Origin of the sequence: Streptomyces sp. NPDC014656 (genome assembly GCF_043084305.1) — a bacterium.
In the GTDB taxonomy this organism is placed as follows: Bacteria; Actinomycetota; Actinomycetes; order Streptomycetales; family Streptomycetaceae; genus Streptomyces.
Window position 1 is genome coordinate 390,074 of the sequence record NZ_JBIBZN010000002.1, and the last position, 54,412, is coordinate 444,485.

At 72.8% G+C, this 54,412-nt stretch carries 54 protein-coding genes, 1 tRNA gene and 1 pseudogene (1 of these 56 only partly in view); 18 read left to right on the plus strand and 38 right to left on the minus strand.

The window, feature by feature from the left end:
• Positions 1-492 (plus strand): annotated as a pseudogene (locus ACF1ED_RS05570) (DEAD/DEAH box helicase); the annotation flags it as partial.
• Positions 493-601: 109 nt separating this feature from the next.
• A complete protein-coding gene (locus ACF1ED_RS05575) occupies positions 602-1,504 on the plus strand; it encodes an alpha/beta fold hydrolase (protein ID WP_391757088.1) in 903 nt (300 codons plus the stop codon).
• Here ACF1ED_RS05575 and ACF1ED_RS05580 read toward each other — a convergent pair.
• Positions 1,488-2,414, minus strand: a complete 927-nt coding sequence (locus tag ACF1ED_RS05580; protein ID WP_391757519.1) for an NYN domain-containing protein — start codon at positions 2,412-2,414, stop codon at positions 1,488-1,490. The two genes, ACF1ED_RS05575 and ACF1ED_RS05580, sit on opposite strands and share 17 nt — an antisense overlap.
• Before the next feature lie 184 nt (positions 2,415-2,598).
• On the opposite strand from ACF1ED_RS05580, the gene ACF1ED_RS05585 reads away from it, so the two are divergent.
• Positions 2,599-2,751: a hypothetical protein gene (locus ACF1ED_RS05585; RefSeq protein WP_107063377.1), complete on the plus strand. Its 153-nt coding sequence runs from the start codon at positions 2,599-2,601 to the stop codon at positions 2,749-2,751.
• Between the two features lie 89 nt (positions 2,752-2,840).
• Here ACF1ED_RS05585 and ACF1ED_RS05590 read toward each other — a convergent pair whose 3' ends face one another.
• The 4 genes from ACF1ED_RS05590 to ACF1ED_RS05605 all read right to left on the minus strand — a co-directional run bounded on the left by ACF1ED_RS05590 (position 2,841) and on the right by ACF1ED_RS05605 (position 5,993).
• Positions 2,841-3,446 carry a MarC family protein gene (locus ACF1ED_RS05590; RefSeq protein WP_391757089.1) on the minus strand — a complete coding sequence of 202 codons (606 nt, stop codon included), beginning with the start codon at positions 3,444-3,446 and terminating at the stop codon, positions 2,841-2,843.
• Positions 3,447-3,644: 198 nt separating this feature from the next.
• Complete coding sequence (locus ACF1ED_RS05595; protein ID WP_391757090.1) at positions 3,645-4,508, minus strand: PHP domain-containing protein; 864 nt, start codon at positions 4,506-4,508, stop codon at positions 3,645-3,647.
• 124 nt (positions 4,509-4,632) lie between these two features.
• On the minus strand, positions 4,633-5,271 hold the full coding sequence (locus ACF1ED_RS05600; protein ID WP_391757091.1) for a DUF6758 family protein: 639 nt from the start codon (positions 5,269-5,271) through the stop codon (positions 4,633-4,635).
• Positions 5,272-5,402: 131 nt separating this feature from the next.
• Complete coding sequence (locus ACF1ED_RS05605) at positions 5,403-5,993, minus strand: suppressor of fused domain protein (RefSeq protein WP_391757092.1); 591 nt, start codon at positions 5,991-5,993, stop codon at positions 5,403-5,405.
• Positions 5,994-6,419: 426 nt separating this feature from the next.
• Here ACF1ED_RS05605 and ACF1ED_RS05610 point away from each other — a divergent pair, with 426 nt between their 5' ends.
• Both ACF1ED_RS05610 and ACF1ED_RS05615 read left to right on the plus strand, forming a co-directional pair.
• On the plus strand, positions 6,420-7,547 hold the full coding sequence (locus ACF1ED_RS05610; RefSeq protein ID WP_351111607.1) for a magnesium and cobalt transport protein CorA: 1,128 nt from the start codon (positions 6,420-6,422) through the stop codon (positions 7,545-7,547).
• 24 nt (positions 7,548-7,571) lie between these two features.
• Positions 7,572-8,075 (plus strand): hypothetical protein, encoded by a 504-nt coding sequence (locus tag ACF1ED_RS05615; protein ID WP_391757093.1) that lies wholly within the window; start codon positions 7,572-7,574, stop codon positions 8,073-8,075.
• A 15-nt stretch (positions 8,076-8,090) separates the two neighbouring features.
• Here the strand turns inward: ACF1ED_RS05615 and ACF1ED_RS05620 are convergent, their stop codons facing one another.
• On the minus strand, positions 8,091-8,540 hold the full coding sequence (locus ACF1ED_RS05620) for a YybH family protein (protein ID WP_391757094.1): 450 nt from the start codon (positions 8,538-8,540) through the stop codon (positions 8,091-8,093).
• Positions 8,541-8,601: 61 nt separating this feature from the next.
• Between ACF1ED_RS05620 and ACF1ED_RS05625 the strand changes: the two genes are divergently transcribed.
• Positions 8,602-8,970 carry a winged helix-turn-helix transcriptional regulator gene (locus ACF1ED_RS05625; RefSeq protein WP_391757095.1) on the plus strand — a complete coding sequence of 123 codons (369 nt, stop codon included), beginning with the start codon at positions 8,602-8,604 and terminating at the stop codon, positions 8,968-8,970.
• 6 nt (positions 8,971-8,976) lie between these two features.
• Here ACF1ED_RS05625 and ACF1ED_RS05630 read toward each other — a convergent pair whose 3' ends face one another.
• Positions 8,977-9,762, minus strand: a complete 786-nt coding sequence (locus ACF1ED_RS05630; protein WP_391757521.1) for a hypothetical protein — start codon at positions 9,760-9,762, stop codon at positions 8,977-8,979.
• 326 nt (positions 9,763-10,088) lie between these two features.
• Between ACF1ED_RS05630 and ACF1ED_RS05635 the strand changes: the two genes are divergently transcribed.
• The 3 genes from ACF1ED_RS05635 to ACF1ED_RS05645 are packed head-to-tail and all read left to right on the plus strand — an operon-like array spanning position 10,089 to position 13,091.
• Entirely contained in the window at positions 10,089-11,357 is a 1,269-nt protein-coding gene (locus ACF1ED_RS05635; protein WP_391757096.1) for a magnesium transporter MgtE N-terminal domain-containing protein, read from the plus strand.
• Positions 11,350-11,913 (plus strand): DUF1003 domain-containing protein, encoded by a 564-nt coding sequence (locus tag ACF1ED_RS05640; protein WP_391757097.1) that lies wholly within the window; start codon positions 11,350-11,352, stop codon positions 11,911-11,913. The genes ACF1ED_RS05635 and ACF1ED_RS05640 overlap by 8 nt, the downstream gene beginning before the upstream one ends.
• Before the next feature lie 44 nt (positions 11,914-11,957).
• Positions 11,958-13,091 (plus strand): Mrp/NBP35 family ATP-binding protein, encoded by a 1,134-nt coding sequence (locus tag ACF1ED_RS05645; RefSeq protein WP_391757098.1) that lies wholly within the window; start codon positions 11,958-11,960, stop codon positions 13,089-13,091.
• A gap of 62 nt (positions 13,092-13,153) precedes the next feature.
• Here ACF1ED_RS05645 and ACF1ED_RS05650 read toward each other — a convergent pair whose 3' ends face one another.
• From ACF1ED_RS05650 to sigE, 5 genes are all read right to left on the minus strand, one after another.
• On the minus strand, positions 13,154-13,756 hold the full coding sequence (locus ACF1ED_RS05650; protein WP_391757099.1) for a hypothetical protein: 603 nt from the start codon (positions 13,754-13,756) through the stop codon (positions 13,154-13,156).
• A 62-nt stretch (positions 13,757-13,818) separates the two neighbouring features.
• Complete coding sequence (locus ACF1ED_RS05655) at positions 13,819-14,274, minus strand: sec-independent translocase (RefSeq protein ID WP_391757100.1); 456 nt, start codon at positions 14,272-14,274, stop codon at positions 13,819-13,821.
• A 111-nt stretch (positions 14,275-14,385) separates the two neighbouring features.
• Entirely contained in the window at positions 14,386-16,056 is a 1,671-nt protein-coding gene (locus tag ACF1ED_RS05660; RefSeq protein WP_391757101.1) for a S1C family serine protease, read from the minus strand.
• 76 nt (positions 16,057-16,132) lie between these two features.
• Positions 16,133-16,996, minus strand: coding sequence for an anti-sigma factor family protein (locus tag ACF1ED_RS05665; RefSeq protein ID WP_391757102.1), 864 nt, complete (start codon positions 16,994-16,996; stop codon positions 16,133-16,135).
• A complete protein-coding gene (gene sigE, locus ACF1ED_RS05670; protein ID WP_351111585.1) occupies positions 16,993-17,751 on the minus strand; it encodes an RNA polymerase sigma factor SigE in 759 nt (252 codons plus the stop codon). Before sigE ends, ACF1ED_RS05665 begins: the two co-directional genes overlap by 4 nt.
• Positions 17,752-17,893: 142 nt before the next feature.
• On the opposite strand from sigE, the gene ACF1ED_RS05675 reads away from it, so the two are divergent.
• Positions 17,894-18,559 (plus strand): O-methyltransferase, encoded by a 666-nt coding sequence (locus ACF1ED_RS05675; protein WP_391757103.1) that lies wholly within the window; start codon positions 17,894-17,896, stop codon positions 18,557-18,559.
• Between the two features lie 94 nt (positions 18,560-18,653).
• Here the strand turns inward: ACF1ED_RS05675 and ACF1ED_RS05680 are convergent, their stop codons facing one another.
• Positions 18,654-18,821: a DUF3117 domain-containing protein gene (locus ACF1ED_RS05680; protein WP_009997451.1), complete on the minus strand. Its 168-nt coding sequence runs from the start codon at positions 18,819-18,821 to the stop codon at positions 18,654-18,656.
• A 311-nt stretch (positions 18,822-19,132) separates the two neighbouring features.
• Here ACF1ED_RS05680 and ACF1ED_RS05685 point away from each other — a divergent pair, with 311 nt between their 5' ends.
• Complete coding sequence (locus ACF1ED_RS05685) at positions 19,133-19,936, plus strand: enoyl-CoA hydratase/isomerase family protein (RefSeq protein WP_391757104.1); 804 nt, start codon at positions 19,133-19,135, stop codon at positions 19,934-19,936.
• Positions 19,937-19,961: 25 nt separating this feature from the next.
• On the opposite strand, the gene ACF1ED_RS05690 is transcribed toward ACF1ED_RS05685, so the two are convergent.
• Entirely contained in the window at positions 19,962-20,546 is a 585-nt protein-coding gene (locus ACF1ED_RS05690) for a DNA-3-methyladenine glycosylase I (RefSeq protein ID WP_391757105.1), read from the minus strand.
• Entirely contained in the window at positions 20,543-20,872 is a 330-nt protein-coding gene (locus tag ACF1ED_RS05695; protein ID WP_391757106.1) for a DivIVA domain-containing protein, read from the minus strand. The genes ACF1ED_RS05690 and ACF1ED_RS05695 overlap by 4 nt, the downstream gene beginning before the upstream one ends.
• A 121-nt stretch (positions 20,873-20,993) precedes the next feature.
• On the opposite strand from ACF1ED_RS05695, the gene folP reads away from it, so the two are divergent.
• Complete coding sequence (gene folP, locus ACF1ED_RS05700) at positions 20,994-21,854, plus strand: dihydropteroate synthase (RefSeq protein ID WP_391757107.1); 861 nt, start codon at positions 20,994-20,996, stop codon at positions 21,852-21,854.
• A 26-nt stretch (positions 21,855-21,880) separates the two neighbouring features.
• Here the strand turns inward: folP and ACF1ED_RS05705 are convergent, their stop codons facing one another.
• Positions 21,881-22,630 (minus strand): TIGR00730 family Rossman fold protein, encoded by a 750-nt coding sequence (locus ACF1ED_RS05705; protein ID WP_391757108.1) that lies wholly within the window; start codon positions 22,628-22,630, stop codon positions 21,881-21,883.
• Positions 22,631-22,705: 75 nt separating this feature from the next.
• Positions 22,706-23,821, minus strand: a complete 1,116-nt coding sequence (dapE, locus tag ACF1ED_RS05710; RefSeq protein WP_391757109.1) for a succinyl-diaminopimelate desuccinylase — start codon at positions 23,819-23,821, stop codon at positions 22,706-22,708.
• A 29-nt stretch (positions 23,822-23,850) separates the two neighbouring features.
• Between dapE and ACF1ED_RS05715 the strand changes: the two genes are divergently transcribed.
• Entirely contained in the window at positions 23,851-24,789 is a 939-nt protein-coding gene (locus ACF1ED_RS05715) for a hypothetical protein (protein ID WP_391757110.1), read from the plus strand.
• A gap of 347 nt (positions 24,790-25,136) precedes the next feature.
• Entirely contained in the window at positions 25,137-25,586 is a 450-nt protein-coding gene (locus ACF1ED_RS05720) for an ATP-binding protein (protein WP_391757111.1), read from the plus strand.
• 67 nt (positions 25,587-25,653) lie between these two features.
• Here the strand turns inward: ACF1ED_RS05720 and ACF1ED_RS05725 are convergent, their stop codons facing one another.
• Together ACF1ED_RS05725 and fdxA are read right to left on the minus strand one after the other, a co-directional pair.
• Complete coding sequence (locus ACF1ED_RS05725) at positions 25,654-26,748, minus strand: bifunctional succinyldiaminopimelate transaminase/glutamate-prephenate aminotransferase (protein WP_391757112.1); 1,095 nt, start codon at positions 26,746-26,748, stop codon at positions 25,654-25,656.
• Positions 26,749-26,839: 91 nt separating this feature from the next.
• Positions 26,840-27,160 carry a ferredoxin gene (gene fdxA / locus ACF1ED_RS05730; protein ID WP_030747280.1) on the minus strand — a complete coding sequence of 107 codons (321 nt, stop codon included), beginning with the start codon at positions 27,158-27,160 and terminating at the stop codon, positions 26,840-26,842.
• A 112-nt stretch (positions 27,161-27,272) separates the two neighbouring features.
• On the opposite strand from fdxA, the gene ACF1ED_RS05735 reads away from it, so the two are divergent.
• Entirely contained in the window at positions 27,273-28,274 is a 1,002-nt protein-coding gene (locus ACF1ED_RS05735; RefSeq protein ID WP_391757113.1) for a GNAT family N-acetyltransferase, read from the plus strand.
• A gap of 7 nt (positions 28,275-28,281) precedes the next feature.
• Positions 28,282-29,139 carry a tetratricopeptide repeat protein gene (locus ACF1ED_RS05740; RefSeq protein WP_391757114.1) on the plus strand — a complete coding sequence of 286 codons (858 nt, stop codon included), beginning with the start codon at positions 28,282-28,284 and terminating at the stop codon, positions 29,137-29,139.
• Here ACF1ED_RS05740 and ACF1ED_RS05745 read toward each other — a convergent pair.
• Together ACF1ED_RS05745 and ACF1ED_RS05750 are read right to left on the minus strand one after the other, a co-directional pair.
• A complete protein-coding gene (locus ACF1ED_RS05745; RefSeq protein ID WP_391757115.1) occupies positions 29,132-29,926 on the minus strand; it encodes an inositol monophosphatase family protein in 795 nt (264 codons plus the stop codon). The two genes, ACF1ED_RS05740 and ACF1ED_RS05745, sit on opposite strands and share 8 nt — an antisense overlap.
• A gap of 69 nt (positions 29,927-29,995) precedes the next feature.
• Positions 29,996-30,070: transfer RNA gene (locus ACF1ED_RS05750), tRNA-Ala, on the minus strand.
• A gap of 107 nt (positions 30,071-30,177) precedes the next feature.
• Here ACF1ED_RS05750 and ACF1ED_RS05755 point away from each other — a divergent pair.
• Positions 30,178-30,540 carry a DUF1304 domain-containing protein gene (locus tag ACF1ED_RS05755; protein ID WP_351110095.1) on the plus strand — a complete coding sequence of 121 codons (363 nt, stop codon included), beginning with the start codon at positions 30,178-30,180 and terminating at the stop codon, positions 30,538-30,540.
• Between the two features lie 84 nt (positions 30,541-30,624).
• On the opposite strand, the gene ACF1ED_RS05760 is transcribed toward ACF1ED_RS05755, so the two are convergent.
• The 4 genes from ACF1ED_RS05760 to ACF1ED_RS05775 all read right to left on the minus strand — a co-directional run bounded on the left by ACF1ED_RS05760 (position 30,625) and on the right by ACF1ED_RS05775 (position 34,497).
• The gene (locus ACF1ED_RS05760; RefSeq protein ID WP_391757116.1) at positions 30,625-32,655 is read right to left on the minus strand and encodes a hypothetical protein; all 2,031 of its coding nucleotides are present in this window, start codon (positions 32,653-32,655) and stop codon (positions 30,625-30,627) included.
• Between the two features lie 305 nt (positions 32,656-32,960).
• Positions 32,961-33,314, minus strand: a complete 354-nt coding sequence (locus tag ACF1ED_RS05765) for a DUF6113 family protein (protein ID WP_043228453.1) — start codon at positions 33,312-33,314, stop codon at positions 32,961-32,963.
• Positions 33,311-34,255 carry an N-acetyl-1-D-myo-inositol-2-amino-2-deoxy-alpha-D-glucopyranoside deacetylase gene (gene mshB, locus ACF1ED_RS05770; protein WP_391757117.1) on the minus strand — a complete coding sequence of 315 codons (945 nt, stop codon included), beginning with the start codon at positions 34,253-34,255 and terminating at the stop codon, positions 33,311-33,313. Before mshB ends, ACF1ED_RS05765 begins: the two co-directional genes overlap by 4 nt.
• Positions 34,256-34,296: 41 nt before the next feature.
• Positions 34,297-34,497 carry a hypothetical protein gene (locus ACF1ED_RS05775; protein WP_169087190.1) on the minus strand — a complete coding sequence of 67 codons (201 nt, stop codon included), beginning with the start codon at positions 34,495-34,497 and terminating at the stop codon, positions 34,297-34,299.
• A 225-nt stretch (positions 34,498-34,722) separates the two neighbouring features.
• Between ACF1ED_RS05775 and ACF1ED_RS05780 the strand changes: the two genes are divergently transcribed.
• The gene (locus tag ACF1ED_RS05780; RefSeq protein WP_391757118.1) at positions 34,723-36,909 is read left to right on the plus strand and encodes a prolyl oligopeptidase family serine peptidase; all 2,187 of its coding nucleotides are present in this window, start codon (positions 34,723-34,725) and stop codon (positions 36,907-36,909) included.
• Here ACF1ED_RS05780 and ACF1ED_RS05785 read toward each other — a convergent pair.
• The 13 genes from ACF1ED_RS05785 to ACF1ED_RS05845 all read right to left on the minus strand — a co-directional run.
• A complete protein-coding gene (locus ACF1ED_RS05785; RefSeq protein WP_391757119.1) occupies positions 36,885-37,823 on the minus strand; it encodes a hypothetical protein in 939 nt (312 codons plus the stop codon). The two genes, ACF1ED_RS05780 and ACF1ED_RS05785, sit on opposite strands and share 25 nt — an antisense overlap.
• 188 nt (positions 37,824-38,011) lie before the next feature.
• Complete coding sequence (locus ACF1ED_RS05790; protein ID WP_391757120.1) at positions 38,012-39,232, minus strand: ABC transporter ATP-binding protein; 1,221 nt, start codon at positions 39,230-39,232, stop codon at positions 38,012-38,014.
• Positions 39,225-40,208: an ABC transporter ATP-binding protein gene (locus ACF1ED_RS05795; RefSeq protein ID WP_391757121.1), complete on the minus strand. Its 984-nt coding sequence runs from the start codon at positions 40,206-40,208 to the stop codon at positions 39,225-39,227. Before ACF1ED_RS05795 ends, ACF1ED_RS05790 begins: the two co-directional genes overlap by 8 nt.
• 6 nt (positions 40,209-40,214) lie before the next feature.
• A complete protein-coding gene (locus ACF1ED_RS05800; RefSeq protein ID WP_391757122.1) occupies positions 40,215-41,201 on the minus strand; it encodes an ABC transporter permease in 987 nt (328 codons plus the stop codon).
• Complete coding sequence (locus ACF1ED_RS05805) at positions 41,194-42,117, minus strand: ABC transporter permease (protein WP_391757123.1); 924 nt, start codon at positions 42,115-42,117, stop codon at positions 41,194-41,196. Before ACF1ED_RS05805 ends, ACF1ED_RS05800 begins: the two co-directional genes overlap by 8 nt.
• 83 nt (positions 42,118-42,200) lie before the next feature.
• Positions 42,201-43,829 (minus strand): ABC transporter substrate-binding protein, encoded by a 1,629-nt coding sequence (locus ACF1ED_RS05810; protein WP_391757124.1) that lies wholly within the window; start codon positions 43,827-43,829, stop codon positions 42,201-42,203.
• 174 nt (positions 43,830-44,003) lie between these two features.
• Positions 44,004-45,092 (minus strand): ABC transporter ATP-binding protein, encoded by a 1,089-nt coding sequence (locus ACF1ED_RS05815; RefSeq protein ID WP_391757125.1) that lies wholly within the window; start codon positions 45,090-45,092, stop codon positions 44,004-44,006.
• A complete protein-coding gene (locus ACF1ED_RS05820) occupies positions 45,085-46,143 on the minus strand; it encodes an ABC transporter ATP-binding protein (RefSeq protein ID WP_391757126.1) in 1,059 nt (352 codons plus the stop codon). The genes ACF1ED_RS05815 and ACF1ED_RS05820 overlap by 8 nt, the downstream gene beginning before the upstream one ends.
• A 14-nt stretch (positions 46,144-46,157) precedes the next feature.
• On the minus strand, positions 46,158-47,105 hold the full coding sequence (locus tag ACF1ED_RS05825; RefSeq protein ID WP_391757127.1) for an ABC transporter permease: 948 nt from the start codon (positions 47,103-47,105) through the stop codon (positions 46,158-46,160).
• A complete protein-coding gene (locus ACF1ED_RS05830) occupies positions 47,098-48,030 on the minus strand; it encodes an ABC transporter permease (protein WP_391757523.1) in 933 nt (310 codons plus the stop codon). Before ACF1ED_RS05830 ends, ACF1ED_RS05825 begins: the two co-directional genes overlap by 8 nt.
• Before the next feature lie 173 nt (positions 48,031-48,203).
• Positions 48,204-49,844, minus strand: coding sequence for an ABC transporter substrate-binding protein (locus ACF1ED_RS05835; protein WP_391757128.1), 1,641 nt, complete (start codon positions 49,842-49,844; stop codon positions 48,204-48,206).
• Between the two features lie 503 nt (positions 49,845-50,347).
• Positions 50,348-52,249 (minus strand): translational GTPase TypA, encoded by a 1,902-nt coding sequence (gene typA / locus ACF1ED_RS05840; RefSeq protein ID WP_391757129.1) that lies wholly within the window; start codon positions 52,247-52,249, stop codon positions 50,348-50,350.
• A gap of 275 nt (positions 52,250-52,524) precedes the next feature.
• Positions 52,525-54,412, minus strand: the 3' portion of a protein-coding gene (locus ACF1ED_RS05845; protein ID WP_391757130.1) for an ABC transporter family substrate-binding protein. The gene runs 509 nt beyond the window's last position; the window shows 1,888 of its 2,397 coding nt (coding positions 510-2,397); its start codon lies beyond the right edge, outside the window — the gene reads right to left on this strand; the stop codon is at positions 52,525-52,527.

Consider the following 54,412-nt stretch of genomic DNA (forward strand, 5'->3'; position numbering starts at 1 on the left):
GCCGCCACCGAGGCCCCGGCCGCCGAGGAAGCCCCCAAGGCCCCCCGCAAGCGGACCACCGCCAAGAAGGCCGCCCCGGCCACCGAGGCGCCCGCCGCCGAGGCTCCGGCCGCCGAGGAGGCCCCCAAGGCTCCGCGCAAGCGCGCCGCCGCCAAGAAGACGGCCCCCGCCGCCACCGAGGCCCCGGCCGCCGAGGAAGCCCCCAAGGCCCCCCGCAAGCGGACCACCGCCAAGAAGGCCGCCCCGGCCACCGAGGCGCCCGCCATCGAGGCTCCGGCCGCCGAGGAGGCCCCCAAGGCTCCCCGCAAGCGCGCCGCCGCCAAGAAGACGGCCCCCGCCGTGGCGCCGGACGCGTCGGAGCCGCAGACCGCGGCGACGACCCGTCGGCGCACGGTGAAGAAGGCCGCCGCCGAGGCCCCGGCCGAGGAGGCGCCCAAGGCTCCGCGCAAGCGGGCCCCGAGGAAGACCGCCCCCGCCCAGCCGGAGGCGTGACGTCCCGCCCGGACCACCGGGCACGACGGCGGCCCGGCCCCTCCCCAGGGGCCGGGCCGCCGTCGTCGTCCCCGGAGACCGGAGCTCCGCCTCCGGTTACAGTCCTTGCATGAGCAAGCCCCGCTCCCTGGACCTCCCCCCGCGCACCCGGGCCCACCGCCTGGAGACCGTGCGCGGGGGCTTCGCCGTGCTCGACGCCGAGGCCGCGGGCGAGCGGCGGGGCACGGTGCTGATGCTGCCCGGGTACACCGGCAGCAAGGAGGACTTCCTGGCGCTGCTCGGGCCGCTGAGCGAGGCCGGCTACCGCGTCGTCGCCGTCGACGGGCGCGGGCAGAACGAGTCGCACGGCCCCCGGGGCCGCGCCGCCTACCGCCGGCGGGCGCTCGCGCTCGACGTGGTCGCGCAGGCGGTGGCGCTGCGCGACGGGCCGGTGCACCTGCTCGGGCACTCCTTCGGCGGGCTCGTCGCCCGCTCCGCCGCCGTGCTCGCCCCGCGCGCCTTCCGCTCGCTGACCCTGCTCTCCTCCGGCCCCGGCCGGGTCGCCCGGCCCCAGCGGGTCCGGATCCGTGCCCTGCGCGCCGGACACGCGCTGCTGGCGAAGGACCGGGTGTGGCGGACCACCCGCTGGCTCGACAGCCGCGGCGAGCAGCCGGACGAGACGGTCGACTCGGCCGAGCTGGTGGGCTTCCTCCAGCGCCGCTGGATGCTGACCAAGGTCGCCCAGCTCTCCGGCGCGGGCCGGCTGCTGCTGCGCGACCCGGACGGCGAGGCCGAGCTGGCCGGCCTGACGCTGCCCGTGCACCTGGCGTACGGCTCCGAGGAGATGGTCTGGGCGCCGGCCGAGCTGGCGGCGGCCGCCGCCCGTACCGGCGCGCACCACACGGTGGTGGAGGGCGCGGGCCACTCCCCCAACGTCTCGCACCCGCGCGAACTGGCCGAGCGCCTGGCCGCCTTCTGGCAGCGCGCGGACGCGCCGGCCCCCCGGCCGGCGAAGGTCAGTACTGCGCCCTGAGGTGCTGCCAGAAGCCGTCGCGCAGGGCGCGCCGGAGGCCGCCGTGGCCGCGCAGCGAGCGGCTGAGCCGGGACTCGGCCTCGACGAGGAGGTCCTGGTCGTAGGCGGCGGGGAGGTACGGATCGCCGGGCAGGAGTTCGGCGAGCCGGTCGCGGCCGCGTTCGCCGAGCCAGGTGGCGGCGATCTGGGCGCCGACGAAGCGGACCTCCTCGCGCGAGGGCGGCGGCTCCGTCTCGTTCTCGTACATCGTGACCGGGCGGCGGGTGACGTACGGCCGGCAGAAGTCGAGGTCGAAGGTGCGCTGGCTGTCGACCTCCCAGAGCAGCGCCTCGGCCTGGTTGGGGCCGTCGGCGGCCTCGATGCCCCAGAGGTGGACGCGGGCGCCGTAGCCCTGGGCGGCCTCGACGGCGGAGACCAGGTCCTCGTCGCCGCCGACGAGGGCGGCGTCGCTGATGGCGCGGTGGCGGGCGAGGGACTCCAGGTCGGTGCGGATGAGGGAGTCGACGCCCTTCTGCTGGTTGTTGGCGTTGAGGTTGCCGAGGCGGACCTTGACGTCCGGGAGCTCGGCGATGGACTGCTGTTCGGGGGTGTGGATGCGGCGGCGGGCGCCGTCGTACCAGTAGACGCGCAGCAACCGGCTGTCGGCGAAGATCGTCCGGGCGGTGTCGATGAACGCCTCGATGAGGCCCTCGGCGTCGAGGTCGTAGGAGCGCCGGTCCTCGGTGCCGGTCACCAGCAACCCGGCCGAAGCATGGACGTAACCGGCGTCGACGAAGATGGCGTGGGTGGACGGGGTCTTGGCCACCTCGGCCAGCATCCGTCTCAGGAGCTCATTGGTGCGCTCCAGGCGGGCTTCCAGCGTTCCGAGGGCGCGGAGGGTGTCGTCGGCGGGTGGTGGCGCGGGGTTCATGGCGTCGTTCATCGGCCCTCATTGTCCGCCGCGGAAGGGCGGGCCGCCACATCCCTTACCCGCGAGTATTTAGCCATCCAAAAATTTTCCTTAGCGTAAGGAATGTTCTGGGCGGCTCCACCGTTGGACACATACGTACACAAGTTCTCCGTATGGAGGATCAACTCGGACGAAGGGAGAAGCCATGCGCTTCGAAATCCTGCGCCTTGACGACGTCGACGGCACGCCCGTCGACTCGACCGTCGTGGACGCCGCCTCCGTCAACCGGATCGTGCAGCAGGCCGCCGCCGTCGGCCAGCGCATCTGGATCCGACCCGCAGAGACCTCGGCCTCGTAACGGCCCGGGTCCACACCACGCACCGCGCCCCCGCGCGGACTCCGCTTCGGCGGAATCCGCACGGGGGCGCAGTGGTGTCCGGGGCCGGGTCAGGCGCCCCGGACGACCTGGGTGACGCCGTTGATGATCTGCTGCACGGCGATCGCGGAGAGCATCATGCCGGCGAGCCGGGTGACGAGGACGACGCCGCCGTCCTTGATGACGCGGATGATGCCGAGCGAGTAGCGCATGGCCAGCCAGAGCACGACGTGCATGGCGGCGATGGCGGTCCAGACGGAGATCTGCGCGGAGACGCTGTCGGCGTGCTGGACGGCGAGGATGACGGAGACGATGGCGCCGGGCCCGGCGAGCAGCGGCATGCCGAGCGGGACGAGGGCGACGTTGACGTCCTTGGTCTGCTTCGGCTCGTCGTTCTTGCCGGTGAGCAGGTCGAGCGCGATGAGCAGCAGCAGCAGGCCGCCCGCGATCATCAGGGCGGGCACGGAGACGTGCAGGTAGTCCAGGATCTGCTGGCCGAGCAGGCCGAAGACGGTGATGACGCCGAAGGCGACGGCGACGGCCTGCCAGGCCATCCGGCGCTGGACCTTGGCCGGGCGGCCTGAGGTCAGCGCCAGGAAGATCGGCGTGATGCCGGGCGGATCCATGATCACGAAGAGGGTGAGGAAGAGCGAGCCGAAGACGGCGAGGTCGAACACGGTGGGGTGCCTTGCGGGTGAGGGTCGAACGGTGGGGTGGGGCCCGGACCGGAATCTTGGATTCCGGCATCGGGGCAGGAGTGCCCCGCCGCCGCACGACGGACGCGCGGGGCTCGGGGCGGTACGGGACGGGGGCGGGGCAGCACGGCGCCCCGCCGTCACACGACGGCGGGGAGGGCGGCCGGGGCCCCCGGGGACCTAGGCGCGGACTCCGCCGGCGCCGGGGACGGGGAAGGCGCCGGTCGCGCGGCGGGTGATCTCGCCGTAGATCTCGGGGTCGGTGGTGTACTCCCCGAGCCGGCAGGTCTTGCGGCTGCCGTGGTAGTCGCTGGAGCCGGTGACCAGCAGTCCCAGCTCCTTCGCGAGCCCGCGCAGCCGCGCGCGGGTGGGCCCGTCGTGGTCCATGTGGTCGACCTCGATGCCGTCGAGCCCGGCCTCCGCGAGGGCGGCGACGGCGGACTCGGGCACGACCTGGCCGCGCTTGACGGCGGCCGGGTGGGCGAGGACGGTGACGCCGCCGGCGGCCTTGACCAGCCGGATCGCGTCCGCCGGGTCCAGCTCGTGCTTCTCCACGTGGGCGCGGCCGCCGTCGGCGATCCACTCGGTGGTGAAGGCGCCGGAGACGTCGGGCACCACGCCCAGCTCGACCAGCGCCTCCGCGACGTGCGGGCGGCCCACGGAGCCGTCGCCGGCGATCCGGGCGACCTGCTCCCAGGTGACGGGGACGCCGAGCAGCCGGAGCTTGTCCACCATGGCCCGGGCGCGCGGCACCCGGTCGTCGCGGACCAGCTCGCGCTCGGCGAGCAGGGCCGGCTCCTCGGGGTCGAAGAGGTAGGCGAGCATGTGCAGGCCGATGCCGTCGAGACGGCAGGAGAGCTCGGCGCCGGGGACGACGGTCAGGCCCTCGGGCGCGGCGGCGATCGCCTCGGCGTGTCCGCGGGTGGTGTCGTGGTCGGTGAGCGCCACGACGTCGAGCCCGGCCGCGGCGGCGTTCCGCACCAGCTCGGCGGGGGTGTCGGTGCCGTCGGAAGCCGTGGAGTGGCTGTGCAGGTCGATGCGCACGACGCGGTTCTCCAGGGGCTCGGCACGGGCGGGTGACGCTCCAGCATAGCGGGCCCCGCATGTCCAGATGTACGGATCCGGCACACCGGGCGCCCATTACACAGCCGGGGGGCCCGACGGGCCGTCAGCCGATCAGGCGCGGGGTGAGCGCCCCGCAGGGCAGCAGCTCGACCTCCGCGCCCGCGTCGCGCAGATCGGTGAGGACGAGTTCGTCGTACATCAGCAGCCCGGACTGCTCCGGCCAGACGATCGCCCAGAGCCAGAGCCCGCGGGCCTCGCCGGCGAAGACGGCCCGGTCGTGGGGGGTGCCGGTGACGTGCCAGAGCGGGGTGGGCCGGCCGGCGGCGAGGACCTTGGCCTGCGGCGGCTTGTCGATGGCCATGCCGGAGCCGGGGTCGGGGCCGTCGATGCCGGCGTACCGGGCGCCGAGGCCGACGCCCAGCTCCTCGGCGACGAGCAGCAGCTCGCCGATGCCGCCGAGCGGGCCGGGACCGGAGCAGGCGACGGCGGTCGCCCGCCCGCCGCTGCGGTCGTCACCCGCGTAGGCGACGCCGGTGAAGAGCCAGCCGACGGGAAGCGGCCAGGGCATCCAGACGGGCACCCGCGAGCGGTGCACGACGACGCCGAGGGCTTCGACACTGGGCGGGACCACCGGCTGGAGCGGATGCACGGGTCCGTGTACGTCGCACTGCCAGGAGTCGGCGAAGAGGCCGGGCGCCCTGACCCGCCCACCGCACTTCGGACAACTGGGTTCGCCCCTCATAGGGCTCAACGGTCCTACCGCGCGGGCCTCCCGTCAAGAACGCCCGCCGCCGACTCACCCGTCCGGCCGGAAGCGTCCACCCCGGCCGCCGCCCGCGGCGCGGGGGCGCTCCGCCCGACCGCCGCGGCGCCTCAGTCCAGGGCCACCGACGCCCGCAGCGGATCGCGCAGGTCCGTGCCCTTCGCGAGCCAGCGCTCCTCCAGGGCCTGGGCGCCGTGCACGCGCTTCCAGGCGGCCTCGTTCGGGGTCATCGGCAGCAGGGGGAGGAAGCGGACGGGGTCCATCGGCTCGTCCAGCTCCAGGTCCTCCACCAGGCCGCCCGACCCGGCGACGAGCACCGAGCTGAAGCCGGCCCCCGGCCACAACGGTCCGCCCAGGTCCAGCGAGGCGCCGGGGGCCACGACCACGCCCTCCACCTGCGGGGTCGCGGCGAGCACCGCGAGCGGGCGCAGCACCTTGTCGGTGTCGGCGCGCCCGAGGCGCACGGTCAGGACCAGCTCGGCGCGCGGGCCCTTCACCGGGTCGGCGAGCGCGGCCGTCGGGTCCGCCATCGGGGCGGCGGACATGCCGAGCGTGGCGTAGCGCACGAGGCCGGCCTCCGCGTCGACGAAGCGGAGCACCTCGATGCGGTCGGTGCCGAGGAAGGTCACCGCGGCCCGCGCGTCGGGGTCGCCCAGGGCCGTACGGAGCCGGGCCTCGACCAGTGCAAGAACTTCTCCCATGCCGCGAGCATAGATCGCGTATGGAACGGGCAAAGTAAGGGATTGACCCTCGGCCGGCTGATAGTGTTGGCCACTGGTCGGGTTTCCCGACCGTGCGCCACACGTCATCCCTCACGAGGGACCGGCCGGAGGAGGTGGGACTGCGATGGACCGAAGTCGATCGGGCAGTACCAGCCGCTCTTCCGCCGCACCGCACCCGCGCCCGGTGCGTTCCCCCCTCCGGTGACACCGGGGCCCTGAACCGCGGCCCCCCTTCCCCGGCATCGCGTACGACGGAAGAGCATCCCCCCTCTTTGCCTGTCTGAGTTGCGAACGCCGTCACGTGCGAACCGACGGTGCCGCCCGCTTTGTGGACGACGTCCCTTCCCGTCCTCATTCCGGGTTGCGCCACGCTCGCCGACGGCCTGTCCGTGAAGGAGCACGCCCATGTCGATGATCCGTGACCTGCGCGCCGCCGTTCGGCCCAGCCTGCGTCCGAGCCTGCGCAAGACCCCGACCACGTACACGAACTACGACCCGACGCGCGACCACTCGGCCTCCAGCGCCATCGTCGACTGCGCGGTCTACCGCGACGGCAGCCGGGTCGACGACCGCGCCTGCCTCACCCCGCGCGGCGCCATGTCCCAGGTGCGGGAGTCCGGCGGCTTCGCGTGGATCGGGCTGCACGAGCCGACCGAGGCCGAATTCGCCGGTATCGCAGCCGAGTTCGGGCTGCACCCGCTCGCCGTCGAGGACGCCGTCCACGCCCACCAGCGGCCCAAGCTGGAGCGGTACGACGACACCCTCTTCACCGTCTTCAAGACGATCCACTACGTCGAGCACGCCGAACTCACCGCCACCAGCGAGGTGGTGGAGACCGGCGAGCTGATGTGCTTCACCGGGCCCGACTTCGTCATCACCGTCCGGCACGGCGGCCAGGGCTCCCTGCGCAACCTCCGGCACCGCCTCCAGGGCGAGCCCGAACTCCTCGCCAAGGGACCCTCCGCCGTCCTGCACGCCCTCGCCGACCACGTCGTCGACGGCTACATCGCGGTGGCCGACGCCGTCGAACTCGACATCGACCAGCTGGAGATCGACGTCTTCTCGCCGGCCGCGAAGGGCTCCACGCGCGGCACGGACACCGGCCGGATCTACCAGCTCAAGCGCGAGGTGCTGGAGTTCAAGCGGGCCGTCACCCCGCTGCTGCGCCCGATGCAGCTGCTCAGCGAGCGGCCCATGCGGCTGGTCGACCCGGACATCCAGAAGTACTTCCGGGACGTCGCCGACCACCTCGCCCGCGTCCAGGAGCAGGTCGTCGGCTTCGACGAGCTGCTGAACTCGATCCTCCAGGCCAACCTGGCGCAGGCGACCGTCGCGCAGAACGAGGACATGCGCAAGATCACCTCGTGGGCGGCGATCGTCGCCGTCCCCACGGCGGTCTGCGGCGTGTACGGCATGAACTTCGACCACATGCCGGAGCTGCACTGGAAGTACGGCTACCCGATGGTGCTCGGCGGCATCGCCGTCATCTGTTTCGCCATCCACCGCACCCTGAAGCGGAACGGCTGGCTGTAGGCGCCTCCCGCTAGGCTTCGCGCCATGACTGAAGAGCTGTTCCTCGTCGAGGAGGCCACGAAGAAGTCCGGCCTCGTGTGGGTCCGGGGCACCGGGCCCGCCCGGGCGCTCTGGCACGTGTGGCACGACGGCGCCGCCCACGTGGTCGGCGACGGCCCCGGCGAGCAGCCGCTGCCCGGCCTCGCCGACGGCGCCACCGCCGAGGTCACCGTCCGCAGCAAGGACAAGGGCGGCCGGATCGTGTCCTGGACGGCCGCCGTCCGCCAGCTCGCGCCCGGCACCGAGGAGTGGGACGCGGCCGTCGCCGAGCTCAAGGGCAAGCGGCTCAACGCGCCCGACGGCGAGGCCATGCCCGAGCGCTGGGCGCGCGAGTGCCGCGTCCTGCGCCTCGACCCGCGCGCCGCCACCACCGACCTCCCGGACGGCTCCCTCGCCGCCGTCCCCCTCCCCTCCGCTGCGACCACCCGCCACCCGGTCCCGGCCGCCCTGCCGAAGCTGCTGCTCCGCCGGAGGAAGAAGCGGTCCTAGGGCCAGACCAGGCCCCTAGCCCGCGGGCAGCCCCTCCGGGGCCGTGCCGAAGGGGTTGTCGACGGCGTAGCGCCAGTGGCCGTCGGGGCCGCGGCGGGCCACGTCGGTGGCGGTGCCCTCGACGCGCACCGGCCGGCCGTCGGGACCCGTGCCCTCGATCAGCCAGTCGACGAGGAGCAGCGCCAGGTCGCCGGTGGCGTACACCCGGCGGGGGCGGACCGCGATCGGGACGCCGAGTGCCTGGAGGCGCGCGTTGGCGGCGTGCAGCGCGGGCCCGGTGAGCGGGGCGCCGCCCGGGCCCGCGGCCAGGACCGCGCCCTCCTCGTAGATCCCGGCGAGGGCCGCCGGGTCGCCGCTGTTGAAACGGGCCGCGAAGACGGCGGGCACGTCCTCGGGCCGGGTGGCCGGCCCGAGCCGGGTGGCCGGGTCAAGCGGCGTGGACGGGTCGGGCGGGGTTGCGGACATGGGGACGGACGTCCTTCCGTACCGGGAGAATCGGACTCCCGACACGCTAGGAGACGGCCTCGTGACTCACCGAACGGTTGGCCACCCGCCGGGGCTCCCCGACGGCGACCCCCGGGCCCGCGTCGACGCGCCCGCCCCGGACTGCCCGGTGGAGATCGCCCTCGCGGCCCTCCGCGGCCGCTGGACCACCCTGGTCGTCCGCGAGCTGCTGGGCGGCGAGCGGGGCTACAGCGAGCTGCGGGAGGCGCTGCCGAGGCTCTCCGACAAGGTGCTGTCGGAGCGGCTGGCACAGCTCGCCGAGGCGGGGGTGGTGGTCCGCGAGCGGCGCCCCGGCTGGCCGCCGACCGTGCGGTACGGGCTCACGCCGCGCGGACGGGAGCTCGGCCCGGTGCTCCAGGCCCTGTGGGACTGGGGCGCGGCCGAAGGCTGAGCCGGTTCAGGTCCGGGGCAGCTGACGGCCGTAGTCGAGGGTCTCCTCGCGGTCCGGCGCGGCCAGCGGGAAGTCCTTGTCCCACTCGGAGAGCAGGACGAGTCCCGCTCCGCCGCCGCGGGCGAACTGGAGCGGGTACGGGGAGCCCTCCAGGGCCACGTCGAGGGTGCCGCCCTCGCCCCCCGCGCCGCCCTTCACCTTGACCGTGCGGACGCCGCCGACCTGGTCCCGGTCGCCCTTGACGACGTCGCCGTGCAGCCCGATCAGGCCGCGCAGCAGCTGGTCCATCTCGGTGAAGCCGCGCAACTGCTTGTACGAGGGGTCGTCTGCGGGCACCTTCACGTACATGTCGTCCAGCTTGTCGGCGGCCTCCGTGTCGGCCTCGGTGGGCTTGTCGTCGCCCTCCTCCTCGTGCGACCAGAAGCCGGCGTCGGCCTTGAGGTAGAGGGCGTCGCCGACCCGCAGCAGCTCGAAGGTGCTGTTCTTCGTGCGCACCGAGCCGGTGGCGCCGTTCTGCTTGAGCCGCATGTCGAGCTTGAAGGTCCCGCCCTTGCTGACCAGGGTGCCCGCGAGCCGGACCGCCCGGGCCGCGTCCGCCGCCGTGCGGGCCTTCTCCTCGATCTCCGGAGCCGACAGCTTCCCGACCCCGTTCGTCCCCGCGTCGGGATCGGGCTCGGACGCGCAGGCCGTCAGGCCCACCGTCAGCCCCGCGCACAGGGCCAGCGGCACGGCCGCCCGGCGGAAGCGGCCTGCGGCGGTCGTGCGGGCGCGTGCCGGCGGCACGGACGGGATACGCGATGACGGGGTGCGGACGGTCACCTGCGCTGCCTCTCGTTCTGCGGTGCGGGGGGGGAACGGCCCCGGTCGCGGACAGTCGGCGGGGGCCGCCGGAGTCGGCCGGACGGACCGGCCGGTGCCGGTGGGGGGCGGCAGACCGCAGCGTACCCGGGCGGGCCCGGCGTCCTCGCGGCAGCCGGACGGCGGTGCTGCCGGAGCGGGGAGGAACACCTCGGGCTAGCCTGAACCGTGCGGAGCCCGGCAGGGGCCCGCACCGGCCGCGAAGCCCCCCGGGGGCGGCGCGGCGACCCGGATCGTGCGGCACCGAGGAGGCGCGAGGCATGGCGGCAGGCGCCCCCCGGATCTTCGTCTCCCACCTCGCCGGGACGGCGGTCTTCGACCCCGTGGGCGACCAGGTGGGCCGGGTGAGCGACCTGGTGGCGATGCTGCGCGTCGGCCGCCGCCCGCCCCGGCTGCTCGGCATGGTCGTGGAGGTGCTGAGCCGGCGGCGGGTCTTCGTCCCGATGACCCGGATCACCGGCGTCGAGTCCGGGCAGGTCATCACCACCGGTGTGGTCAACATGCGCCGCTTCGAGCAGCGGCCGACCGAGCGGCTCGTCCTCGGCGAGCTCCTCGACCGGCGGGTGACGCTGGCCCAGACCGGCGAGGAGGTGACCGTCCTCGACATCGCCATCCAGCAGCTGCCGGCCCGCCGCGACTGGGAGATCGACCGGGTCTTCGTCCGGCGCGGCAAGAGCGGGGCGCTGCGCCGCAAGGGGGAGACGATGACGGTGGAGTGGTCGGCGGTCACCGGCTTCTCCCTGGAGGAGCACGGGCAGGGCGCCGAGAGCCTGGTCGCCACCTTCGAGAAGCTCCGCCCCGCCGACCTCGCCAACGCGCTGCACCACCTCTCCCCCAAGCGGCGCGCCGAGGTCGCCGCCGCCCTCGACGACGACCGGCTCGCCGACGTCCTGGAGGAGCTGCCGGAGGACGACCAGGTGGAGATCCTGGGCAAGCTGAAGGAGGAGCGGGCCGCCGACGTCCTGGAGGCGATGGACCCGGACGACGCCGCCGACCTCCTCAACGAGCTGCCGGACGACGAGAAGGAACGGTTGCTCACCCTGATGCGGCCGGACGACGCGGCCGACGTGCGCCGGCTGATGTCGTACGAGGAGCGGACGGCGGGCGGTCTGATGACCACCGAGCCGATCGTGCTGCGCCCGGACGCCACGGTGGCCGACGCGCTGGCCCGGGTCCGCCAGCAGGACCTGTCGCCGGCGCTCGCCGCGCAGGTGTACGTGTGCCGGCCGCCGGACGAGACGCCGACCGGGAAGTACCTGGGCACGGTCCACTTCCAGCGGCTGCTGCGCGACCCGCCGTTCACGCTGGTCAGCTCGCTGGTCGACAGCGACCTGCCGCCGCTCGGACCGGACACCGCGCTGCCCGCCGTGACCAGCTACTTCGCCGCGTACAACCTGGTGGCGGCACCGGTGGTGGACGAGAGCGGCTCGCTGCTCGGCGCGGTCACCGTCGACGACGTGCTCGACCACCTGCTGCCGGAGGACTGGCGGGAGACGGAGTTCCACGAGGAGGGGGTGCGCGGTGGCTGAGCGGCCGCAGGACCGGGAGCGCGAGCGGCCGGTGTCCCGGATCCGGCTCGACCTGCCGAGCGAGCGGCGGTACCGGCTGCTGCCGGAGTACGACCCCGAGGCCTTCGGGCGGCTCTCGGAGCGGATCGCCCGCTTCCTGGGGACGGGGCGCTTCCTGGTCTGGATGACCCTGACGGTGGTCGTCTGGATCGGGTGGAACGTCTTCGCCCCGCCGTCGCTGAAGTTCGACGAGTACCCCTTCATCTTCCTGACGCTGGCGCTGTCCCTGCAGGCCTCGTACGCGGCCCCGCTGATCCTGCTGGCGCAGAACCGGCAGGACGACCGGGACCGGGTGAACCTGGAGCAGGACCGCAAGCAGAACGAGCGGTCGATCGCCGACACGGAGTACCTGACCAGGGAGATCGCGGCGCTCCGGATGGGCCTCGGCGAGGTCGCCACCCGCGACTGGATCCGCTCCGAACTCCAGGACCTGGTGAAGGAACTGGAGGAGCGCGGACGGGAACGCGATCTATTCCCGCCGGACGGCGAGCGGCACAGTGACGTACCCGACCGTTGACGGCCCTTTCATAGCCACGTGGTCGTCGCCGTACCATCAGACCTATGGCTACGGAAGACGCGGTGCTTGAGGCACTGGCGACGGTGAACGACCCCGAGATCAATCGTCCGATCACGGAACTCGGCATGGTCAAGTCGGTGGAGATCGGACCGGACGGCAAGGTCGCGGTGACGGTCTACCTGACGGTCTCCGGCTGCCCGATGCGCGACACCATCACGCAACGCGTCACCGAGGCCGTCTCGCGCGTCGAGGGCGTCACCGGTGTCGACGTGACGCTGGACGTGATGAGCGACGAGCAGCGCAAGGAGCTGGCGACGGCGCTGCGCGGCACCACCGCCGAGCGCGAGGTGCCCTTCGCGAAGCCGGGCTCGCTGACCCGGGTGTACGCGGTCGCCTCCGGCAAGGGCGGCGTCGGCAAGTCCTCCGTGACCGTGAACCTGGCCGCCGCGATGGCCGCCGACGGCCTGAAGGTCGGTGTCGTCGACGCGGACATCTACGGCCACAGCGTGCCCCGCATGCTGGGCGCGGACGGGCGTCCGACCCAGGTCGAGAACATGATCATGCCGCCGTCGGCGAACGGCGTGAAGGTCATCTCGATCGGCATGTTCACCCCGGGCAACGCACCGGTGGTGTGGCGCGGCCCGATGCTGCACCGCGCCCTCCAGCAGTTCCTGGCGGACGTGTACTGGGGCGACCTGGACGTGCTGCTGCTCGACCTGCCCCCGGGCACCGGCGACATCGCGATCTCCGTCGCGCAGCTGGTGCCGAACGCGGAGATCCTCGTCGTGACGACGCCCCAGCAGGCGGCGGCCGAGGTCGCCGAGCGGGCCGGCTCGATCGCGGTGCAGACCCACCAGAAGATCGTCGGCGTGGTCGAGAACATGTCGGGCCTGCCGTGCCCGCACTGCGACGAGATGGTGGACGTCTTCGGCACGGGCGGCGGCCAGCTGGTCGCGGACGGCCTGTCCCGCACGACCGGCACCACGGTCCCGGTGCTCGGCTCCATCCCGATCGACGTGCGCCTGCGCGAGGGCGGCGACAGCGGCAAGCCGGTCGTCCTCGAAGCCCCCGACTCCCCCGCCGGCGCGGCCCTGCGCGCCATCGCGGGCAAGCTCGGCGGCCGCCAGCGCGGCCTCTCGGGCCTGAGCCTGGGCATCACCCCGCGCAACAAGTTCTGAGCGGTAACCGTACGGCGAAGGGCGCCCCGCTCCGGGGCGCCCTTCGCCGTACGGGTGGGGCCTCAGGCGTACGGCGCGAGGTCCTTGATCTGCGCGAAGCCCAGTCCGTACGCGCTCATGCCCCGCCCGTACGCCCCGAGGTGCACGTCCCCGGTGGAGCCGGCGAGCACCCATCCGAACTCGGACTCGCGGTAGTGGAACGGCACCGGCACCCCGTCGACCGGCAGCGACAGCGCGGTCCACGCGGGCCCGTCGAGGTCGTCCGCCAGCTCGAAGGCCGTCTCGGTCTGCTGGTCCAGCCAGTGGTCCCGCAGCCCGTGGTCGAGCGAGGCGGGCCAGGTGTGGGCGAGGAGCCCGGAGCCGGCCAGCCAGGCGGCGGAGGAGACGGTGGTGGCGTCGAGGACGCCGGTGCCGTCGCCGGTGCGCCGCACGGGGTTCGCGGCGACCGTCACGACGACGGCGAAGCGCTCCTTCTCCGTGCCGGCGACCTCGGACTTTATCGACGGCTCGTCACCGTGGCCCACCGAGCCGTGCTGGACGGTGCCGTCCGCCGCCGTGCCGATCTGCATCAGCCGGCGGGGCCCGGTGAACGCCTCGTCGAGCCCGTACCAGGCGAAGGGCGCGCGCAGAAACCCCTCGGCTTCCACCCGACTCGTCGTCTTCATCTCGGCCGCCTCCTCGTTCCGTCAACTCAAGGAGGATAGCGACCGGTCGGTGACCGGCCGTGTCAGGTGGCGTCGGAGTCGTACGGCGGGTGCTCGGGCGCGGCGGGCTTGTCCTGCTTCTTCAGCAGGTCGGGGGCGGAGCCGTTGACCGCGGCGGGGGTGGCGGCGGGCGCGGCGGCCGGCGCGCTCTCGCGGCCGTTGACCGCGTCGGCGACCTCGTTCATCTCCTTGCGGAGGTCGAAGGTGGAGCGCAGCTCCTTGAGCTCGCTCAGGTCCTCGTTGCCGTCGAGCTGCTTGCGGATGAAGGTCTTCGGGTTGAGGTCCTCGAACTCGAAGTCCTTGAAGTCCGGGCCGAGCTCGCTGCGGATGTCCTCCTTGGCGCTGTCGGAGAACTCCCGGATCTTCCGGATGAAGCGCGAGACGTCCTGGACGACCTTCGGCAGCTTGTCCGGCCCGAAAACGAGCACGGCGAGGACGATGAGCGTCACCAGCTCGAGTGCGCCTATGTCGCTGAACATCCGATAACTCCTTCACGCCGGACCAGCACGGCCCGGACCACGGTACCCGCCCGGACTGCCGGACGGGTACCTTGCGATGTCCGCCACGTGTACCTCGGGTGCCGGGCGTGCTCAGGTGCCCTGGGCCGAGCCGAGCGTGACGGTCCTGGTCAGTTCCTTGCCGTCACGGGTCAGGGTGAGGGCGAGCGCGTCGCCGGGGCGGTGGGCGCGGATCTTCACGATCAGCTCCTCGCCGTTGTGGACCCGCTGGCCGTCGACCTTGGTGATGACGTCACCGGGACGCAGTCCGGCCTTGGCGGCGGGGCCGTCGGGGGTGACGGACGGGGTGCCGTCCTTGCCCTTGTCGCCGACGCGGGCTCCGTCGCCGTTGAACTGCATGTCGAGGCTGACGCCGATGACGGGGTGGGTGGCCTTGCCGGTGTTGATGAGCTCCTCGGCGACCCGCTTGCCCTGGTTGACGGGGATGGCGAAGCCGAGGCCGATGGAACCGGCCTGGCCGCCGCTGCCGCCGTCCCCGTCCCCGGAGCCGCCGGCGGCGCGGATGGCGCTGTTGATGCCGATGACGCGGCCCTTGCCGTCGAGGAGGGGACCGCCGGAGTTGCCCGGGTTGATGGGCGCGTCGGTCTGGAGGGCGTCGACGTAGGAGATGTCGCTGCCGTCGCCCTTCTCGCCGCCGGCGGTGATCGGGCGCTCCTTGGCGCTGATGATGCCGGAGGTGACGGTGTTGGAGAGGTCGAAGGGGGCGCCGATGGCGACGACCGGGTCGCCGACGCGGACGTCGTCGGAGTTGCCGAGCGGGAGGGGCTTGAGGCCGCTGACGCCGGTGACCCGGACGACGGCGAGGTCGTAGCCGGTGTCCTTGCCGATGAGCTTGGCGGAGGCCGTCTCGCCGCTGGAGAAGGTGACGGTGATGTCGCCGGAGGAGGCGGCGGCGTCGACGACGTGGTTGTTGGTGAGGATGTGGCCGCGGTTGTCGAGGACGAAGCCGGTGCCGGTGCCGGCGGAGCCGCCGCCGCTGACGTGGAGGGTGACGACGCCGGGCAGGGCGGCGGCGGCGATGCCGGCGACGCTGCCGGGCGCGCGGTCGGTGGCCCCGGCCTCGGCCTGCGGGAGTTCGACGGTGCCGCCGAGGTCGATGCTGCCGTTGCGCTCGATGTAGGCACCGACGCCGCCGCCGATGACGCCGGTGAGCAGGGCGAAGGCGAGGGCGCCGACGAGGGCGAGACCGCGCCGGGACTTCTTCCGCGCGGGCGGGGGCACGGCCCCGGGGCCGGCCCCCCAGGGGTCGTACTGGCCCCAGGCGTGCGGGGCCACGGGGGCCTGCGCGGGCGGGACGGCTCCCTGCGGGGGCACGGCCGGCGCGGGCGCGGCGGGGTGCAAAGCCGGCGCGGGCGCGGGCGCGGCCGGATGCTGCACGGGCGGCGCGGGGGCCCACGGCCCGGGCTCGCCGTAGGGCGGCGTCCGGTACTCGTCGGGCTCGTGCAGCGGCCGCGCCGCGGGCGGTACGGCCGGGGCGGCCGGCTCGGCCGCTTCGACGGGGGGTACGGGCTCCGCCGCCGCGACCGGATCGACCGGGGCGGGCGCGGCCGGCGCTGGCTCCTTCGTCATGTCGACCCGGGGGGCGGCGGGCGCCTCCGGGGCCGGCTCGGGCGCGGCGGAGTCGGCCGGGCCCGGGGCCTGGAGGGGGAAGTCGTCCTCCTCCGCCGGGGGCGGCGTGGGTATCCGCGCCGCCTCCGGGGGCGTCGAGGGCCGGCTCCACCAGTTCGGCTTCCCGTCGTTCATGTTCTCCCCGCAACCGCTGACCCGTGAGCGGCCCGGTGTTCGGGTGCTCTGACCGAGGATTCAACCAGGTCGGGGGTCAGCGGGGGGAGCCCGGCGGGACGCCGGGCGGGCTGGGGGCCGGACTGGGTGCCGGGCCGAAGGCCGGCTGGAGGGCGGAGGCCGTCGCGCGTATGAACGGCGAGAGGGCGAAGAGCGACTGCGTCTGCACCGCCCGGAGCCGTACGGCCGCCCTCGGACCGGCCCGGTCGAGGTCCGCAGGGACGGCTCCCGAGGGGACGGTGCCGCCCGGGACCAGCGGACCTCCGGCGAGGGCCTGGGCGCCGCCGGCGGAACGCTCCGAGCGGTCCGAACGGCCGGTCGCGGCGCCTGAGGCGGAGCCGGGGCCCGCAGAGGCGCCGGCGCGGAGCGGGGTGACCGCGCTGCCGGTGCCCTGACCGCCGCGGGCGGTGGTGTTGAGGGTGCTGTCGACGGGGAGGGCGCCGCCTAGGGCGATGGCCGCGAAGGAGACCGCGCCGGCGGCGGCGACGGCGAAGCGCCGGCCGCGCCCCGAGGGGGTGACGGCGTGGACCCGGAAGCCGGTGCCGGTCCCCGTGCCCGTGTCGGGCACGGCGGGGGTCGCGGTGGCGAAGCCGTCGCTCTTCACGCCGCCGGCTTCGAGGAGCTGCTCCAGTGGAGAGCGCCCGGGGCCACCGGGACCGCCGGGCAGGCCCTGGAGGCGGGCGAGGAAGCCCTCGGAGGGCTGCGGGGCGCCGCTGGAGGCGAAGACGCTCTTCAGGGCGCGCTGGGCGTCCGCCTCGGCCTTGCAGCGGGCACAGGTGGCGAGGTGGGCGAGGACCCGCTCGCGGGCGTCGTGACCGAGCTCGCCGTCGACGAGCGCGGCGAGCCGGTCCCCGAGGTGGTGCTCCGCGGGGCTCGGGGACGGGGGACGGGTGCCGCTCACGCTGTCCCGGCCTCCCATCCGACGGTGGCCAGGGCACGCTCCGCCCGGGCCTCGGGCGAGCGGTGCTTGAGCGCCTTGCGCAGGTGGGAGCGGCCGCGGTGGATCCGGCTGCGGACGGTGCCGAGCTTCACGCCGAGGGTCGCGGCGATCTCCTCGTACGACAGCCCCTCGATGTCGCAGAGGACGACGGCGGCGCGGAACTCGGGCGCCAGGGTGTCGAGGGCCTGCTGGACGTCGGCGTCGAAGTGGGTGTCGTTGAACACCTGCTGGGGGGAGGGCTCCCGGCTGGGGAGCCGCTCGGCGGCGTCGTCGGCGAGCGCGTCGAAGCGGATGCGCTGCTTGCGGCGGACCATGTCGAGGAAGAGGTTGGTGGTGATGCGGTGCAGCCAGCCCTCGAAGGTGCCCGGGGTGTACGTCGACAGCGAGCGGAAGACGCGGACGAAGACCTCCTGGGTGAGGTCCTCGGCGTCGTGCTGGTTGCCCGTCAGGCGGTAGGCCAGGCGGTAGACGCGACCGCTGTGCGTGCTGACGATCTCCTCCCAGGTGGGCGGAGTCCACGCCTGCGATTCCGCATCCGATGCGAAGGTCGCGGTGGTGGGTGCGGTGTCGGTGGTGTGGAGCTTGTCAGCGGTGTCGGTCACGGATTTCGGCTCACCCGCCGACCTGAGAAGACGCCGCAGCGCCCCTCTCCGATCCACAGGCGCAGCCGCACCTCCCCTATCGGCTCTGGTGGTGTCCAGTGGAGCCCCTACCATAGCCACCTCGCCCGTTAGCTCCGGATAAGAATCTTTACGCGCATTTGAATCGGCGTCGTCCGCCGGTCCCCACGCGCTTCTCTCCCCTGGTGAACGCCCGGTCCCATCTGCGGGTTCCCGCTGACAGCGGATACAGTCACCGTTGCGCCAACTAAGGGGACAGGAGAGGGCCATTACCGCCAACCGGCAGACGGACTGGGCGTTCGCCGACGCCTTTGTCGCCGAGGACGACGCTCTGCGCCTGGCCCGCGCCCGGGCCCGTGAGGCAGGACTGCCCTCGGTGTCGCCGGGCACCGGTGCGGCGCTGCGTCTGCTGGCCGCGTCGGCGGACGCCAAGGCGGTGGCCGAGATCGGTACGGGCACGGGCGTGTCGGGCATCTACCTGCTGCTGGGGATGCGTCCCGACGGCACCCTGACGACGGTGGACGTGCAGCCGGAGCACCAGCAGTTCGCGAAGACGGCGTTCCGGGAGGCGGGCTTCGCCGGCAACCGGGCGCGGTTCATCCCCGGCCGGGCGCTCGACGTGCTGCCGCGGCTGGCGGACGGCGGGTACGACCTCGTGTTCTGCGACGGCGACCGCGGGGAGTACCCGGACTATCTCGCTGAATCGTTGCGCCTGCTCCGGCCTGGGGGTCTGGTGTGCTTCGAGGGCGTCTTCGCGGACGGCCGCACGGTGGACTCCGGCGCCCAGCCGGGCGAGGTGCAGCGGGTCCGCGAGCTGCTGCGCACGGTCCGGGAGAGCCCCCAGCTGCTCCCGACGCTGCTGCCGGTGGGCGACGGCCTGCTCTGCGCGGTGCGGCGCGGCTGAGCCGCCCGGGGCCCCGGCGCGGGCCGGCCCCGGCATGCCGCTGCCCCGGACGGCGGGGCCGTACCGGGGCAGCGGTGCAGGAGAACGGGGAGGGTCAGCCGACGACCTTCTTCAGGGCGTCACCGAGCGCCTCGGCCTCGTCCGGGGTCAGCTCGACCACGAGCCGACCGCCGCCTTCGAGCGGAACGCGCATGACGATGCCCCGCCCCTCCTTGGTCACCTCGAGCGGGCCGTCACCCGTCCGCGGCTTCATGGCCGCCATGCTCGTTCCCCTTCCTGAAACCAGCTCATCTCCAACCGGGCAGCTCCGTGCCACGGAGCAGCGTCACCGGCTTCGAACACATTGCTTCCAGGTCATTATCCCGCATCGCAGCACCCGATGACCAACATCGATCCGCATCGCTTGGGCAACGCGCTCCCGCAAAAGCACACATTTCGGCGTCGGGCCTGCGATACTTCGCCGCCGCGGGTCGCCTCGCGGGCCCCGATTCTTTGACGCAGCTCACATGGGCGGTACGGGTGATCTCCGTCATGCTGGGCGGATCAGCCCATCCACGAGACGAAGGGGTCCCGATGGCCGACACGGTCCTGTACGAAGTGAGCGACGGACTCGCCACCATCACGCTCAACCGGCCCGAGGCCATGAACGCGCTGAACGTCGCCGCGAAGGCGGCGCTGCGGGACGCGGCCGAGGCGGCGGCCGCCGACCCCGCGGTCCGCGCGGTGCTGCTGACGTCGGCGGGCGACCGGGCGTTCTGCGTCGGGCAGGACCTGAAGGAGCACGTCGGTCTCCTGCTCCAGGACCAGGAGAGCGGCACGCGGGCCACCATGAACACGGTCCGGGACCACTACAACCCGATCGTCCGGGCGCTCACCGGCATGAGGAAGCCCGTGATCGCCGCGGTCAACGGCGTCGCCGCCGGCGCCGGCTTCGGCTTCGCGCTCGCCGCGGACTACCGGATCGTCGCCGACACCGCCTCCTTCAACACCTCCTTCGCGGGCGTCGCGCTCACCGCCGACTCCGGCATGTCCTGGACGCTCCCCCGCCTCATCGGCCAGAGCCGCGCCTCCGACCTGCTGCTCTTCCCCCGCACCCTCACCGCCCAGGAGGCGTACGACCTGGGCATCGCGAACCGTCTGGTCCCGGCCGCCGAGCTCCCCGCCGAGGCGCTGAAGCTGGCCCGGAAGCTCGCCGAGGGCCCCACCGTCGCCTACGCGGCCCTCAAGGCCTCCGTCGCCTACGGCGCCGACCACTCCCTGGACGAGGCCCTCGACAAGGAGGACGAGCTCCAGACCCTGGCCGGCGCCTCCGAGGACCACACCATCGCGGTCCGCGCCTTCCTGGCCAAGGAGAAGCCGAAGTACCTGGGCCGCTGACCCGGAGCGCCTCCCGGAGCGGGTGTCAGCGCCCGCCCCGGGACGCGCAGTCCGCCAGGTGGTCGTCGACGAGGCCGCAGGCCTGCATCAGGGCGTAGGCCGTCGTCGGGCCGACGAAGCGGACGCCCTTCTTCTTGAGGGCCTTCGACAGGGCCGTGGACTCGTCGGTGACCGCCGGGACGTCCGCGAGGACGCGGGGGGCCGGGCGGGTCTCCGGATCGGGGGCGTACGACCAGATCAGGGCGTCGAGGTCGCCGGGGGCCCAGTCAGCGAGCAGCTTCGCGTTGGCGAGCGTCGCGTCGACCTTGGCGCGGTTGCGGATGATGCCCTCGTCGGCGAGGAGCCGCTCGCGGTCGGCGTCCCCGAAGGCGGCGACGGACTCGATGCGGAACCCCGAGAAGGCGCGCCGGAAGCCCTCCCTGCGGCGCAGGATCGTGATCCAGGACAGGCCCGACTGGAAGGCTTCCAGGCAGAGCCGTTCGAAGAGGGCGTCGTCGCCGTGGACCGGGCGGCCCCACTCCTCGTCGTGGTAGGCCGTGTAGTCCTCGGTGGAGAGGCCCCAGGGGCAGCGCGGCAGCCCGTCGGGGCCGGGGATCGCCCCGCCGGTCATCGCTCCTCGTCCTCCGCCGCCGCGCCGCCGGCCGGCGCGCCCGCGAGGGCGGCCTCCAGCTCCGCGATCCGGGCGTCGCGCTCGGCGAGCTCCGCGGCGAGCCGGTCCAGGACGTCGTCGACGTCCTCCATCCGGTAGCCGCGGGCGGCGACCGGGAGCCGCAGCGCCTCGACGTCGGCGCGGTCGACCGGCCGGCTCAGCGGCAGCGGGTCCACCAGCTGCTCGGGGGCCGCTTCGGGCAGCACCTCGCTGTCGCCGCCGCCGACCACGGCGAGGGTCACGGCCGCGACGACCACGACCATCGTGATGAGCAGAAACCAGAACACCAGCGCGCCTCTCCCGGAGTGGAAAACGTCCCGTGCCGATCGTGCCATGCGCCACCGGCGGTTAGGGTCACAGACGACTGCGCAGGACGCCGTCGACCGGTCGCGAGGGAGGACATAAGGGATGCTGCGCTTGGGACGGCGGGAATTCGGGCCGCACGAGCCGGTGATCATGGCGATCGTGAACCGGACCCCCGACTCCTTCTACGACCAGGGCGCGACCTTCCGCGACGAGCCGGCGCTCGCCCGGGTCGAGCGGGCGGTGGCCGAGGGCGCCGCGATCATCGACATCGGCGGGGTCAAGGCCGGTCCCGGCGAGGAGGTCACCGCCGAGGAGGAGGCCCGCCGCACGGTCGGCTTCGTCGCGGAGGTCCGCCGCCGCCACCCCGACGTGGTGATCAGCGTGGACACCTGGCGGGCGGACGTCGGCGAGGCGGTCTGCGAGGCCGGCGCGGACCTGCTGAACGACGCGTGGGGCGGGGTCGACCCCCGGCTCGCCGAGGTCGCCGCGAAGTACGGCGCGGGCCTCGTCTGCACCCACGCGGGCGGCGCCGAGCCGCGGACCCGCCCGCACCGGGTGGAGTACGAGGACGTGATGGCCGACATCCTGCGGGTCACCGTGGGCCTCGCCGAGCGGGCGGTCTCGCTGGGCGTGCGGCGGGACGGGATCATGATCGACCCGGGCCACGACTTCGGGAAGAACACCCGGCACAGCCTGGAGGCGACGCGCCGCCTCGGCGAGATGGCGGAGACGGGGTGGCCGGTCCTGGTGTCCCTGTCCAACAAGGACTTCGTCGGCGAGACGCTGGACCGCCCGGTGAAGGAGCGGGTCCTCGGGACCCTCGCCACCACCGCCGTCTCGGCCTGGCTCGGCGCCCGGGTGTACCGCGTCCACGAGGTCGCCGAGACGAAGCAGGTCCTCGACATGGTGGCGACGATCGCGGGCCACCGCGAGCCGGCGGCCACCCGGCGGGGCCTGGCCTGAGGCCCCGGTCCCGCCGGGCGGGACGCCTAGCGGTTGACCTCCTTGGTGACGAGCGCGACCGCCTCGTCCACGTCGTCCGTGACGTGGAAGAGGAGCAGGTCGCGCTCGGAGGCCTTGCCGCCGGCGACGACCGTGTCCTTCAGCCAGTCGACGAGCCCCTTCCAGTACGCGCTGCCGAACAGCACGATCGGGAAGCGGGTCACCTTGCGGGTCTGCACCAGGGTCAGCGCCTCGAAGAGCTCGTCGAGGGTGCCGAGGCCGCCGGGCAGGACGACGAAGCCCTGCGCGTACTTCACGAACATCGTCTTGCGGACGAAGAAGTACCGGAAGTTCACGCCGATGTCGACGTGCTGGTTGAGCCCCTGCTCGAAGGGGAGCTCGATGCCGAGGCCGACCGAGACGCCCTTCGCCTCCCGGGCGCCCTTGTTGGCCGCCTCCATGGCGCCCGGGCCGCCGCCCGTGATCACCGCGAAGCCCGCCTCGACCAGCGCCCGGCCGATCCGCACGCCCGCCTCGTACTCCGGCGAGTCCGGCTTCGTGCGGGCCGAGCCGAAGACGCTGATCGCGCTCGGCAGTTCGGCGAGCGCGCCGAAGCCCTCCACGAACTCGGACTGGATCCGCATGACCCGCCAGGGGTCGGTGTGCACCCACTCCGAGTCGCCCTCGGTGTCGAGCAGCCGCTGGTCCGTGGTGCCCGGCTGGACCTGGTCCCTCCGCCTCAGCACCGGTCCGAGCCGCTGCTCCTCCGGCTTCGCCACTCCCTCGGGAATGCCCATGGCCTGCTCCCTCCGCCGATCCACGATCTTTGCTGTCGGGCCAGCGTAGGACCAGAGAGGTGACGAAACGCGAAATTACGGGAGACGGGCGGTCAGCCAGTCGCGGAGCCGTGCCTCGCAGTGGTGGATCCGGTCGACGTGCACGTGCTCGTCCCGCTTGTGGGCGTAGATCGGATCGCCGGGGCCGTAGTTGACCGCGGGCACGCCGAGCGCGCTGAAGCGGGAGACGTCGGTCCAGCCGAACTTGGGCATCGCGGTGCCCCCGACGGCCTTCATGAACGCCTCGGCGGCCGGGTGCGAGAGGCCGGGCAGCGCGCCGGGGCTCTCGTCGTCGACGACGAACTCCGCGATGTCGCAGTCGGCGAAGACCTCGCGGACGTGCGCCAGCGCCTCGGCCGGGGAGCGGTCGGGGGCGTAGCGGTAGTTGACCGTGACCGAGCAGGCGTCCGGGATGACGTTGGTGGCGACGCCGCCCTGGACGGCGACCGCGTTGAGCCCCTCGTGGTACTCCAGGCCGTCGATGACCGGCTTGCGCGGCTCGTACGCGGCGAGGCGGGCGAGGATCGGCGCGGCGGTGTGGATGGCGTTGGAGCCCATCCAGGAGCGGGCGGAGTGGGCGCGCTCGCCGGCCGTGTGCAGGATGACGCGGAGCGTGCCCTGGCAGCCGCCCTCGACCTGGCCGTCGGAGGGCTCCAGGAGGACCGCGAAGTCGCCCTCCAGCCACTCGGGGTGGGCGGCGGCGATCTTCCCGAGGCCGTTGAGGTCGGCGGCGACCTCCTCGTTGTCGTAGAAGACGAACGTGAGGTCGCGGTTGGGCTCGGGGACGGTGGCGGCGATCCGCAGCTGGACGGCGACACCGGACTTCATGTCGGAGGTGCCGCAGCCCCACAGGATCCCCTGCTCGTCGAGCCGGGACGGCACGTTGTCGGCGATCGGCACGGTGTCGATGTGGCCGGCCAGGACGACCCGCTCGGCGCGGCCGAGGTCCGTCCGGGCGACGACGTTGTTGCCGTAGCGGTCGACGACGAGGTGCGGCAGGGCGCGCAGGGCCCGCTCGATGGCGTCGGCGAGGGGCTTCTCGGTCCCGCTGACGGACGCGAAGTCGACGAGGTCGGCGGTGAGCCCGGCCCCGTCCCGGGTGAGGTCGAGCGGGGTCTCCTGAGCAGTCTCCTGCGGGGTGATGTCAGCCATATGCCGACCCTAACCCGGCCTCCAGTACGGTGGGCCCCGTGTCCGCCTCCCCCCGCCCCGCCCGCCGCGGTCGGCTCGCCCGTTCGGCCGCCGCCCTCGCCGTCCTGTGCGGCCTCGCGTCCTACGTCGCCGTCCATCAGATGACCGGCAGCAAGGGCGCGCCCCGGTGCGCCGTGGGCAGTGGGGACAACCGGTACGAGTTCACCCCCGAGCAGGCGTCGAACGCGGCGACGATCGCGGCGGTGGGCACCTCGCGGGGGCTGCCGGAGCGGGCCGTGACGATCGCGCTGGCGACCGCGCTCCAGGAGTCGGCCCTGCGCAACATCGAGCACGGCGACCGGGACTCGCTCGGCCTCTTCCAGCAGCGGCCGTCCATGGGCTGGGGCACGCCGGAGCAGATCATGGACCCGGTGTACTCGGCCGGGAAGTTCTACGAAGGGCTGGAGAAGGTCCCGGGCTACTCGCGGATGCCGCTGACGGTGGCGGCGCAGAAGGTCCAGAAGAGCGGCTTCCCGCAGGCCTACGCCAAGCACGAGCCGGACGCGACGCTGCTGTCCGCGGCGCTGACCGGCCGGGCGCCGGCCGCGCTGACCTGCACGGCGGACGTGAAGGAGGGCAGCCCCGGCGACCCCGCCTTCGTCCGCACGGAGCTGGTGCGGGCCTTCGGCGACTCGGCGGCGCCCACCTCCGTCTCCGGCGGCGCCGGCGCGGGGCGCTCCGCCGCGGAACCCGTCGACCTGGTGGTGCCCGTCCGGGGCCCGGAGCGGCGCGGGTGGGAGCTGGCGCAGTGGGCGGTGGCGCGGGCGGCGACGCTGCGGGTCGCCGAGGTGGCGTACGGGGGGAAGGTGTGGCGGGCGGACGACTCGGGAGGCGGGTGGGAAGCCGCCCCCTCCGCCGGGGAAGCCGCCCCCTCCGCCGGGAACGCGGCCCCCGAACCGTCCACGGTCCGCCTCCGCCTCACCCGCTGACCCCGCGGGCCCCGCGCCCTCCGGCACACCGGTCCACCCTCCGCCGCGAGCCGCGCCGGGGGGTGGACTGGCGTGCGAGGGGGTCGCTCGGAGCGGGGGGATCCCGGAGGACGGGACGGGGGCGCGGGGTGGGGCGCGTGGGGGGCGCGGGGGGCTTGGGGGGCAAGAGGAGTGACGGTTCGGCAGGTGACGGCGACCGGCGTCGTTCGTCCGCTTTCCTCCCCACCCGACAATACGACGCATTACCCAGCCTTTACCTCCGCCGCCCGCAACCTCCCCCGCCCCCACCTCGGTTGTGCAGCCCGCAAACGCAACGCACCCCGCAACGCAACCGTCGAAGGAGCACCATGTCCCTCCCCCTGACCCGCCGGATCGCCCGCGCCGCCCTGATCGTCGCGGCCGGCGCAGCCCCCGTGGTCGGTGCGGCCGGATCCGCGAGCGCCCTGGACCACAGCCTCGCCCCGGCCGGCGCCCTCGGCGGCCTGACCGCGCTCGACGCGGCGGACGCGGGCTCGGCCGTCGACGGTGCCGCCCGCACCACGACCGGTGTGGCCGGCGCGACCGGCGGCGAGGCCGTCGGCACGGCCGTCCCGGCGGCCGGCAAGGCCGTGGGCGCGGCCGGCAAGACCGCCACCCCGGCGGCGCAGAAGATCGCGGGCGAGACCGCGGGCGGCGCCGGCCAGGCGCTGGGCCAGACGGCCGGTGCCGCCGCCGAGAGCGCCGGCTCCACCCCGGCCGGCGGCGCGCTGGGCGGCGCCCCGGCCGGCCAGATGCTCGGCGGCCTGCCCATCGGCTGAGCCGGCGGCGGTACGCGGAAGGGCCCGGGCGCGTGAGCGACCGGGCCCTTCCGCGTGTCCGGCGCCGTCAGGCGAGGCGCTTGACCGCCGCCGCGACGCGCTCGTCCGTCGCCGTGAACGCGACCCGCACGAAGCGGGCGCCCGCCTCGCCGTAGAAGTCGCCGGGGGCCACCAGGACGCCCTTCTCCGCGAGGTACGCCACCGTGTCCCAGCAGGGCTCGTCGCGGGTCGCCCACAGGTAGAGGCTCGCCTCGGAGTGCTCGATGCGGAAGCCGTGGGCCTCCAGGGCCGCCTTCAGGACCTCGCGCCGGGCCGCGTACCGCTCCCGCTGCTCCGCGACGTGCGCGTCGTCGCCGAGCGCGGCCACGGTCGCCGCCTGGACCGGCGCGGCCGTCATCATGCCGCCGTGCTTGCGGATCTGGAGCAGTTCGCCGAGGACCGCCGCGTCACCGGCGATGAACGCCGCCCGGTAGCCGGCCAGGTTGGACCGCTTGGAGAGCGAGTGGACGGCGACGATCCCCTCGTACGAGCCGCCGCAGACGTCCGGGTGCAGGACCGACACCGGGTCGGCCTCCCAGCCCAGTTCGAGGTAGCACTCGTCGGAGAGGACGAGGACGCCGTGCTCGCGCGCCCAGGCGACGATCCGGACGAGCTCCTCCTTGGGGAGGACCTTGCCGGTCGGGTTCGACGGGGAGTTGAGCCAGAGCAGCTTCAGGCCGGCCGGGTCGAGCTCCGTCGGGTCGTCGTAGACGACGGGCTCCGCGCCGCAGAGCCGCGCGCCGACCTCGTACGTCGGGTAGGCGAGCCGCGGGTAGGCCACCTTGTCGCCGGCGCCGAGCCCCAGCTGGGTCGGCAGCCAGGCGACGAGCTCCTTGGAGCCGACGACCGGCAGCACGTTCCCGTGGGCGAAGCCGACCGCGCCGAGGCGCCGCTCGCACCAGCCGGTGAGCGCGTCGCGCAGCGCCGGCGTGCCCCAGACCGTCGGATAGCCCGGCGAGTCCGCCGCGGCCACCAGGGCCTCCTGGATCAGCGCGGGGACCGGGTCGACCGGCGTGCCGACCGACAGGTCCACGATCCCGTCCGGGTGCGTCAGGGCCGTCTTCTTGTACGGCTCCAGCTTGTCCCAGGGGAAGACGGGCAGGCGCGAAGAGACTCCGCTCACGGGTTGGCTCACTTCCTCGTACGTACGCGATACGCCTCGGTCCCGTACGGCGGCGGAGCCGTACGGGACCGAGAGCGGGTGCAACGAAAGATCAGCCGTTCTGCGGCGGCAGGGCGGCGATGAAGGGGTGGTCGCGGTCGATCTCGCCGAGCTTGGAAGCGCCACCGGGCGAACCCAGGTCGTCGAAGAACTCGACGTTCGCCTTGTAGTAGTCCTTCCACTCCTCCGGGGTGTCGTCCTCGTAGAAGATCGCCTCGACCGGGCACACCGGCTCACAGGCTCCACAGTCGACGCACTCGTCCGGGTGGATGTAGAGAGATCGCTTGCCCTCGTAGATGCAGTCGACGGGGCACTCCTCGATGCAAGCCTTGTCCTTGACGTCGACACAAGGCTGCGCGATGACGTAGGTCACGCTGTCGTTCCTCCTCGGTAGGGCTGGTCTGCGCGGGAGCGCGGTGTCGTCGATGCCCGCACCTAGTATCTCCGTTCTCGGGGGCGATCCGAACAGGAGGGGCGGAGAAGCTGTGGAATTCACCGGCGGAGGACTGCTTGAGGTCCGTGTCACCAGGGCTGACGTGGGAAAACGTGTCTCCGTTCGGTACGTGACGGACTCCGCGTCGGCGGGTGGGCGCTTCACCGACGCGGTCGGGGTTCTCACATCATGGGACGGCGGTGTGCTCACGATCACACGAAAGAGCGGCGAGACCGTCCGGATCCCGGAACTCCGCCTGGTGGCGGGCAAGATCGCGCCCCCCGCCCCCGCCCGCCGCAGGGGCCCCGCCGCCACCTTCGCCGAACTCTCCCGGATCGCCGCGCGCGCCTGGCAGCCGGTCGAGAGCGAGGCGCTCGGCGACTGGACGCTGAGGGCCGCCGACGGATTCACGCGCCGGGCCAACTCGGCGCTTCCCGGGGGCGATCCGGGCCTGCCCGTCGCCGAGGCCCTGGAGGCCGTGCGGGACTGGTACGCGGCCCGGAAGCTGCCCGCGTACGTCCAGACCGCCACCGGCGCCGAGGGCACCCAGGAGCTGCTCTGCGCCGACCTGGAGCGGCTCGGCTGGCGGCGCGAGCTCAGCGCCGAGCTGAGGATCGCCGCGCTGGCGCCGCTCGCCGACCGGGAGCCCGGGCCGGCGGAGGTCCTGCTCTCCCGGAGCCTCGACGAGCCGTGGCTGCACCGCTACCAGCGGTTCACGGGCACCGGCCCGGCGGTGCGGCACGTGCTCTCCTCCGGGCCGAGCGTGTGGTTCGCGTCCGTCGCGGGCACGGGGGAAGTACCGGCCGCCATCGGGCGTTGTGTCGTCGACGGGCGGTGGGCGGGGTTCATGGCGATAGAGGTCGATCCGGAGCAGCGCCGCCGGGGTCTGGCCACCGCCGTCATGACCGCCCTCGCCCGGCGCGCCCTCGACGAGGGCGCGTCGGCGGCCTGGCTCCAGGTCGAGGCCGACAACCACGGCGCGCGGGCGCTCTACGAGGGGACGGGCTTCGCGGTGCACCACCACTACCACCACTACCGGCAGGCGGAGGCGTGAGCGCGGCGTGAGCGCGGATGACCCCCTGGACCGGCCGTCCGGCCGGCCGCCCGACCGGCGGCGCGAGTTCGCGGAGGAGGCCCGGGCCGAGCGGCCCGACCTCGCCCGGCTCTGCCTGCTGATCTGCGCCGTGGCCGACCCCTCGGTCACCGAGCACGACCTCGTCGAGGCCGACATCGAACTCGACCGGCTCGCCGGGCTCGTCCCGTACGCCACCCGCCGCACCGGCGCCTGGAAGGCCGAGCTGGCGGCGCTCCTCGGCGGCCGCGAGGGCTTCGAGGGCGTCCCCGCCGACTACCAGCGACTGGAGTCGTCCCTCCTCCACGAGGTGCTCCGGCGGCGCCGGGGCCTGCCGATCCTGCTCTCCGTGGTGTGGATGGAGGTCGCCCGCCGGGCCGGCGCCCCGGTGTACGGCCTCGGCCTCCCCGGCCACTTCGTGGTCGGCTTCGGCGAACCCGCCGACCTCGACCTCGCCGACCCCTTCGCGGGCGGCCGCCCGATGACCGCCGAGGACGCCGAGCTGCTCGTGACGAGCGCGACCGGCGAGGCCCTGGACCGCTCCATGCTGCGCCCCGCCGAACCCGGCGCCATCGTGCTCCGCATCCTCGGCAACATCCGCGCCTGGGCGTCCCCCCGGCCCGAACGCTCCGACGTGGCCCTGTGGGCGGTGGAGCTGGCCCTGCTGCTCCCCTCCCATCCGGCGCGCCTGCGCTACGAGCGGGCCGGACTCCTCGTCCAGCGCGGCGACTTCCTCACCGGGGCGGCGGAGATGGAGGCGTACGCGCAGATCATGGACGCGGTCGACCCGGACACGGCCGCCGCGATCCGCCACCAGGCCCAGGCGGCGCGCGCCCGGCTCAACTAGGGCCGGCCGCCAGGGAGCGGATCATCGCCGTCAGGCGGGCGTGGGTGGCGGCGTCGGCGGCGGCCACGAGTCCGCGTGCGCCCTCCTCCCCCACCGGGGTGCCGTCGAGGCCGGTGACGACGCAGCCGGCCGCCCGGCACAGCGCGATGCCGGCGGCGAAGTGGACGCTGCCGGACAGGTCTCCGCCGTCCGTGACGTACGCGGCCCGCCGCCCGGCCGCCACCCAGGCGAGCGCGAGCGTCGTCGACACCACGCGGGGCCGGAAAGCGGCGACGAAGTCCGGGTGGGCGAGCAGGTCGACGGCGCGGAAGCCGGGCGCGCCCGGGAACGGCGGGTCCAGGTTCACGTCGACGAGACCGGTGGCGGCGCTGGGCACGAGGAGCTCCCCGGCCTCGTCCCGGGCCGTCGTCCCGTCGGTGCGGAACAGGCCGCCGAACGGGTCTGCCACGGCCGCCGCCCCGCCGCGCAGGGCGACGTTGACGGCCACGAGCTTGTTCCCGGCCGCGTAGTTGAGGGTGCCGCAGAGGGGGTCCACCAGCCACTGGCGGCGGCCCCCGGCCGCGCCCTGCGCCCCGCCCTCCTCGCCGAGCACGGCGTCGTCGGGCCGGGCGGCCCGCAGCACGTCGAGGACGGCCCGCTCGGCGGCCAAATCGGCGGCGGTGGCGAAGTCGCCCGCGCCCTTGTCGACCCGGTCGAGTTCCTGTCCGTAGAGGCCGCGCACCACGTCGGCGCCGGCACGGGCGGCGGCCGCGGCGACCTCGGCGTCGGAAAGCTCCTGGATGATCATGGGCCGAGGGTACGCGCGGCCCCCGGGAAGCGGGGGGGGATCCTCTTCGCCGAGGAGGCGTCAGGAGGGAGCGGGGCGACCGGATTCGAACCGGCGTCCTCCGAGATGCCATCGCGGCGCATTACCTCTGTGCTACGACCCCGCTCCCAGGCCACCGAGTCTAGAGGTGCCCGGCGGGCCGCTCCAACCGGGTTTTCCCGGGGCCGCGCGGCGTGCCCGGCCGCCGGCCGCTTCCCGGCCACAATGGGGCCATGCCGCTGACCGCCGACATCCTCGTCGCCCTCATCGCGCTCCTGCACCTCTACATCCTCGTGATGGAGATGTTCCTGTGGGAGAAGGAGACGGGCCGGCGCTTCTCCGGCTTCGACGCCCGGCTCGCCCGCGAGACGGCCGCCATGGCGGCCAACCAGGGGCTCTACAACGGGTTCCTCGCCGCCGGGCTCGTCTGGGGGCTCGTCTCGGACGAGCCGACGGGGTTCCGGGTGCGGGTGTTCTTCCTGTCGTGCGTCGTGATCGCGGGGCTCTACGGCGCCGCCACCGCCAACCGCCGGATCCTGTACGCGCAGGCGCTGCCCGGCGCGCTCGCGCTGTCCGCCGTGCTCGTCGCCGGGTGAGCCCGGCCCCGTGCGGCGCCCGTACGCGGCCGGCCCCCGGCCTCGCGGGAGGACGGGGGCCGGGGGCGGGTGCCGGGGCCGGGCTCAGCCCTTGCCGGTGAGGTCGATCGTCGCGGTGCGTTCGGCCTTGGTCCTGCCCCGGAGGGCGTCGCGCATGACGAAGGCGACGTCGTCGGCGGAGACCTGGTGCTTCGAGCCGTCGCCCTTGGTGATCATGACGCCGTCGAAGGTGCCTTCGAGCAGGCGGGTGATCGCCTTCTTGTCGTAGACCTCCACGAGGTGGCCGTCGACGGCCTTCATGGAGAGGATCTGCGGCAGCGAGCGGGCCGGACCGAAGTCGATCTCCTTGCCGCCGGCCCGGATGGTGATCCGGCCGGACATGGCGGGCTGGGCGAACTCCTTCATCGCCCGGTCCAGTTCGGCCTTGGTGACCGTGGGCTTCCGGACGCTGACCGGGAGTTCGACGACGTTGCTCCGGCCGGTCTCGACCTGGGCGCGGAAGGCGTCCTTGACGGAGATCATCGAGCGCTGGACGTCGAGGCCGTTGCCGGGCTTGCCCTCGACGGCGGTGACCTTGTTCGGGGCGAACAGGATCGTCGCCTCGGTCGCCGACGAGGAGGTGCCCGCGAGGTCCCGCAGGGCGACGGCGAGCTTCTCGTCGTCCACCGGGAAGACCGGCTTGGCGACGCGCTCGCCGCCGAAGAGGGAGCCGATCACCGAGACGGGGTTGTAGTCGCTGCCGGCGGCGGCGCGGACGGTCTCCTGGCTGTCCAGGGTGAGACCGGCCTTGTCGGGCGCGAGCTGCACCTTCTTGCCGCCGACGGTGAGCTGGAGGGGGGTCGCGGCGCGCTTGCCGAGCCGCGCCTCCAGCTTGTTGACGGCCTCCTCCTTCGTGCCGCCGCCGATGTCGACGCCGAGGACGGTGGTGCCCTTGGGGACGTCGGAGTGGTTGAGGAGCAGTCCGGCGCCGTAGGCGACACCGGCGATGCCGACGAGGCCGGCGGCGACGAGGACCAGCTTGGAACGGCCCTTCTTGGCCGGGGCGGGCTTCGGCGCGGGCCTGGGCGCCGGGGCCGGCTTCGGGGCCTGCTCCTGGCGGCCGCCGGGGCGCGGGGCCGGGTCGGGGCGGCCACCGGCCGGCGGTACGACGGGGATGCCGCTCGTGAGGGTGTCGCCGGACACCCGGCCGCCGGGAGCGCCCGGGCCGCCCGCGCCGGGGCGGCGCGCGCCCGGGGCGGGGGCGGGGGCGGGCTGCTGCGGCGTCAGGATCGCGGTGTCGTCGGACATGCGCGGCGCGCCGCCGCCTCCGAGCGGGCCGGGGCCGCCCGTCATCGGGCCCCCCGTCATGGGTCCGGCCGGGGCCGGACCGCCCGCCACGGGGCCGCCCGCCCTCGGGCCGCCCGGGCGCTTCGGCATGGCCGGGCGCCGGGGCGCGCCGCCGCCGAGGTCGGCGATGCCGCCGGCCGGGCCCGTGGTCGGGCCGGTGGGCTGGCCGTCGTACCGGGGGGTGCCGGCCGCGGGGGTGCCGTCGTACATCGGGGTGCCGTCGGCCGGGGTGCCGTCGTACGCCGGGGTGCCGCCGGGCTGCGGGCCGTCGTAGAGCGGGACGCCGGCGGCGGGGGTGCCGTCGTAGCCGGGGAGGGTGCCGGTGTCGTACAGCGGGTTGCTGACGGGGCGGCTGGAGGGCGCGCTGCCGACCGTGGGGACGCCGGCGGTCGCGGAGCCCGCGAAGCCGGTGCCGGGGGTCTGCGGGCCGCCGGGGGCCTTCGGGGCGGGGGCCGCCGGGGCGGCGGGGCCGCCCGCGGGGGCCGTGGGGGCCGGTCCCGCGTTCTTGCGGGGCGCGAACCAGTCGCTCGTCTCCTTGGCCCTGGGGGCGTCGGCGGCGGCCTGCGGCGGCTCGGGCCGGACCGGCGCGGGGGCCGGCTCGGGCTCGGGCGCCGGCAGCGGCGCCGGTGCCGGGGCGGGCCGCTCCGGCTCGGCCGGGGCGGCGGCGTCGGCCTCCGCGACGGGCGTACGGACCACGACGGGCGGGATCGGCCGCGAACCCGGAATGTTGATGCGGATCCGGGTGGTCAGGGTGGTCTCGGTCTTCGGCTCCTCCGGCGGCGCGGGCACGGCGGAGGTCTCCTCCGGCGCGTCCTGCGTCGGGTGGAGCGACGGATACTGGCGGGATCCATAAGGCTGGGTTCCCGACGGGTAGGCGGCCCCGCCGCGCCCCTGGGCGCCGGAGGACGAACTGTCGGTCTCACGACCAGTTTCACGACTCAAAGCAGGATCTCCCGGTTGGCTCCGCCGCCCGCTCTAGCTGATGCTCGTTCTGTCCCGGGCGGTTCGGCGGCGCGCACCACCATACTGTCCGGCGCCGCCGGTTATCCGCCCGGTGCGAAGTCCGGCTGCTCACAGATGGTCCGCGGGACCGTCTACGGGGTGTTCTGCGGCAGCCTGCTGACGGTGGCGCAGATCACAGCGGCCCCCATGCCCCCGAAGAGGAAGAGCAGCTCGCCGAGGCCTCCGCCGAACAGTCCGTCGCCCTCGGGGCGGCCGAGGCTGAGCAGGATGACGGCGAGGAGCCAGCCGCCGCCGGCGGCGGCGAGGCCGACCTGGTTGCCGGTGGCGCGCATGCCGCCGTAGAAGAGGGCGGCGGTGGCGAGGAGGGCGAGGAGCAGCCCGAGGGGGAACCAGGCGGCCTGGACGAGGGCGCCGGCGGTGCCGACGACGGCTCCGAGGACGAGGAGGCCGGCGTAGGCGGCGTAGCGGGCGGCGGGGGCGGTCATCGGCCCGCCACCTCCCCCGTGCCGGCAGCGGCGGGGGCGGCGGGCAGGCCGGCGAAGAGGTCGGTCTCGCGCTCTCCGGCCGGGGCGCCGGAGGTGCCGCGGACGAGTTCGTAGTACTCGGTGGTGAAGAGGGGCTGGCCGAGGTCGTTGGAGAGGGCGAACCAGGGGCCGTCGACGGCGACCTGGGTGGCGTGGGCGGCCATGGCGGCTCTCTTGCGGGCCGCGTACGAGGTCTCCTCGGCGAGGTCGCCGCCGTCGATCTCGGTGGTGACGCGCTCCTCGTCGACGACGCCGGGCACGTCCTCGACGACGGCGTCCTTCGGGAAGGCGGAGCCCTCGGCGGCCAGGCGGGCGAAGCCGGCCTCGGCGACGGGACGCGGCACCCGGTTCCAGTAGATCTTGTCGATCGTGTGGGCGGGGCCGAGGCCGGGGCGGTGGCCGGGGTCGGCGGCGAGGTCGGCGGCGCGCATGGCGACGCGGTGGGCCTGGATGTGGTCGGGGTGGCCGTAGCCGCCGTCGGGGTCGTAGGTGACGAGGACCTGGGGGCGGGTCTCGCGGATCACCTCGACGAGGCAGGCGGCGGCGGTGTCCACGTCGGTGTTCCAGAAGGCGTTGTCGCGCCCGTTCTGGGGGGCGCCCATCATGCCGGAGTCGCGGAAGCGGCCCTCTCCGCCGAGGAAGCGGTGGTCGGTGACGCCGAGGACGGCCATGGCCGCGGCGAGTTCGCCGACGCGGTGCGCGCCGAGGCGGTCCTCGCGGTCGGGGGCCAGGTGGGCGAGCCCGGGCGGGATGACCTCGCCCTCCTCGCCCAGGGTGCAGGTGACCAGGGTGACAAGGGCGCCTTCGGCCGCGTACCTGGCCATGGTGGCGCCGTTGTTGATCGACTCGTCGTCGGGGTGCGCGTGCACGAGGAGCAGACGACGGGCGGGGAGATCGGTCATGGCCCCACCCTACGAGGCGGGGCCGCCGCCGACCGCCAGGGTCAGAACTTGAGCCCGGCGATCATGCTCGCCACGTTGGTGGTGAGGGTGGTGATGGAGTCGGAGAGGGAGGAGCTGGCGAGGTAGAAGCCCAGGAGCGCGCAGACCACCGCGTGGCCGGCTTTGAGTCCGGATTTCCGGATCAGCAGGAAGACGACGATCGCCAGCAGCACCACCACCGAGATCGAGAGCGAGAGTGCCACGGCGGTTCACCTCCACCTTCGGTCGGATGGTTCGGTCACGGGTCGGACGGTTGGTCGGGCGAGGGGCCTTTCCGTGCGGCCCCCGGGCACGTGCCCGACGGCCCCACCCGGGTGCATACCCACGGGAGGGCACCCACCAAGCGCTACGGATCATAACTATCCGTGGCCTCGCATTGATCGGCGTACGGGCGCACGAAGGGGGCGTACAACGCTACTTTCGGCCTTATGACCAAGTCACAGCAGCACTCGTCCGCCCCATCCGTGGGGCTTTCCTTCCCGCGTCTGCACGCCCGGACCCAGCGGTTCGGGCTGGGGGCGCCGCGCGGTTTCACCGTCTCTCCGGACGGGGAGCGGATCGTCTTCGTCCGCTCCGGTTCGGGCACCGACCGGACGCACAGGCTGTGGGTGCTCGACCTGCCGGCGGGCGGCGGGGAGGCCGTGGAGCGGGTCGTCGCGGAGCCGTCCGCGCTGCTCGCGGGGGCCGAGGAGGAGCTGTCCGCCGAGGAGCGGGCGCGGCGGGAGCGCAGCCGGGAGGGGTCGGCGGGAATCGTCGGCTACGCGGTGGACGCGGCGGCGGAGTTCGCGGCGTTCGCCCTGTCCGGGCGGCTGTTCACGGCGGAGCTGCGGGCCGGGACGGCGCACGAGCTGCCGGTGCCGGGCCCGGTGCTCGACCCGCGGCCCTCGCCGGACGGACGCCTGGTGGCGTACGTGTCGGGGGGCGCGCTCCGGGTGGTCGGAGCGGATGGTTCCGGCGACATGGAACTGGCGGTTCCGGAGGACGCGGACACCGGCTACGGATTGGCCGAATTCATCGCATCGGAAGAGATGGGCCGGGACCGCGGGTTCTGGTGGTCACCGGCCTCGGACGGGCTCCTGGTGGCCCGCGCGGACGACCGCGCGGTGCGCCGGTGGCACATCGCGGACCCGGCGCACCCGGAGCGGGAGCCGCAGCGGGTGGCGTACCCGGCGGCGGGGACGCCCAACGCGGAGGTGCGGCTCTTCCGGTACGGCCTCGACGGGTCCCGCACGGAGGTGGTGTGGGACCGGGAGCGCTTCCCCTACCTCGCGCGCGTGCACTGGTCGTCGGCGGGCGCGCCGCTCCTGCTGGTGCAGGCGCGGGACCAGCGGAGCCAGCGGGTGCTCGCGGTGGACACGGCGACGGGCACGACGGCGACCGTGCGGGAAGAGGGGGACCCGGCCTGGCTGGAGCTGCTGCCGGGGGTGCCGTGCTGGTCGCCGGACGGGCGGCTCGTGCGGGTCGGCGACGAGAGCGGGGCGCGGGCCCTGTACGTCGGCGAGGACCGGCTGACGGACGCGTCGCTGCACGTGCGGGCGGTGCTCGACGTGGGCGCCGACGACGTGCTGGTGTCCGCGTCGGCGGGCGCGGGGGCGGCGGACCCGGAGACCGGCGAGGCCCATGTGTACCGGGTGTCGGCGGCCGGGGCGGAGCGGGTCTCCCGGGGCGTGGGCTGGCACGGGGCGGTGCGCTCCGGCGCGGTGACCGTGCTGGTGTCCGCGCGGCCGGACGCGCCGGGCGCGGTGGCGCGGGTGCTGCGCGACGGGAAGCCGGTGGCGGTGGTCGGCTCGTCCGCGGCCGAGCCGCCGCTGCGGGCCCGGCCGGTCCTCACGGAGGCCGGTGAGCGGCGGATCCCCTGCGCGGTGCTGCTGCCGTCCTGGTACGAGGAGGGGCGGGGGCCGCTGCCGGTGCTGATGGATCCGTACGGCGGCCCGCACGGGCCCCGGGTGGTCGCCGCGCACAACGCGCACCTGACCTCGCAGTGGTTCGCCGAGCAGGGCTTCGCGGTCGTGGTGGCGGACGGGCGGGGGACGCCGTGGCGCTCGCCCGCCTGGGAGAAGGCGGTGCTGCGGGACTTCGCGGTGACGCTGGAGGACCAGGTGGCGGCGGTGCGGGCGCTGGCGGAGCGGTTCCCGCTGGACCTGGGCCGGGTGGCGGTGCGGGGCTGGTCGTTCGGCGGCTATCTGGCGGGGCTCGCGGTGCTGCGGCGTCCGGACGTCTTCCACGCGGCGGTGGTGGGGGCGCCGGTGACCGACTGGCGGCTGTACGACACCCACTACACGGAGCGGTACCTGGGCACCCCGGAGGCGGACCCCGGGGTGTACGCGGCGCAGTCGCTGCTCACCGACGCCGGGCTCTCGGCCCCGGAGGAACCGGCCCGGCCGATGATGATCGTGCACGGCCTGGCGGACGACAACGTGGTCGTGGCGCACGCGCTGCGCCTGTCGTCGGCGCTGCTCGCGGCGGGCCGGCCGCACGAGGTGCTGCCGCTGTCCGGGGTGACGCACATGACCCCGCAGGAGCAGGTGGCGGAGAACCTGCTGCTGCTCCAGGTCGACTTCCTGAAGCGGTCGCTGGGCGGCTTCCCCGGTCACCAGCCGGGCGGGCGCGGGTAGGGCGGCGGCGGGGCCGCCGCCGGGAGGCGCGGGACGGGCGCGGCGTCGGGGACGCCGCGCCCGGCGAGCAGGGCGAGGACGGCGGCCCCGGCGAGCGCGCCGTAGAGGGCGGTGGCGAGGCCGGGGAGGTCCAGCTCGGGGGCCATGACGTACCGGACGTCGGGGTGGAGGTGGAGGCGGGCCGTCCGGGCGGCCTCGGCGAGGCCGGAGGCGAGGAGGAAGCCGCCGGCGAGGAGGCCGAGGGGGCGGGTGTGGCGGGCGGCGGCGAAGGCGGAGACGGCGGCGGCGAGGTAGAGGCCGGTGAGGACGAGCGCGAGCCAGCCGGGCGGCACGCCGAGCGCGGCGCCGAGGACGGACCGGCCGCCGGTGAAGCGGTCGACGGCGAAGCGGGGGTCGAGCCGGACGGTCCGGCCGATCTCCCAGGCGACCAGGAGGAGGGCGGCGAAGGCGAGCAGGAGGCCGGCGGCGACGGCCGGTGCGGCGCGCGGCCGGGTGGGGACCGGCTCGTCCGGGCCCGCGGGCGGGCGGCGGCCGGCCAGGGCGGTGACGAGGAGCCCGGTGGCGAGGGCGAGTTCGGCGAGGGCGGTGACGAGGGGGCCGGTGCCGTGGGTCCAGAGGCCCGGGAGGCGCACGGCGAGGGTGACGGCGCCGGTGGCGGCGAGCGCGGCGGCGGCGTGCCGGGAGCGGAGGGCCGCGAGGGCGGTGCCGGCGGCGGCGGCGCAGAGGAGCGGGTCGAGCAGGGTGGTGGCCGACCGGGCGCGGGGGAGCTGGAAGCGGTCGCCGGCCCAGTACCGGAAGAGGTCCTCGGGCGAGCCGAGGGCGGCGAGGTCGCGCAGGATCCAGACGAAGGGGACGAGCGCGAGTACGGCGGCGAGCGCGGCGCCGGTGAGACGTGCCGGTCGTGTCACAGTCACGGGGCCGATACTCACGGTCAGGGGCGGCCGAAACAAGCGGTTCCGCGCAACGGCCGGGGCGGAGGTGGCGGAGGAGCGGCCGGCGGGGGCCCCGAGGGGCCTCCGCCGGCCGTGGCACCCGCACGGCGCACGTTCAGCAGGATCCGATATCCGCATATCGGATCCAATTCCCAGGAGTTGCCGGGGCGTTACAGCGTCTTCGGACTCCCCGGCTCCTCAGGAGGCGCCCCCGGCCCGGGCTCCTCCGGCCCCGGCCCTCCCCCCGCCGGTCCGGGCTCTCCTCCCGTCGGCTCCCCCGCCGGTCCTTCCGCCGCCCGCGCCTCCCGTGCCGCCTCCACCGGAGCCGGGCCCTCCTCCAGGGGGTCCGGGTGGACGAGGGAGTCCTCCGGCGGGACGACCTGCTTCTCCTCGGCGAAGTGGCAGGCGGAGTCGTGCCGGGCCGGGGTGTCGGCGAGGCGGTAGACGGCCGGGACGGCGAGCAGCGGCACCTCCAGCTCGCACCGCTCCCGCGCCTTCCAGCAGCGGGTGCGGAAGCGGCAGCCGGAGGGGATGTTGGCCGGGGAGGGCACGTCGCCGGTGAGGATGATCCGCTCGCGGTGGGCGCGGGCCTCGGGGTCCGGCACGGGCACGGCGGAGAGCAGCGCCTGGGTGTAGGGGTGGGTGGGGTGGTCGTAGATCTGGACGTCGGTGCCGATCTCCACGATCCGGCCGAGGTACATGACGCCGACGCGGTCCGAGATGTGCCGCACGATCGACAGGTCGTGGGCGATGAAGACGTACGACAGGGAGAACTCGGACTGGAGGCGGTCGAGCAGGTTGACGACCTGCGCCTGGACGGAGACGTCGAGGGCGGAGACCGGCTCGTCGGCGACGATGATCTCGGGCTGGAGGGCGAGGCCGCGGGCGATGCCGATGCGCTGGCGCTGGCCGCCGGAGAACTGGTGCGGATAGCGGTTGATGTACTCGGGGTTGAGGCCGACGACGTCGAGGAGGTCCTGGACCTTGCGGCGCCGGTCCCCCTTCGGCGCGACCTCGGGGTGGATCTCGTACGGCTCCCCGATGATGTCGCCGACCGTCATCCGGGGGTTGAGCGAGGTGTACGGGTCCTGGAAGACCATCTGGATGTTGCGGCGGACGGCCTTGAGGGCGCGCGGGGACAGCTTGGTGAGGTCCTCGCCCTTGTACCTGATCGTGCCGGAGGTCGGCTTCTCCAGGTTGACCAGCATCTTCGCGACGGTCGACTTGCCGCAGCCGGACTCGCCGACGATGCCGAGGGTCTCGCCGGCGACGAGGTCGAAGTCGACGCCGTCGACGGCCTTGACCGCGCCGACCTGCTTCTTGAAGAGGATGCCCTGGGTCAGCGGGTAGTGCTTGTGCAGGTCCCGGACCTCGAGAATCGCCTCAGCCATGGAGGCACTCCTTCCAGAAGTGGCAGGCGCTGGAGCGCGGCGCGGGCGACTCGGTGACCTCGTACAGCGGGGGCACGTCGGTGCGGCAGACGTCCTGGGCCATCGGGCAGCGCGGGTTGAAGGCGCAGCCGGGCGGGATGGCGAGCAGGTTGGGCGGCAGGCCCTTGATCGCGTACAGCTCCTGGCCCTTCTGGTCCAGGCGCGGGATGGAGTCGAGGAGGCCGCGGGTGTAGGGGTGGGCGGGCGCCTTGTAGATCTCGTGGACGGGGGCCTTCTCCACGATCCGGCCGGCGTACATGACGGCGATGTTGTCGGCGACGTCGGCGACCACGCCGAGGTCGTGGGTGATGAGGATGAGGCCCATGTTGTACTCGCGCTGGAGCTCGGCGAGCAGGTCCATGACCTGGGCCTGGACCGTCACGTCGAGGGCCGTGGTCGGCTCGTCGGCGATGATCAGGTCGGGCTCCAGAGCGAGCGCCATGGCGATCATGATGCGCTGGCGCATGCCGCCGGAGAACTGGTGGGGGTACTGGCCGACGCGCTCCTTGGCGGCGGGGATGCGGACCCGGTCCATCAGCTCGACGGCCTGGGCGCGGGCGTCCTTCTTGCTCATCCCCTTGTGGACGACGAACATCTCGCCGAGCTGCTCGCCGACGCTGAGGACGGGGTTGAGGGAGGAGAGCGCGTCCTGGAAGATCATCGCCATCTTGGCGCCGCGGACCTTCCTGCGCTCCTCCTCCTTGAGCTTCAGCAGGTCCTGGCCCTGGAAGAGGATCTCGCCGCCGGTGATCTTCCCGGGGGGCACGTCGAGGATGCCCATGACGGCCTGGGCGGTGACGGACTTGCCGGAGCCCGACTCGCCGAGGACGGCGAGGGTCTCCCCCGAGTCGACGGAGTAGTTCACGCCGTTGACCGCCTTGGCCACCCCGTCGCGGGTGTGGAACTCCACGTGCAGGTCGCGCACTTCGAGCAGCATGGGTCCCTACCTCAGCTTCGGGTCGAGGGCGTCGCGGACGGCGTCGCCGAGCATGATGAAGGCGAGCACGGTGACGGCGAGGGCCCCGGCCGGCCAGAGCAGCATGTGCGGGGCGTTGCGGATGTACGGCGAGGCCGAGGAGATGTCGATGCCCCAGGAGACCGTGGGCGGCTTGAGGCCGACGCCGAGGAAGGAGAGCGTCGCCTCCAGGGCGATGTACGTGCCGAGGGCGATGGTGGCGACGACGATGACGGGCGCGACGGCGTTGGGCGTGATGTGCCGCAGCAGCATCCGGGAGTTGGAGGCGCCGAGCGCGCGGGCGGCCTGCACGTAGTCGTTCTGTTTGGCGGTGATCACCGAGCCCCGGGCGATGCGGGAGAGCTGCGGCCAGCCGAGGAGCACCATGAAGCCGATGACGGGCCAGACGGTGTTGTTGCTGACGACCGAGAGCAGGACGAGGCCGCCGAGGACGACGGGGATGGCGAAGAAGATGTCGGTGATGCGGGAGAGGAGCCCGTCCCAGGCGCCGCCGAAGAAGCCGGCGAGGCCGCCGAGGGTGGCGCCGAGGAGGGTCACGCCCACGGTGGCGAAGACGCCGACCTGGATGGAGGCCCTGGCGCCGTAGACGGTGCGGGTGTAGACGTCGCAGCCCTGGCCGTTGAAGCCGAAGGGGTGGCCGGGCTGGGAGCCCTCCTGCGCCTTGGAGAGGTCGCAGTCGAGGGGGTCGCCGGAGGCGATCAGGGACGGCCAGATCGCGATGACCACCAGGAAGACGATGATCAGCCCGGAGATGATGAAGATCGGGTTGCGGCGCAGGTCGTGCCAGGCGTCGGACCACAGGGAGCGGGCCTTGTTGTCGGGTCCGGTGCCCCGGGGGCCGGCGGGAGTCTTCTCCAGGGTCTCGCCCTCCTCCATGGCGAGGTCGGTGGCTCCCCCGGCGCCGGTCGCGGCGATCGAGCGACCCTCTTCCAGCGGTTCGAGCGGCTCAGGCATAGCGAATCCTCGGGTCAAGGACGGCGTACAGGAGGTCCACCAGGAGGTTGGCCAGCAGGAAGATCAGGACGAGGATCGTCACGAAGCCGACCACGGTCTGGGTGTTCTGCCGGACGATGCCCTGGTAGAGCTGGTAGCCGACGCCGTGGATGTTGAAGATCCGTTCGGTGACGATGGCGCCGCCCATGAGCGCGCCGACGTCGGCGCCGATGAAGGTGACCACCGGGATGAGGCTGTTGCGCAGCAGGTGGCGGCTGATGACCCGGCGGCGCGGGAGGCCCTTGGCGACGGCGGTGCGGACGTAGTCGGCGCGCTTGTTCTCGGCGATCGAGGTGCGGGTGAGCCGGGTGACGTACGCGAGGGAGACGGAGGCGAGCACCAGGCCGGGGACGATCAGCTCGTCGAAGGTGGCGGCGGGCGAGACGGCCGGGTCGATCCAGCCCCACTTCACGCCGAGCAGCAGCTGGACGAGGAGGCCGGTGACGAAGGTGGGGACGGACAGGACGACCAGGGTCAGCAGCAGGACGGTGGTGTCGACGGGGCGGCCGCGCTTGAGGCCGGTGACGACGCCGAGGCTGATGCCGATGACGATCTCGAAGATGATGGCGACGATGGTGAGCCGGATGGTGACCGGGAAGGCGTTGGCCATCAGTTCGGTGACCGGCTGGCCGTTGAAGGCGGTGCCGAAGTCGCCGGTGAAGACGTTGCCCATGTAGGTCAGGTATTGCTGCCAGACGGGCTTGTCGAGGCCGAACTCCTGCCTCAGCCGGGCGGCGGTCGCCGGGTCGCAGGCGCGGTCGCCGCAGAGTCCGGCGATGGGATCGCCCATCACGTTCACCATCAGGAAGATCAACAGCGTGGCGCCGAAGAAGACCGGGATCATCTGCAGCAGCCGCCGGATCACGTATCGACCCACGGAAACCTCCAGGGAGGGGGAAGGCGTACGGCCCGGCGCGGGGGTCCGCGTGCCGGGCCGTGCGCCACCGGCCTACGACGACGTCACTTGACCTTGATCTCGTCGTAGACGGGGACGCTGAACGGGTTGAGGGCGACGTTCTCGACCCGGTCGGAGTAGCCCGCGCTGCCGTTCTGGTACCAGAGCGGGATGGCGCCCATGTCGTCGCGGAGGACCTCCTCCGCCTGCTGGAAGAGCCCGACGGCCTTGGGGATGTCGGTCTCGGCGTTGGCCTGGTCCACCAGCTTGTCGAACTCGGCGCTGGTGTACTTGCCGTCGTTGGACGAGGCGTTGGTGTAGTACAGCGGCTGCAGGAAGTTCTGGATCAGCGGGTAGTCCATCTGCCAGCCGGCCCGGAAGGGGCCGTCGAGCTTCTGGGTGGTGACCTGGTTGCGGTAGTCGGCGAAGGTGCCGATGGGGTTGCCGACGCAGGCCTTGTTGTCGCCGAGGGCCCGGTTGATGGAGTTGCAGACGGCGTCCACCCACTCCTTGTGGGAGCCGGTGTCGGCGTTGTACGAGATCTTCATCGTGCCGCCGGGGATGCCGCCGCCCTCGGCGACCAGCTTCTTCGCCCCGGCGGCGTCGTACTTGCAGAAGTCGCCGCAGACGTCCTTGAAGCCGCCGTCCTCGCCGAGGACCGGAGAGGTCCAGTCGACGGCGGGCGTGCGGGTCTTCTGGAAGATCGTCTCGGTGATCTGCTCGCGGTCGATGGCCATCGACAGGCCCTGGCGGAGCTTCTCCTGGCCCGGCTTGTTCCACGCCTCGTCGTAGAACGGGAAGGAGAGGGTCTGGATGATGCCGGCCGGGGTGTTGATGTACCGGTCGCCGAGGTCGGCGGAGACGTTCTTGAGCTGGGCGGCGGGGACGTCGTCGACGAGGTCGAGGTTGCCGGCGATCAGGTCGGTGTACGCGGTGTTGTTGTCCGTGTAGACCTTGAGGGTGATGCCGCCGTTCTGGGCCTTGTCGTCACCGGGGTAGTCGTCCCAGCGCTTGAGCTCCATCTGGGAGCCCTTGGAGTACGAGTCGACGGTGTACGGGCCGTTGCCGACGGGCTTCGACAGCCAGGCGTCCCGGTCGTCGAAGAAGGCCTTCGGGAGCGGGGCGAAGGCCGCGTAGCCGAGGGTGTCGGGGAAGGTCGAGAACTTCTGGGTGAGCTTCACCGTGAAGGTCTGCGGGCCGGTGACCTTGAGGCCGGACATCGTGTCGGCGGTGGCCTCGCCCTTCTCGGGGTGGACCTTGTCGTAGCCCTCGATGTAGCCGAAGAAGTAGGCGTTCTTCTGGTTGTTCTTCAGGGCGGCGCCGTAGTTCCAGGCGTCGACGAAGGACTGGGCGGTGACCTTCTCGCCGTTGGAGAAGGTCCAGCCGTCCTTGACGGTGATGGTGAAGTTGGTCGAGTCGGTCGTCTCGATCTTCTCGGCCAGCATGTTCTTGGCCTCGCCGGTCTTCGGGTCGTACCGCTTGAGCCCGCGGAAGATCATGTCGAGGACCTTGCCGCCCTGGACCTCGTTGGTGTTCGCCGGCTCCAGCGGGTTCTGCGGGTCGCCCCAGGAGGAGCTCACGATGCCGTCGGCCCCCCCGCCGCCGCCGCTGTCGTCACCGCCGCCGCAGGCGGTCGCCGCGAGGGCGACGGCGGTGGCCAGTGCGGCCCACTTGGCGTGCGTGGCTCCGCGCATGGAGTGCCTCCCGATTGTCCTAAGCGTGACTTAGGGCCCAATATCACCCGATATTGACGGCAGTGCACTTTTACGGCGTCCAGGAGGGTGCGGGAGGGGCCGGCGACGCGGAAAGGGCCCCCCGCACCCGGCGGGGGTGCGGGGGGCCCTGGTCCTTCGAGCCGTCACGGCCGGTCAGCTCGCGTGGATGACGTCCCGCTCCTCGGCGAAGTGGCACGCCGACTCGTGGGCCGCCAGGGTGTCCTGGCCGCGGAAGCGCTCCGGGATCGCCAGGACCGGCATCTCGGTGGAGCACTTCTCCTGGGCCTTCCAGCACCGGGTGCGGAAGCGGCAGCCCGACGGCGGGTTCGCCGGCGAGGGCACGTCGCCCGTGAGGATGATCCGGTCGCGGTTGGCGCGCGCCTGCGGGTCCGGCACCGGCACCGCGGAGAGCAGCGCCTGGGTGTACGGGTGCGTGGGGTGGTCGTAGATCTCCGAGTCCGTACCGATCTCGGCGAGCTTGCCGAGGTACATGACGCCCACGCGGTCCGAGATGTGCCGGACGATCGACAGGTCGTGCGCGATGAAGATGTAGGACAGGTTGAACTCGTCCTGGAGCTTCTCCATCAGGTTGATGACCTGCGCCTGGACGGAGACGTCCAGGGCCGAGACCGGCTCGTCGCAGATGATGATCTCCGGGTTGAGCGCGAGGCCGCGGGCGATGCCGATGCGCTGGCGCTGACCGCCGGAGAACTGGTGCGGGTACCGGTTGATGTACTCCGGGTTCAGACCGACGACGTCGAGGAGCTCCTGCACCTTGCGGCGCCGGTCGCCCTTCGGGGCCACCTCGGGGTGGATGTCGAAGGTCTCGCCGATGATGTCGCCGACCGTCATGCGCGGGTTCAGCGAGGTGTACGGGTCCTGGAACACCATCTGGATGTTCCGGCGGACGGCCTTCAGCGCGCGGCCGGACAGCTTGGTGATGTCCTGGCCCTTGTAGAAGACCTCGCCCGCGGTGGCCCGCTCCAGGTTCATCAGGAGCTTGGCGACCGTGGACTTGCCGCAGCCGGACTCGCCCACGATGCCGAGGGTCTCGCCCTGGTAGAGGTCGAAGGAGACCCCGTCCACGGCCTTGACCGCGCCGACCTGCTTCTTGAAGAGGATGCCCTGCGTCAGCGGGAAGTGCTTCTGCAGGTTGCGCACCTGGAGGATCGGCTCCCCCCGCTGGACGGGGACGTCCAGGGCGGCGGCCACGGCCTCGTCGTTCTTGCTGAGGTCAGCCATGGATCGTCTCCTTCCAGAAGTGGCAGGCGCTCTTGCGGCCCGGCAGATCCGCGCCGTCCTGCTCGGTGACCGGCACCAGGGCCGGGATCTCCGTGCGGCAGATGTCGTCCGCCTTGGGGCAGCGCGGGTTGAAGGCGCAGCCCGTCGGGACCTTGAGCAGGTTCGGCGGCAGGCCCTTGATCGCGTACAGCTCCTGGCCCTTCTGGTCCAGGCGCGGGATCGAGTCGAGCAGACCCCGGGTGTACGGGTGGGCCGGGCGGGCGTACAGCTCGTGCACGGGCGCCTGCTCGACGATGCGGCCGGCGTACATGACGGCGATCTTGTCCGCGACGTCGGCGACGACGCCGAGGTCGTGGGTGATCAGGATCAGGCCCATGTTGTACTCGCGCTGGAGCTCCGCGAGCAGGTCCATGACCTGGGCCTGGACCGTCACGTCGAGGGCCGTGGTCGGCTCGTCGGCGATGATCAGGTCGGGCTCCAGGGCGAGCGCCATGGCGATCATGATGCGCTGGCGCATGCCGCCGGAGAACTGGTGGGGGTAGTCGCCGACCCGCGCCTTGGCGGCGGGGATCTTGACCTTGTCCATCAGCTCGATGGCCTTGAGCTTGGCGTCCTTCTTGGACATGCCCTGGTGGACGCGGAACATCTCGCCGAGCTGGTAGCCGACGGTCAGGACCGGGTTCAGCGAGGAGAGCGCGTCCTGGAAGATCATCGCGATCTTGCGGCCGCGGATCTTCCGGCGGTCCTCGTCCGCCATCTTGAGCATGTCCTCGCCGCGGAACAGGATCTCGCCCTGCGGGATCTTGCCGGGCGGCATGTCGAGGATGCCCATGATGGCCTGGGCGGTGACGGACTTGCCGGAGCCGGACTCGCCGAGGACGGCGAGGGTCTCGCCGGCGTTCACCGAGTAGTTGACGCCGTTGACCGCCTTGGCCACACCGTCACGGGTGTGGAACTCGACGTGCAGGTTCTTGACTTCGAGCAGCGGCCCGTTGTGCTCGGCGCTCTCGCGCGGCGCCGGGACGCTCGCGGTCTTGTCGATAGTGCTCACGTTGTACGCCCTCCTCAGCGCAGCTTGGGGTCGAGGGCGTTGCGAACGGCTTCGCCGAGCATGATGAACGCCAGGACGGTGAGGCTCAGCATGATCGACGGGTACAGCAGGATGTGCTGCGACGTACGGATCGCCTGAACACCGGCGGAGATGTCGAGGCCCCACGAAACGGTCGGGGCGGCGAAGCCGAGACCGAGGTAGGACAGGGTCGCCTCGGCGGAGATGTAGCCGCCGAGCGCGATGGTGGCGACGACGATCACGGGAGCCATGGCGTTCGGCAGGATGTGCCGGAACAGGATCCGCGTGGTGCCGGCGCCGAGCGCCTTGGCCGCGTGCACGTAGTCGGCCTGCTTGACCGTGATCACGGCGCCGCGCATGACGCGGGCCATCTGCGTCCAGCCGAGGAACGCGAGCGCTCCGACGACGACCAGGATGGTGCGCTCGGTGAAGGCCTGCAGGACGACCATGGCGCCGAGCAGGAACGGGATGCCGAAGAAGATGTCGGTGACCCGGGAGAGGAGCGCGTCGATCCAGCCGCCGAAGTAGCCGGCGAGCATGCCCACGAGGCCACCGAGGAAGGTGACGATCGCGGTGACGAGGATGCCGACGATGACCGAGGCACGGGTGCCGTAGATCAGGCGGGCGTAGACGGAACGGCCCTGGATGTCGTAGCCGAGCCAGCCCTCGGAGCCGATCTTGCTGAGCTCCGGCTTGCCGACGTAGTGGTTCACGAGGTCGCCCGCGGTGGGCGAGGCGCTGGTGAAGAGCGTCGGGAACGCCGCGATGAGCAGCAGGAAGAAGATCAGCACCGACGACACGAGGAAGTACGGGTTGCGGCGCAGGTCACGCCAGGCGTCGCCCCACAGGGAGCGGGGCTTCTCCGGCTTGGCCTGGGGCGCGGGAGCGTCCACCGAGGGGGTGGCGACGACGGCCGCGTCAGCGGTCTTGGTCACGTCAGGCATACCGGATCCTCGGGTCCAGGACCGCGTACAGCAGGTCGATGAGCAGGCTGGTGACGAGGTAGACGACCACGAGGACGGTGACGAGACCGACCAGGGTGGAGCCCTCGCGGCGGGTGATCGACTCGTAGATCAGACCACCGACGCCCTTGACGTTGAAGAGGCCTTCGGTGACGACCGCACCGCCCATGAGGGCGCCGATGTCGGTGCCGAGGAAGGTGACCACGGGGATCATCGAGTTGCGCATCAGGTGGACACCGATGACGCGCCGCTTCGGCAGGCCCTTGGCGATGGCCGTGCGCATGTAGTCGGCGCGCAGGTTCTCGGCCATCGAGGTGCGGGTGAGCCGCGCCACATAGGCGAGCGAGAGGCCACCGAGGACGATGGCGGGGGCGATCATCTCCGAGAGCAGCTGGTCCTTGCTCACGTTCGGCTGGATCCAGCCGAGCTGGAAGGCGAACACCACCTTGATGAGGAAGCCGAGCACGAACACCGGGATCGAGATGATCAGCAGGGTGAAGATCAGGATCGCGTTGTCGGCGAGGCGCCCGGCACGGAGGCCGGCGATGATGCCGAGGCCGATGCCGAAGACGAGCTCGAACGCGAAGGCCAGGGCCGCCAGCTGGATGGTGACGGGGAAGGCGTCGCCCAGCACTTCGGTGACCGGCCGGCCGTTGCGGATCTGGGTACCGAAGTCCAGGTGACCGATGATGCCCCACATGTAGTCGGCGTACTGGACCAGGATGTGACGGTCCAGGCCGAGTTCATGTCTCTTGGCGGCCAGGGTCGCCGGGTCGGCCCCCTTGTCGCCGAACAGCCCCAGCACGGGGTCGCCGGGCAGGCTGTAGACCAGAAAGAAGATCAGAGCGGTTGTCCCGAGGAAAACCGGGATCATCTGGAGCAGTCGTCGTGCGACATAGCGCCCCATCATGCCTCCGTTGAAATGTGACGGCCGCAGCCGACGGGCCCTCCCGCGACAGGACTGTCCGGATTCGGACAGCGCGATGCCGTGGAAGGGCCCCCCAGCCACTGCGTAAGACACCGTGCACGGGACTGACGACCCGTCAGTCCCGTGACGGCGTGCGGACTACGCTTGGGTGATTACTTCTGCTTGACCTCGACGCCGGTCAGGATCGGGTCGCCGTCCTGGCCGTACGCCACGCCGGAGACGCTCTCCGAGTAGCCCGCGTTGACCTTGTAGTACCAGAGCGGGATGGACGGCATGTAGTTCACCAGGTCCTTCTCGATCGCCTGGTACTCCTTGACGGACTCCTCGAGAGTCGCGGCGGAGTCGGCCTTGGCGATCTTGGCGTCCAGCTCCTTGTTGGAGAAGTCGCCCTGGTTGCCGCCCGCACCCGTGCGGAACAGGTCCGAGATGAAGTTGGCGTTCACCGGGTAGTCGAGCACCCAGCCGGAGCGGTACAGGGACTTGACCTGCTTCTCCTTGCGGGCCGTCAGGTCCGCCTGGAAGTCCGGCTTGCCGTCGCCGACGCACTCGACGGACGTGGCCTGGGTGATGGAGTTGCAGACGGCCTCCACCCACTCCTTGTGGCCACCGTCGGCGTTGTACTGGATGGAGATCTTGTTGTTCGGGACGCCGCCGCCGGCCTTGATGAGCTCCTTGGCCTTGGCGGGGTCGAACTTGGTGATCTCGACCGCGTTCGGCTGGTAGCCGAGGACGCCCTTGGCGACCCAGCCGGTGGCGGGCTCACGGGTGCCGTTGAGCACCGTCTTGGTGATGGTGGCCCGGTCGATCGCCATGGACAGACCCTGCAGGACGCGCGGGTCGACGGCCTTCGGCTTCTTCCACTGGTCGGCGTAGAAGGCGATGGCGATGGTCTGGATCGCGGAGTACGCCTGGTCCACGGCGCGGTCGCCGAGGTCCTGACGGTAGACCGGGAGGTCCTTCGGGGCGATCTGGCGCAGGACGTCGACGTTGCCCGACTTCAGGTCCTCGTACGCGGCCTCGAGGGTGGTGTAGTTCTTGAACGTCACACCACCGTTCTTCGCCTTGTTCGGGCCCTTGTAGTCGTCGTAACGGACGATCTCGATCTGCTTCTTGTGGTCCCAGCTCTTGAACTTGTAGGGACCGTTGCCGACCGGCTTCTGGCCGCCGGCCTCGGGGTCCTTGTAGAAGGACTCCGGGAGCGGGGCGAAGACGATGTAGGCGAGCTTGTGGGCGAAGTACGGAACCGGCTTCGCGAGCTCGATGGTGAGGGTGGTCTCGTCGACGACCTTCAGGCCGTCGAGGGTCTTGGAGGTCGGCTTGGCGCCCTCCTCCTCGGGGTGGACCTTCTCGAAGCCCTTGATGTCCGCGAACCAGGACGCGAGGCCCTGGGCGTTCTCGATGTTGGCGTTCCAGTTCCACGCGTCCACGTAGGACTTGGCGGTCACCGGGGTGCCGTCGTGGAAGGTCCAGCCCTTCTTGAGCTTGACGGTCCACAGCTTCGAGTCGGTGCTGGTGACCGACTCGGCGTTGATCATCTCGAGCGAGCCGTCGGCCTTGTAGTCGACCAGGGTCGAGAACAGGCCGGCCATGACCGCGGAGCCGTTCGACTCCATCGTGTCGCCGGTGAGCAGCGGCTTCTCCGGCTCACCCAGCTCGACGGAGAAGATGCCGTTCGGGTCGACCTTGCCACCGGCGCTGTCGCCCTTGTCGCCATTGCCCCCGCCACAGGCGGTCGCAGCCAGGGCGACGATGATCGCGCCCGCTACCCACTTGGCGCTCTTGGCACCGCGCATGGGTTTCCTCCTCATGAGTCCACTTGTCATCAAGAAGGGCACTTCGAGACCTGCCGACACCCCTGACGGCGTTGATCCCCCGGTACCCCGAGTGTGCTCGTGAGTCGGCACTCCCCACAGTGCGTGACCCATTGACCCGAGCTCAATGGAGCCAACTATTAAGTACGTCCGGGCTGTAAACCACACTTAAGTGGTCTCGTTTTGACAACATCACCTAGGGCCCAGATACCGAAATCCGGACAAAGTGAGCACAGACAGACACCCGCGAAACGGACCGTTAACACACGTACCGGAGAGCGATGACCGGAATCCGGACACACGGTCGAAGCAATGCGTTTGACGAAAACGGCCTGGCCACTCGCACATTGTGCGAGTGGCCAGGCCCTTCGTGTGAGATGCGGCTCAGCCGTTCCGGGCCGGAACGGCGTCGCCCGCCGCACCGGAAGCGGTGCGGCGGGCGACGGCGCGTCAGGTCTCCCCGCGCGTCGGGCGTTCTCGGCGCGTCAGGCGTTCTTGGCGCGCGAGGCGGAGCGGCTGCGCTCCTTCTGGTCCAGGACGACCTTGCGGATGCGGACGGCCTCCGGGGTCACCTCGACGCACTCGTCGTCGCGGCAGAACTCCAGGGACTGCTCCAGGGAGAGCTTGCGCGGCGGGACGATCGCCTCGAACGAGTCGGCCGACGAGGACCGCATGTTCGTGAGCTTCTTCTCCTTGGTGATGTTCACGTCCATGTCGTCGGAGCGCGAGTTCTCGCCGACGATCATGCCCTCGTACACCTCGGTGCCGGGGTCGGTGAACAGGACGCCGCGCTCCTGGAGGTTGGTCATCGCGAAGGCGGTGACCGCGCCGGCGCGGTCGGCGACCAGGGAGCCGTTGTTACGGGTCTGGAGCTGGCCGAACCACGGCTCGTGGCCCTCGTGGATCGAGTGGGCGATGCCGGTGCCGCGGGTGTTGGTGAGGAACTCCGTACGGAAGCCGATCAGGCCGCGGGACGGGACGACGAACTCCATGCGGACCCAGCCGGAGCCGTGGTTCGACATGTTGTCCATGCGGCCCTTGCGGACGCCCATGAGCTGGGTGACGGCGCCCATGTGCTCCTCGGGCACGTCGACCGTGAGGCGCTCGACGGGCTCGTGGATCTTGCCGTCGACCTCCTTGGTGACGACCTGGGGCTTGCCGATGGTGAGCTCGAAGCCCTCGCGGCGCATCTGCTCGACCAGGATGGCGAGCGCGAGCTCACCACGGCCCTGGACCTCCCAGGCGTCCGGACGCTCGGTCTCCAGGACGCGGAGCGAGACGTTGCCGATGAGCTCGCGGTCCAGACGGTCCTTGACCTGGCGGGCGGTGACCTTGCGGTCCTTGACCGCCGACTTGGCCTCGGCGCCCTTGCCGGTGCCGCCGCGGCCGACGAGCGGCGAGGTGTTGGTGCCGATGGTCATGGAGATGGCCGGCTGGTCGACCGTGATCAGCGGCAGCGCGATCGGGTTCTCCGGGTCGGCCAGGGTCTCGCCGATCATGATGTCGGGGATGCCGGCGACGGCGCAGATGTCACCGGGGCCGGCGACCTCGGCGGGCTTGCGGGTGAGCGCCTCGGTCATCATCAGCTCGGTGATGCGGACGTTGGAGATCGTGCCGTCCCGCTTGATCCACGCGACCGTCTGGCCCTTGCGCAGCTCGCCCTGCTCGACGCGGAGCAGCGCGATGCGGCCGAGGAAGTTGTCGGCGTCCAGGTTGGTGACGTGGGCCTGGAGCGGGGCCTCCTCGTCGTACGCCGGGGCCGGGACGTGCTCCAGGATCGTGGAGAAGAACGGCTCCAGGTTCTCGGAGTCCTGCGGGACCGTGCCGTCCTCCGGCTTGGTCAGCGAGGCGATGCCGTCGCGGCCGCAGGCGTAGACGATCGGGAACTCGATCTGGTCCTCGTCGGCGTCCAGGTCGAGGAAGAGGTCGTAGGTCTCGTTGACGACCTCGTCGATCCGGGAGTCCGGGCGGTCCGTCTTGTTGATGCAGAGGATGACCGGCTTGCGCTGCTGGAGGGCCTTGCGCAGGACGAAGCGGGTCTGCGGGAGCGGACCCTCGGAGGCGTCCACCAGGAGGACGACCGCGTCCACCATCGACAGACCGCGCTCGACCTCGCCGCCGAAGTCGGCGTGGCCGGGGGTGTCGATGATGTTGATCGTGATCGGGGCCCCGCCGTCCTTGGGGTGGTACTTCACCGCCGTGTTCTTGGCGAGGATCGTGATGCCCTTCTCACGCTCCAGGTCGTTCGAGTCCATCATGCGGTCGTCGAGCTGCTGGTGGGCGGCGAAGGCACCGGCCTGCTTGAGCATGGCGTCGACGATGGTCGTCTTGCCGTGGTCGACGTGGGCGACGATGGCGACGTTACGGATGTCGTGGCGCGTGGGCATGGGTGGCTTGCGCTTCTCTCGGATCGTGGGAATCGGCGTCAGTTCCTCTTACGCCCGCCGGGCGGACGCGCCACGGCTATGTCCCATGGTACGGGGCTGCCGCGCAAGGGGCTTCCCCGGATCGATCCGAGAGGGTCTACTGGGACGTTTCGGGGTGGGTCCCAGGGGGTGGAGAAGATCATGCGGTCCGGGTCAAGGGGCCGACGCGATCCTGCCCGCCGGGGTCACCGGCGGGCAAGGAACTTGAGCTGCTTCTGAGGTTGTGACCTGTGGTTTCAGCCGTTCGACGGGCTACCCTTGGTCGTTTCGCTCTTCTTGAAACCGATGTCCTGGTAACGGGGGGCGGCGAAGCCCCAGGCGCCGGCGTTCACCACGTCCTGCCGGGCGGCGACCAGCTGGGGGCGCTGGTACAGCGGGATGGAGCCGGCCGCGGCCCAGATCCGGGCGTCGGCCTGGCGGATCAGATCGCCCGCCTCCTCCTCGTCGAGGGTGCCGGCGGCCTGGTCGAAGAGCTGGTCGATCCGGTCCGTGCCGACCCGCGAGTAGTTCTGCTCGACCAGCAGGGAGCCGTCCGAGGCGGGCTCGGGCTTGGCGAAGATCGGCCGGGCGTCGGTCGCCGGGAAGGCGGAGGCCGGCCAGGAGTAGAGGGCCAGGTCGTAGTCGCCCGAGGCGATGTGGTCCTTGAAGAAGCTCTCGTCGGAGACCTTGGTGACCTCGGTGCGGATCCCGACGGCGTCGAGCATCCGGACGATCCGGTCGCCGACCGCCCGCAGCGTCTCCGAGCCGGGGCCCGAGGGCAGGACGAAGCGGAGGCTGAGGGCCTTGCCGTCCTTGCCGAGGGCCCGGGGGGCGGCGGGGACGGCGGCCGGGGCGGCGCTGCCCAGGGGCGCGTAGGCGCCGGCCACGCCCTTGTCCGGCTTGGCGTTCCCGGGCCCGGCCGCGGCGCGGGCGCCGGTGTCGAGGGCCTCGGCGCGGGCCAGCAGGGCGGCGCTCTGGCGGGCCGCCGCGGGGGCCGGGGCGAGGACCCGGGTGCCGGTCTCGGGGCCGCCGGGGCCGATCCGGGGGGCGGCGGGCAGCTCGCCGGGCTTGTCGTCGCCGACGATGTAGAGGCCGTCGTCGGAGGCGGTGTCGCCCTGTCCGGCCCTCTTCCCGGAGGCGGCCTCCTGCTTGGAGTCGGCCTCCTTCGCCGCCTTCGCCTCCTTCTCGGTCTCCGCCTTCTTCTCGGCCTCGGAGCCGGCCTTGGTGCCGGCGGGCTTCTTCTGGGCCCCGCCGGGGACCCAGCCGGCGTCGGCGAGGAGGGCGCGGGCCTCCTTGGTGTCCTGGTCGCCCAGCGCGTCGCTGCTGTCGGCGTAGGCGGCCTGGCCCGCCAGGGCGAGGTGGCTGCCGGGCGGGTCGGCGGGGAGTCCGAGCGGCTTGAGCACGGATTCGGCCAGTTCCCTGCGGTCGATGGCGCGGGCGACCGCGCGGCGGACCCGTTCGTCGGCGAGCGGGCCGGACTCGCCGTTGAGGGAGAGCTGGGTGTAGGCGGGCTCCAGGGACTTGCGGACGACGTAGCCGGCGAGGGTGTCCTGGGCCGCGGCGTAGCGGGCGGCGGCGGCCTTGTTCTCGGCGCGGGCGGCCTTGACCTCGGCGGCCAGCTCCTCGTCCGCGCCGTGGGCGAGCGCCCAGGAGCCGAGGGCCTTGCCGGGGGTGATGGCGGAGCCGGGGCCGTGCAGCTGGGCGGCCTGGGCGCCGCTGCGGCCGGCGTCGGCGTCCTTGAGGGCGAGGGCGATGCGCTCGGCGGTGGAGCGGTCGATCTCGGCCAGGTCGAGCTTCCCGCCGGCCAGGGCGGCCTCCCGGTCGGCGCGCGGGACGGCGCGCAGCACGAGGCTGTCGAGCTTGGCGGGCTTCCCCCACCAGCGGGGGTTGCGGGTGAGGGAGAGGTCGCCGGTCTTGCGGTCCACTCCGCCCAGCAGGAACGGTCCCGCGGTGACCTTGAGGGTGGTGCGGGCCCCGTCGTTGAAGGAGTTCGGGGAGCCCATCACCTGCTTCGGGTAGAGCGGGGTGAAGAGGGAGCGCCAGTCGGCGTAGGGCTTGGCGAAGGTGACCCGCACCTCCAGGTCGTTCCGGCCCTTCTCGATCTTCTCGATCCGCTCGTAGCCGGCGTTGCGGGCCGTCCAGTAG

What these genes read in the sequence shown, in the direction of transcription:
- ACF1ED_RS05575 (WP_391757088.1), top strand. Translation starts at nt 602, where the DNA reads ATGAGCAAGCCCCGCTCCCTGGACCTCCCCCCGCGCACCCGGGCCCAC.
- ACF1ED_RS05580 (WP_391757519.1), bottom strand. Translation starts at nt 2,414, where the DNA reads ATGAACCCCGCGCCACCACCCGCCGACGACACCCTCCGCGCCCTCGGA.
- ACF1ED_RS05585 (WP_107063377.1), top strand. Translation starts at nt 2,599, where the DNA reads ATGCGCTTCGAAATCCTGCGCCTTGACGACGTCGACGGCACGCCCGTC.
- ACF1ED_RS05600 (WP_391757091.1), bottom strand. Translation starts at nt 5,271, where the DNA reads ATGAGGGGCGAACCCAGTTGTCCGAAGTGCGGTGGGCGGGTCAGGGCG.
- ACF1ED_RS05605 (WP_391757092.1), bottom strand. Translation starts at nt 5,993, where the DNA reads ATGGGAGAAGTTCTTGCACTGGTCGAGGCCCGGCTCCGTACGGCCCTG.
- ACF1ED_RS05610 (WP_351111607.1), top strand. Translation starts at nt 6,420, where the DNA reads ATGTCGATGATCCGTGACCTGCGCGCCGCCGTTCGGCCCAGCCTGCGT.
- ACF1ED_RS05615 (WP_391757093.1), top strand. Translation starts at nt 7,572, where the DNA reads ATGACTGAAGAGCTGTTCCTCGTCGAGGAGGCCACGAAGAAGTCCGGC.
- ACF1ED_RS05620 (WP_391757094.1), bottom strand. Translation starts at nt 8,540, where the DNA reads ATGTCCGCAACCCCGCCCGACCCGTCCACGCCGCTTGACCCGGCCACC.
- ACF1ED_RS05635 (WP_391757096.1), top strand. Translation starts at nt 10,089, where the DNA reads ATGGCGGCAGGCGCCCCCCGGATCTTCGTCTCCCACCTCGCCGGGACG.
- ACF1ED_RS05645 (WP_391757098.1), top strand. Translation starts at nt 11,958, where the DNA reads ATGGCTACGGAAGACGCGGTGCTTGAGGCACTGGCGACGGTGAACGAC.
- ACF1ED_RS05650 (WP_391757099.1), bottom strand. Translation starts at nt 13,756, where the DNA reads ATGAAGACGACGAGTCGGGTGGAAGCCGAGGGGTTTCTGCGCGCGCCC.
- ACF1ED_RS05655 (WP_391757100.1), bottom strand. Translation starts at nt 14,274, where the DNA reads ATGTTCAGCGACATAGGCGCACTCGAGCTGGTGACGCTCATCGTCCTC.
- ACF1ED_RS05660 (WP_391757101.1), bottom strand. Translation starts at nt 16,056, where the DNA reads ATGAACGACGGGAAGCCGAACTGGTGGAGCCGGCCCTCGACGCCCCCG.
- sigE (WP_351111585.1), bottom strand. Translation starts at nt 17,751, where the DNA reads ATGGTAGGGGCTCCACTGGACACCACCAGAGCCGATAGGGGAGGTGCG.
- ACF1ED_RS05680 (WP_009997451.1), bottom strand. Translation starts at nt 18,821, where the DNA reads ATGGCGGCCATGAAGCCGCGGACGGGTGACGGCCCGCTCGAGGTGACC.
- ACF1ED_RS05685 (WP_391757104.1), top strand. Translation starts at nt 19,133, where the DNA reads ATGGCCGACACGGTCCTGTACGAAGTGAGCGACGGACTCGCCACCATC.
- ACF1ED_RS05690 (WP_391757105.1), bottom strand. Translation starts at nt 20,546, where the DNA reads ATGACCGGCGGGGCGATCCCCGGCCCCGACGGGCTGCCGCGCTGCCCC.
- folP (WP_391757107.1), top strand. Translation starts at nt 20,994, where the DNA reads ATGCTGCGCTTGGGACGGCGGGAATTCGGGCCGCACGAGCCGGTGATC.
- ACF1ED_RS05705 (WP_391757108.1), bottom strand. Translation starts at nt 22,630, where the DNA reads ATGGGCATTCCCGAGGGAGTGGCGAAGCCGGAGGAGCAGCGGCTCGGA.
- dapE (WP_391757109.1), bottom strand. Translation starts at nt 23,821, where the DNA reads ATGGCTGACATCACCCCGCAGGAGACTGCTCAGGAGACCCCGCTCGAC.
- ACF1ED_RS05720 (WP_391757111.1), top strand. Translation starts at nt 25,137, where the DNA reads ATGTCCCTCCCCCTGACCCGCCGGATCGCCCGCGCCGCCCTGATCGTC.
- ACF1ED_RS05745 (WP_391757115.1), bottom strand. Translation starts at nt 29,926, where the DNA reads ATGATCATCCAGGAGCTTTCCGACGCCGAGGTCGCCGCGGCCGCCGCC.
- ACF1ED_RS05755 (WP_351110095.1), top strand. Translation starts at nt 30,178, where the DNA reads ATGCCGCTGACCGCCGACATCCTCGTCGCCCTCATCGCGCTCCTGCAC.
- ACF1ED_RS05765 (WP_043228453.1), bottom strand. Translation starts at nt 33,314, where the DNA reads ATGACCGCCCCCGCCGCCCGCTACGCCGCCTACGCCGGCCTCCTCGTC.
- mshB (WP_391757117.1), bottom strand. Translation starts at nt 34,255, where the DNA reads ATGACCGATCTCCCCGCCCGTCGTCTGCTCCTCGTGCACGCGCACCCC.
- ACF1ED_RS05780 (WP_391757118.1), top strand. Translation starts at nt 34,723, where the DNA reads ATGACCAAGTCACAGCAGCACTCGTCCGCCCCATCCGTGGGGCTTTCC.
- ACF1ED_RS05790 (WP_391757120.1), bottom strand. Translation starts at nt 39,232, where the DNA reads ATGGCTGAGGCGATTCTCGAGGTCCGGGACCTGCACAAGCACTACCCG.
- ACF1ED_RS05795 (WP_391757121.1), bottom strand. Translation starts at nt 40,208, where the DNA reads ATGCTGCTCGAAGTGCGCGACCTGCACGTGGAGTTCCACACCCGCGAC.
- ACF1ED_RS05800 (WP_391757122.1), bottom strand. Translation starts at nt 41,201, where the DNA reads ATGCCTGAGCCGCTCGAACCGCTGGAAGAGGGTCGCTCGATCGCCGCG.
- ACF1ED_RS05810 (WP_391757124.1), bottom strand. Translation starts at nt 43,829, where the DNA reads ATGCGCGGAGCCACGCACGCCAAGTGGGCCGCACTGGCCACCGCCGTC.
- ACF1ED_RS05815 (WP_391757125.1), bottom strand. Translation starts at nt 45,092, where the DNA reads ATGGCTGACCTCAGCAAGAACGACGAGGCCGTGGCCGCCGCCCTGGAC.
- ACF1ED_RS05825 (WP_391757127.1), bottom strand. Translation starts at nt 47,105, where the DNA reads ATGCCTGACGTGACCAAGACCGCTGACGCGGCCGTCGTCGCCACCCCC.
- ACF1ED_RS05830 (WP_391757523.1), bottom strand. Translation starts at nt 48,030, where the DNA reads ATGGGGCGCTATGTCGCACGACGACTGCTCCAGATGATCCCGGTTTTC.
- ACF1ED_RS05835 (WP_391757128.1), bottom strand. Translation starts at nt 49,844, where the DNA reads ATGCGCGGTGCCAAGAGCGCCAAGTGGGTAGCGGGCGCGATCATCGTC.
- typA (WP_391757129.1), bottom strand. Translation starts at nt 52,249, where the DNA reads ATGCCCACGCGCCACGACATCCGTAACGTCGCCATCGTCGCCCACGTC.